This is a genomic window from Polaribacter sp. 20A6, from assembly GCF_011378915.1.
Classification (GTDB): Bacteria; Bacteroidota; Bacteroidia; order Flavobacteriales; family Flavobacteriaceae; genus Polaribacter; species Polaribacter sejongensis.
Genome location: NZ_WTPZ01000004.1, coordinates 519,042 through 566,711, shown reverse-complemented (window position 1 = coordinate 566,711; position 47,670 = coordinate 519,042). Strand labels below are relative to the sequence as shown.

Sequence of the window (47,670 nt, the reverse complement as noted above, 5' to 3'; positions counted from 1 at the left end):
TTAGATCACACAAAACTTAGCATTCTTTTATGTGATTTCTCACGAAAAGTCGAAATGACAAACTGGGTGTAAACATTGGAATTAATAGTCTCGGTTGATTTTACTAAAGATGATGATTTTGTATGTCAGTGTGTGTAGTCGCTGCAAATAAGCACTAACCCTTTGAGAATCTCATATACTTTATATGATTCCTCCCGAAAGGTTTAAATGGATCAAACATTATTTCTGGGGAGCGTTAAAAATTATGCATATAATTTAGTTAGTCTAAAGAGGAAGAATTTGACATCTCTTACGCCTCTAAATTGTGTTCTAAATTCCTTTATTTTAGCATTAAAAGATTCAGCAGAAGCATTTGTACTTCTATTATTAAAATAGTTTAGTATTGCATCATAGTGCATTTGTATAGATTTAGCTATGGTGTTGAAGGATTTAAATTCTGATTTTTCTACCTTATCATACCAATGTGCTAATTTTAATCTAGCTATATTTTTATCTGAATTAGTTTCAAAAATATATCTTAATCCCTGTGAGAGATTATATGCTTTCTCAATGGTTGGATATAACTGAAATAGTATTTCTGCTCTTTCAATTTGTCTTGGTGTCCACTTAGTTTTGGATTTAAATAATAAATACCTACTTCTAGCGAGCAACTGTCTATGAGTATCTCCGTTTCTAAGAAGTTCTGGCTGATAGTGTTTATCTGTTTTTTGAGCCTTTGATATGGCTTTATTTTCCTGATCTATGATTTCCCATCTTAAACGAATACGTTCTTCTTGCACCGCTTCTGAGGCTAGTTTTTGAACATGAAATCTATCAGTTACAATGTCTGTTTTCTGGAAACATATTTTAGCAATTAAATTCATATTTTCGGCTATATCTACAGTAACTTCTTTAACCATGTTTCGTCTTTTTCTTAGAATTTCATGAAAAACATCAATGACATCCTGAGCCTTGGTACCCTTTACGATAGCGATTATACTTCCTTTTTTACCGTTAGCTTTTTTATTGGTTAAAATAGTATAAAGCTCACCATTGGATAGAGAGGTCTCATCTAAGCTTAAATATTTACCTAAATTCTTGTGTATAGTAACCAATTTTCTGCGTTGTCTTTTTGAATCCAATAATTGAAATTACTTAGATGGTTTTTGTATTGATGTTGTAATGTTTTACTGTTAATTCTGTAGTAATCTGCAAAGCGCTTAGCGCTCACAGCATGATTATCAAGAGAGTTCTTTTAAAAAAGAGGCAAACTCCTGAGTTATACGAGTGCCTTTAGCTACTAAATTTCAATCTCTTTTTATGATTTTACCGGTATCAATAAGTGTCCAACGTCTTCTTTTTATACGGAGTAGTACCGGTTTGCCTCAAAGTGGGAAATCTTCAATGGTTATTTCAGGTAAGAAACCTTTTGATTGTGCTATTTCAGAACGGTATTCTTGTGGAAGTATGTTTTTTTCTTCTAAATAGAAGTGGGTTTGATTATCAGTAGTAATATCTGCTACAATATCAAAATATTCTAATAGTCCTTCGGGCAATAAATAACGGGCTAATTCTGGATTCAAAATCTAATTACTTTTTTTCAAAGATAAGATTCTCCCCAACAATTATTCTTGATCCGTTTAAATGACAAATTGGTGTAAATATTGGAGTCAATATCTTTGGTTTATTTTATTTTCAAATCCTTTTTATTTTTTTGTCAATCTGGTGTTATTCTAAATTCTTATAAAGATTTAGCTTTTGTTGCTGAGATGCTCAAACTAGTTCAGTTTGATAAACTTTACTCTTGTTTACAGACTAAAGTGATGAGACTTTTGTTATTATTCTCTTTTACTACATAATACGTTTTTTACTCATAGCATAATGAATTGATTATTAGTTTCTTGTGATTTTTTTTGTTTGTTAATATTTTTTACTTTTTTATAGAGTAAGGGTTTTTACTTTTTGTTGCGTCTATTAATAAAATACATAACATTCTTTTCAGTACGCTTTGTCTTCTTGAATTAATTACAACAGTGAAAAGATGCCAGGGTTATTATTTCTTTGAAATAATAACCCTTTTTATTAAATAGTAACAACATAAAATATTAAAATGAAAAATTTACTTACTCTATTATTCTTAACTTTTAGTTTATTTTTAACAGCTCAAATACACGAACCAGTTAAATGGCAAACTTCTATTGAGAAAATTTCAGAAACAGAGTATATATTAATTTCTAAAGCAACTATTGATGCTGGTTGGCATTTATATGCTCAAGATGTTATTGAAGACGGCCCAATACCCACTTTATTTACATTCGATGATCAAGATGGTAAGTTAAAACTTATAGGAAACACTTCCGAAGAGAAAGGCCATACAATTGATGATCCTATTTTTAATATGGAGATTAAATTTTTTGAGAATTCTGCTGTATTCAAACAAAAAATCACATTAACGGAGCCTGTGAATGAAGTAAACGGAACCGTTGAGTTTATGGTTTGTGATGATACTAGATGCTTGCCTCCAACAGAAGTAGATTTGTTATTTACAATTAATAAAAAAACAGGAATAACTGAATCCATAAAAAAAGAGGGTAAACCAGTGGTTTCTATTAAAAAGAATTCATCATCAGAAAAAAGTCTTTGGGGAATTTTCTTTATTGCCTTTCTATCTGGATTTGCTGCATTATTAACACCTTGTGTTTTTCCAATGATTCCCATGACGGTTAGTTTTTTTACCAAACAAAGTAAAACAAAAGCTGCAGGTATCAAGAATGCTATTATTTATGGATTATCAATAATTGTAATTTATGTTTTATTAGGTATTTTAGTAAGTCTATTATTTGGGGCAGATGCTTTAAATGCATTATCTACAAATGTTTGGTTTAACGTTATTTTCTTTGTTTTACTTTTAGTTTTTGCAGCTTCATTTTTAGGTGCCTTTGAAATTATGCTACCAAACTCTTGGGCAAATAAAGTAGATTCTCAAGCAGATAGAGGTGGATTAATTGGTATCTTCTTTATGGCTTTAGCGTTAGCAATTGTTTCGTTTTCTTGTACCGGACCAATTGTAGGTACTTTATTGGTAGAAGCAGCTGCAGGAGGAAGTCAAGTTGGACCAATTATTGGAATGTTAGGTTTTTCATCGGCAATTGCTTTACCATTTGCCTTATTTGCAGCTTTTCCAGGTTGGTTAAATTCATTACCAAAATCAGGAGGTTGGTTAAACACAGTAAAAGTTGTATTAGGGTTTTTAGAATTAGCATTAGCATTTAAATTTTTGTCAAATGCAGATTTAGTATTACAATTACATCTTTTAGAAAGAGAAATCTTTATTGCTATTTGGATCGCTATTTTTGGAGCATTAACATTCTACCTTTTTGGAAAAATACAACTACCACATGATTCTCCTGTGAACCATATTTCGGTAGGTAGATTAAGTTTAGGTTTAATTGTACTTTCATTTACAATTTACATGATTCCAGGGCTTTGGGGAGCACCTTTAAACTTGATAAGTGCATTTCCTCCACCACAGCATTATAGTGAGTCTCCATATGGAGTTGGGTTTAGACAGCTTGGTAGCGGAGGTGGAGTCTCACATTCAGATATTCCAGATGGAGCACATTTAATGGCTCCAAATGATATTTTAGCATTTAATGATTATGATAAAGGTTTAGCGTATGCTAAGAAAGTAAGAAAACCAGTTATGATTGATTTTACCGGTCACGCTTGTGTTAACTGTAGAAAAATGGAGCAAAATGTTTGGGTAAATCCTAAAGTTTTAAAAATGCTTAAAAATGATGTTGTCTTAATTTCTTTGTATGTAGATGACAAAAGAAAGTTAAATGCAGATGAGATTGTAGATTCTAAATTAAAGCCAGGTAAAAAATTAAAATATATCGGTCAAAAATGGAGTGAATTACAAACTATAAAATATAAAACTAACACGCAACCAATGTATGTCTTAATGGATCATACAGAAGAAAACTTAATAAAACCTGTTGCTTATACGCCAGATATAGATACTTATTCTAATTGGTTAAAAGAAGGTATTAGTAATTTTAAGAAGTAACATTTTTATTTAGTTGATTAATTTTTAGCATTATTTTGATAGAGATCTTAAAGCAATGCTTTTACAAGAAAACATTTTTAATATAATTTAGTATGCATAAAATGAGTTTAGAAAAATATTTTGATCAATTTAGAAAGAATATCGTTGGTGTTAATCAGACTTTTATATCTCCTTATGGAGAACAAAAGTTAGTATATTCTGATTGGACAGCAAGTGGAAGATTGTATCTTCCGATTGAAGAAAAATTATTGAATAATTTTGGACCTTTTGTTGCAAATACACATACAGAAACATCAACATCTGGGGCATCAATGACGTTAGCATATCATGAAGCTAGAAACATTATAAAAAAACATGTTAATGCAAGTGCTAATGATGTTTTAATTACTGATGGATCTGGAATGACAGGTGTTGTAAATAAATTTCAACGAATTTTAGGATTAAAAGTTTCAGAAAGCTTAAAAGCATACACTAATATTCCAGAAGAAATAAAACCTATTGTTTTTGTAAGTCATATGGAACATCACTCTAACCAAACATCTTGGTTAGAGACTATTGCAGATGTAGAAGTTGTGCCTTGTGATGATGCGGGTTTAGTTTGTTTAAAAAGTTTTGAGAAGTGTATAAAAAAACACGAAAAGAGACAGTTTAAAATAGCTTCAATTACTGCATGCTCTAATGTTACTGGAATAAAAACTGAGTATCATAAAGTGGCAAAATTAATACATAAATACAATGGTTTGTGTTTTGTAGACTTTGCTTGTTGTGCTCCTTATGTTGATATAAATATGCATCCAAAAAATGAAGAAGAATACTTAGATGCTATTTTCTTTTCTCCTCATAAGTTTTTAGGTGGACCCGGAACTTCTGGTGTGTTGGTTTTTAATAAAAAATTATATAAGAATGTAGTGCCCGATAATCCTGGAGGAGGAACTGTGAGTTATACAAACCCTTGGGGACAACATGATTATTTTGATGATGTAGAAACTAGAGAAGACGGTGGAACACCTGGTTTTTTACAAGTTATAAAGATTGCACTTTCGATTCAGTTAAAGGATAAAATGGTGACTGAAAACATTAAGAAGAGAGAAGATGAAATTAACAAGACTGTTTTTAAAACTTTAGAAAGTATTGCTGATATTAAAATATTAGCACCAAATCATAAAGATCGTTTAAGTATATTTTCTTTTTATTTTGAAAAATATCATTTTAATTTAGTTGTTAAGTTACTAAATGATAGATTCGGAATTCAAACAAGAGGTGGATGTTCCTGTGCAGGAACGTATGGGCATTTTTTATTAAATGTAAATCAAGAAACATCAAATAGAATAAAAGATGAGATTTTACATGGTTGCAATACACAAAAACCTGGTTGGATTCGTTTATCCATTCATCCAACCATTACAAATCAGGAATTAGAATTTATTTGTAATTCGTTAAAAGAATTAGCTAAAAATATAACGGATTGGTCTAAAGATTATAGGTATGATTCTGTAAAAAATGAATACACCCATAAAACAGTAAATCCTATAGAAATTGAAATGGTAAGGAATTGGTTTTTAGTTTAATTGCTTTATAGCTAGACTGTAAAAGAAGTGGGAGTATCTAAAATAAAATATTAATTTATCAGGAGAAATTAACATTTAGAAGATTATTTTATCGAAGAATTCTTATTAAGAAAAACTAGTAGACAATTTTAGTTTTAATTGATTTAAAAAAATTAAGAAATAGCGTTAAAGTACCTTTATCATTAAAACTCTCTCTAATTATATTGTATGCCTTAGACATTTGTGCTTGAACCGTTTTAGGAGAAATTTCTAGATGTTCAGCTATTTGAGCATGCGTGAGGTTTTCAAACTTACAGAGAATAAATACTTTTTTACATCTGTTAGGTAATTTGTCGATGGTCTCTCTTAGTTTTTTTACTCTCAAGAGATTTATTTCGTCATCTTCATCAATGGTTTCCATAAGACGTTGATGTTTCCAACCGTCTAATACGTTTTGATTTCGCTTATCTTTACGGTACTTATCAATATAAGTATAATAGGCTGTTTTAAATAAATAGCCTTTAAAAGAATCTAATTCACTTAGTTTTTCTCTATAATTCCAAATTTTTATAAAAGTTTCTTGTAAAATATCTTCAGTTTCAAATTCATTTTTAGTAAAATTGTTAATATATATATACAAGCTTTTATAATATAGATCATGTAAAACCTTAAAAGAAAGTTGGTCTCCTTTTTTTAGTCCAAGAACTAAATCTACTATTTTCTGCTTGTCTGCCATGTTAAAGTGTGCGAGCAAATTTAGATATTTTAATGAGATATCATTAAAAATTTAAAGAAAAGTTAAAAAAACATTAATTTTTTATAGGCATTATAGAAAAGGTTAGCGTATTACTAATAGAAATAAGAAAACATTGTGAATAAAAGGATAGAGAAAATAATTATAAGTTATTTTGATAATAATATTTCAGAAACTGAAGCGAATGAACTTGCAGCTTGGTTAGATGAAGGAAACAGAGATGTGTTTAATGAATATGTAATGTTGAATTTTTCTGTAGAACAGTTAAAATCAGTAAAAAACGATATTATAACCTCTTCTTGGGATAAAATTGAAACTGATATAAATAAAAAGAAATCGGCAAAAGTATTGCCATTGTATTTGAAAAAGATATCTAGATATGCGGCAGTTATTGCTGTTTTAATTGTATCTGGATACCTTTTAACACAAAAAACAAACCCTGTTATAAATGAGACTGTTTCAATTGGAGAAATAAAAGCAACATTAACTTTAGACGATGGATCTAATATTGCTCTACAAAATGGAAAAGGATATAATAATAAAACAATTCATAGTAATGGAGAAAGTTTAGTATACGAAACAAAACTTAATACAAAACATAAAACAAAAACTAAAGAAACTATTTATAATTACTTAACAATTCCTAGAGGAGGTTTGTTTTCTATAGAATTATCAGACAATACAATCGTTTGGTTAAATTCTGAAAGTAAATTAAAATATCCTGTAAACTTTAAAAAAGGAAAACCTAGAGAAGTTGAATTACTTTATGGAGAAGCTTATTTTGATGTCTCTAAAAGTACTAAACATAATGGAGATGCCTTTGTTTTAAAAACAAACAACCAAACGATTACTGTTTTAGGAACTGAATTTAATGTAAAAGCTTACCGAGATGAAACCGATATTTTAACAACTTTATTAGAAGGTTCTGTAAATGTTAACAATAAAAATAACAACAAAACTCTAATACCAGGTCAACAATCAAAAATTTCAAACTCATCAGACTTTATAAAAGTATATGAAGTAAAGGCAGATGATGAAATTGCATGGGTAAATGGAATGTTTAGTTTTAAAAATAAACCTTTAAAAGAGATCTTAAAAGTTTTATCTCGTTGGTATGATTTAGATGTAGAATTTACAAAAAAAGAAAGCGAAGAAATTCTTTTTACAGGTGTTTTAAGAAAACAACAATCAATATATAGAATATTAGAATCAATTAAAACTACAACCAATGTAAAATATAGTATTAAAAATAGAATTTTGACAATAAAATAAAAAAAGGGATAAAAACAAAACCTCTCACAGCTAGTTATATCCCTAAGAATCGTGATTAATTAATTAACAACTAACCAAATGCAAATTTATGAAAAATAATTTTACAAAAATACTTTTCTTATTTAAGAAAAGATTTCTACCTATCATTATGAAAACATTCTTTTTACTTTTCTGTACCACTCTTTTTAGTTTCACTCCTAAAAGTGGTTTTTCACAGAATGAAAAAATTACAATTGAATCAAACAAAACAGTCTCAGTAGATGAAGTATTTGAAATTATTAAAAGTCATACAAATCATAGTTTTATTTATAGAGCAGATTTGTTTAAGAATTATCCCAAAATAAAATTAGAAAAAGGAATCATTAGAGCGAATAATCTTTTAAAGAAAGCCTTATCAAAAGGAAGTTTTAGTTGTGAGTTTTCTGAAGACGAAACTATAGTTATAAAAGAAAAGCCAACTGAAGTTGTTCGTATTTCTAAAACTGTGAAAGCAATTCAGCAAATAATAATAAGTGGTACTGTAGTAGATGAGAGTGGTGAGCCTCTTCCTATGGTTAGTGTTTATGAAAAAAAGACTAAAAATGGAACTTCAACAGATTTTAATGGAAATTATTCACTTAATTTAGGTAGTTCCTCTAAAGATAAAATTTTAGTATTTAGTTATATTGGTTTTGAAAATCAAGAAGTTGTGGTTGGCGACAAAACAATTTTAAATATAAAAATGAGACCAAGTTTATCTGGCTTAGATGAAGTTGTGGTAATTGGGTATGGAACATCTAAAGTAAAAGATGCAACAGGAGTAATATCTAGAATTAGTGCAAAAGAAATAGAGAATGCACCTATGGGAGCTAGCGTCGAAAGTTTATTGCAAGGTAAAAGTCCTGGTGTAAATGTTCAAATACAATCTGCTTCACCTACTTCTCCCATTAGTGTGGTTATTAGAGGGGCATCGTCACTTTCTGGAGATAACCAACCTTTATGGGTTATTGATGGTGTACCACAATATTCATCTACAACTTCTGGTGATGTTGCAAATACTTTGTATAATTTAAATTTAAATGATGTACAAAGTATAGATATTCTTAAAGATGCTTCTGCTACAGCAGTATATGGTTCTAGAGCTGCTAATGGAGTTGTAATAGTAACCACTAAAAAAGGTAAAATAGGAATGAAACCTCTTTTTGAAGTATCTTCTAGAGTAGGTGTGCAGGTTATGGATTTTAATGGATATCAATATTTTGAATCTGAAGATTATATAAACTTTTCTGGTGCTGCAGCTAGAGAAATGGTATTAACGATGGATTCGTTTACTAATTCTGCTGAACGTTATTTAGATCTTCAAGCATTTTATAACCTAAATAATAGCGAGTATGATAAATCTGATCTTGTAACGCTAGATGGCGCTTATTATGATGGAAACACTAATTGGCAAAAAGAAATGACTCAGAATCCAGTGGTGGTACAACATGATTTTTCTGTTCGTGGAGGGTCTGAAGAAACAACCTATTTTGCTTCTTTTAATTATAGTGATATGGAAGGTGTTGTAAAATCGGGGCAAAGCGAGTTGTATGGAGGTAGAATGAATTTCGATACTAAAATTAGTGAAAATTTAAAATTTGGACTTAACCTAAATGGAAGTTCTCGTAAATCTGATAATAAAGATTATATGCTTAGTGTTATACAAAAGGTTAGACCAGATATTCCTGTTTATGAAGAAGATGGAAGCTTGTTTACAAGAGATTTATTTACAGAAAATCCATATACTACCCTACAAAACACAAGATCTGGAAAAGGAATTACTTTTAATGGTACAGCTTTTTTAGATATAAATATTTTAAATGATTTTAAGTTTAAAACATCTTTCACTAACAATTATACAGATAGTGAAAACTTAAGTTATGACCGTGCCGGAACTGCTCAAAATACCACTGGTACTAGAACATGGTACAATACTAAATCTTCTTTTAATATTTGGGAAAACACTTTAACTTACGCTAAATTAATCAATAAAAAACATGATTTACGTGCTTTAATTGGTCATTCAATGGAGAATTATATTTCTAGATATCATTATATAAAAGCTTCTAATTTTCCAGATGATGATGTGCTTAATAATTTTGGATCTGCAGCTTCAATTAACTCTATAAATGAGACGCAAACAGAAAATGCATTAATATCACAATTTGCAAGATTACATTATAAATTTGATGATCGCTATATTATTTCTGGTACTATTCGTCGTGATGGTTCATCTCGTTTTGGAGCAGATAAACGTTGGGGACTTTTTCCTTCTGGTGCTGCTGCTTGGTTAATCTCTAGCGAAAAATTTATGAAAGGAGAAAGTGTTAAAAAATATGTGTCTTATTTAAAACTTAGAACTTCTTTAGGTATAACAGGATCTCAAAATTTAGGAAATTATGATTGGATAACACAAGTTGGATCTGTACAATATAATGAAAGTCCGGCTATACAGCCTAGTTCTATCGGAAATCCAGATTTACAATGGGAAGAAACAAAAATGTTTGATTTAGGATTAGATTTTGGATTACTTGATGACAGAGTTTATGGTTCTGTAGGTGTTTATACAAAAAATAGTAGCAAATTAATATATAAAACACCTTTGGCGTCAAGTGCTGCTTTTACAAGTATTACGTCAAATGTAGCATCCGTTAAAAATAATGGTTTTGAATTTGATATTAAGTACGATATTTTACGTTCAGATAACCACCGTCTAACTTTTAATTTTAACTTTTCAAACAATAAGACCAAAGTAGTTAAAATTAACGGAGATCTTGAAGAGCTATTATTTCCTGGTAGCTATGCGCCCTTTATAAAATTGGTAGAAGGTGAGGAAACGGGACAATGGTACGGATTACAAACTGCTGGTAGATTCTTTGTTACAGATGAAGATGCTATTGCAATGCAAGGTAGAACGGCAACAGGTCAGCCAACTTTTTTAAACAACTCTCAAGAGACTATTGGAGATATGATCTATATTGATCAAAATGGAGATGGAAAAATTACAAATGATGATAGAGTTAACTTAGGCTCATCTATTCCAAAAGGAACTGGTGGATTTGGACTAACCTACCGTTTTAAAAACTTTATGGTTAATGCTGCTTTTACGTATGCTTATGGTCATAGTAGACTATGGGATTTACCAAGGTTAAACATAGGTTATGTTGGCGATTTTAACCAAAGTAATATTGTTGCAGGGCAAAGTACTATTCTAGTAAACCCTTATGATGCTTCTTATCCAAGATTAGCGCAAACGTTAATTGGCGGAAACAATAAGTTTTCAGATTTTTATTTACATGATGCTTCTTATCTAAGGTTAAATGCTCTGAATATAACATATAAATTACCTAATAAATATTTTGAAAAAATGCTAATAAGTGGTGTAGATTTAACTTTTCAAGCTACCAATCTATTTACAATTACTAAATACCCAGGATTTGACCCACAAGGTAACTGGACAAATTCTAGAATTGGTTCAGGGATGGCAATTGATGCTAGTACTTACCCATCTGCACAAATTTATAATTTAGGTATTAAGATTAAACTTCAATAAAAAAACAACACATGAAAAAATATATATACATACCATTATTTATTCTTTTAGTAGCATTAAGTTCTTGTTCGGATTACTTAGAAAGAGAACCTAGCTTTTCTTTAAACGAAGAAAATGGTGTCACTAATTTTAGTAAAGCAGAAGCAGCTGTAGGTGGCGTTTATGAAACATTTATAGATAGTGATCAATGGTCAGGGCAATATTATACAGATTTAGCTTCACGTTCTGGTTTTATTAAATGGCGTTCTGCAGAATATAATATGGAATATGCAGAAGGAAATGAAACAACAAGTAGTATTCGCTACCGATGGAGTTACTTTTACAAAAGTCTTAATTCTGCAAATTTTGCTATAGAAGGAATTTCAAACTTATCTGACGCTCAGGTACCAAGTGAAGAAGAACGAAATTCTCTATTAGGTCAAGCAAGATGTTTAAGAGCATGGATAAATATTAATTTATTATGGAATTACGGACATTGGTGGTCTGATGATTATGATAACCCTAATGGATTATTATATAGAGATCAAGTTGTTAATCTTGGAAATATAGAAAAAGCAAGAATAAGCGTTGGAGAAAGCTATGATAAAATCTTTGAAGATTTAGATTATGCAATTGCTAATTTAGGATCATTTAAAAGTAGTAGATATGTATCAAAAGAATTTGCAAAAGTTTTAAAAGCAAAAATTTTACTTTACAGAGGAGGCATGAATGATAATGCATCAGATTTACAAGAATCACTTGGTTTAGTAAATGAAGTACTTAATACAAGTGTGTCAGGTTTTTCTATGCAAGACGATTTAGCTAAAGTATATAAAGATTCTTGGGACTCTGAAGAAAATTTATTTTCAAGATATTTAGAAGAGGGCAACAGAACCTATAAAAGTTATTATTACTCAAATAATATTACTACAAGATATGCTGATAAGTTGCCACGTGACGAAGATCAAATAACGGCTAAATTGAATTTTGGAAGTGATTGGTTTAAGGCAGACCCGCGATGGGATATTGTAACAGGTGACGTGCACTCACCAGCTTCATGGGATACCAATAGGTATTATACTTGGACTAAGGTTGTTAGATTAGCACAATATGATGGAGTCTTAGAAGGAGACGAAAAATACAATACCTATTACTTTAGATATCCAGAGTTATATATAATGAAATCTGAATTATTGGCTAGAACAGGAGCTTCTACAGCAGAAGCTATTGCACCAATTAACCTAATGCGTTCTAAGCGTACAAACCCTGTTTTACCTAGCTTAACAGTTAATTCTCAACAAGAATTAATGGATACAATTTTTAAAGAGTATTTTCTTGAAACCTTCTTAGAAAATGGAAGTGAATATTATGCTTCATTGCGTTTTAAAACAGCAGGAGAACCTTGGATTGTAGCTATAAAAAATGGAAAAATTCTTGATAAAAACAAGTTATGTTACCCTATTCCAGAAGAAGAAATGGAATTCAATAAACTTATGACTCAAAATATTGATTTATAGTAATTTAAAATAAAAATCACATGAAATTTATCAACAAATATATTTGTATCACAGCTGCAGTTTTTGGGTTATTCACTTTACACTCTTGTGATGACGAACTAGAACTTAAAATACCATATCCAAACGATATTACCTTTAATGAATTAGAATTAGGAAGGTTTACCTATAAAATTTCCGATTCTCCATTTACATCTGGAGATTCTAAATCTGGAATTGTTACTGTTAATGTAAGTAATACAGGAGGTAGCACTTATAGCGGATTTGCATTATCTAATAAAAGTCAAAGATCTTACCCTTGGAATTTAAGTCCAGATTTTGCTCCAGCTGGAGGTCTTACAGTTGCAGAAACTCAACAGTCTATAGATTCTACTGCTTTTAGTGTAAGTACAGTAACACCAAATAGAACTGAAAATTATTTAGTAGGTCATGCTGCCGGAGATGATGCTTTTTTTACACTTAATGAGCCTGCAATTGTTAGTCATGTATTAGTAGCTAATACAAGTTATAATTATTTAATGGCAAGTTATGGTTCTGTATATTCTGGTACTTTTGATAGCGATTCACAAGCTTATCTTATAGATGGAACTGCAGTAAGAAACATAAAAAACCCAAACCCATCATCAACTAGGTACGGTAGGTTTTTACTACCTTCTCCTAGCGGAGTAAATGCGGTTAGATTATCTGGTCATGAAATACTAGAGAAGCGTAAAGCAGGAGAAACAGCAAAAACAACTGCCTTAAACAACGGTAGTACAGATGAAGAAGCAGAAGAAGCATACGAAACAGCTTATGCAGATTTAAGCGCAGGATATATTAAATTAAATATTGAAGGTTCTCTAAACGGAAGTACTACAGGTAATGTTGAATTTTACTTAGCAACTAGAGCAAATGTAGATTTAATAAACCCAACATATAATTTTGTTTTAGAAGATTGGACTAAAGTAGATTTAAGTTCTTTAGGAGAGGTAGATAAAGTTTTATTTAAAATTTCATCTTCTTATGTAGATGATTTTGGTAATATGATTTATTCACCTACTTTTTGTTTAGATGGCATACGTCTGAAATAACAAAATAAGAATAAAAATTTTTAATTTTTAAAATGCTTTTGATAATTACATTGCAATATCAAAAGATACTTCAAGAGAGTTAAAAGTAATGCTATTTATAAAAACATAATGGGAGGTTAATTTATTTAGCCTCCATTAAAACTACCTACTAAAAAATAACTCAGTCTAAGCATAGGTAACAGACCTATTATTCTGTTATTAATCATCAATAAATGCTTGCTTATAACAATATTAAACAATGAAAAAAATATTATTAGTTTTATTAGTTTCCACACTTTTGTCGTCTTGTAATAGTACTCCCAAAAAAGATTACATATTATTTTCAGGGAAAATACTAAACACAAAATCGCGTGAATTTCGTTTAACAAAAATAGGAGAAGGTTCTGAAAATAAAAAAATTACTTTAGAAGAGGATGGTACATTTTTAGACACTATAACTTCTGGAACCGGTTTTTATTTTCTTCATAACCCAAGGCAAAGAGTCGATTTATATTTACCTAATGGAGGTGATTTTAACCTTACAATTGATGCTGAAAATTTTAGAAGTTCGGGTAAATTAACAGGTAAAGATTCAGAAGCTTCAAATTTTATGCTTACAAAAAATGAACGATATTATTCTTTAATAGGAAATACCACAGAATATTTTTTATTATCAGAAACTGATTTTAAAATTAAATCTAAAAAGGTGGAAGAAAGCTTGTCTAAATACTTAGATAGTTTTCCGAATACTACAAAAGATTTTCTTGAATTTAGACGTAAAGAATTAAAGTATAATCGCCTTTATAAATTAATTAATTACGAGAATTCTCATCGAGTATATTCAAAAAATAATAATTTTAATGTATCACCAGGTTTTTATGATGAATTAGAAGAGTTTGATTTTTTGAATGAAGAAGATTACAAGATGTCTTATCCGTATAAAAAATTAGTAAAATGGTATTATCAAAAAGAAATTGACGCATTAATAGCACAAGAAAACATTGATAAAAGTTTAGCGAAACTTAAAGTTTATAATAAGGTGCCAAATGAATTTATAAAAAATAATTTGATAAGCACTGCTGCATTTTTTGGTATAAGCGAAACTAAGGAGATCGAGGAATATTATGAATATTACTTATCAATAGCTAACTCTAAAACCGAAAAGGTTACAAAAAAGTATAATAACCTTATAAAAATAGCTAAAGGAAAACCTTCTCCTGAATTTACAGATTATATAAACCATGCAGGCGGAAAAACATCTTTAAGTGATTTAGAAGGGAAATATGTATATATAGATGTTTGGGCAACATGGTGTGCACCTTGTTTGGCTGAAGTACCATTTTTAAAAGAAATTGAAGAAGACTATAAGAATAAAAAGATTCATTTTGTTAGTCTTTCTATTGATACTGAAAAACATTTTGAGAAATGGAAAAAAATGGTCACAAATAAAAAGATGGGAGGAATTCAATTAATTGCAGATAAGAATTGGAGTAGTGAATTTGTTTCAGAATATCAAATAAATGGAATCCCTAGATTTATTTTACTAGACCCAAAAGGTAATATTGTTGATGCACATGCGCCAAGACCTTCAAGTCCTGATTTAATTAATTTATTAAACACGTTGAAACTTTAAAAAAAGCATGAATAAAATATTATTAATTCTAGTAATCGTATTCGGTTTAACATCTTGTGAATCAAAATCTAATAAGGATTATATCATACTGAAAGGTAAAGTTTTAAATCCAACAACAGAGCAGTTTAAGCTTAGAAATCGCGATGGTGAAGGTTTGTTTTCTGCAAATATATCCAAAGACGGTACTTTTGTAGTAGATACAATAACTACTGGATTTGGAACCTACAGATTTGAGGGAACAGGGATTAACAGGGTAAATATGTATTTAACTAATGGTGGTGAATATAACCTAACGTTTGATGAAAAAAACATGGTTGATACTGCCGAATTAACAGGTCCAATGCTTAATCCATCTAATTATTTAATGACCAAAGGGAAACGTATAGACTCATTAAGAGGTATGAGTTTTACTGCATATAAAACCTTAGAACCTTCAGCATTTAAAGCCAAAGGGATTATGGTTAGAGATAATCTTTTAACGTATCTAGATAGCTTTCCGGATATGCCTAAAGAGTTTGTTCAATTTGAGCGACAGGAATTGATTAATTATTATCTGTTGTATTTAGTAAGATATGAGTATTTACACGGGCAAGTTACTGGTACACTTGATACTTTTAGAGTTTCAGATGAATTTCTTAAAGATTTAGAAGATGTTGATTACCTTAATGAAGCGGAGTTTAAACAAAGAGGGTATTATAAAAGTTTGGTAAAAGAGTATTTTGAATTAAAAGCTAAAAAAAGCTCTGAAGAAACAGGAGATAATTATCATATTACTGAACTAAAAACTTTTGGAGCAATTCCGAATGAGTACATAAAGAATAACTTATTAGCATTAGCGGCAAAAAGTGATTTGAGTGAAATACACAATCTAGATGACTACTATAATACTTTTCTTTCGGTATCTAATTCAGAAGAAAACAATGAAAATGTTACAGAAAGATACAAAGAGTTAAAGAAACTTGCAAAAGGATCACCGTCTCCTATTTTTACGGATTATATTAATCACGCTGGAGGAACAAGCTCTTTAACCGATTTTAGAGGTAAATATTTATACATCGATATTTGGGCAACTTGGTGCAGTCCGTGTTTAAAAGAAGTACCCTTTCTTAAAGAAGTTGAAAAGAAGTACCATGGTAAAAATATAGAATTTGTAAGTATTTCTGTTGATATTAAAAAAATGGAAGGAGCTTGGAGAAAAATGGTAACGGATAAAGAATTAAGCGGAGTTCAATTACTTGCAGAAGGCGCTTGGAGTAGTAGTATAATTAAAGGGTATCAAATTAAGGGAATACCACGTTTCATTCTAATAGACCCAGAGGGAAATATTGTATCAGCTAAAGCACCACGACCATCTCAAAGTGAATTAATAACTTTATTTCAAGAATTAGGTATTTAATCTAAAAATAGGTATTATATTTTTATTCAAAAACTAAAGACCTGAATAAGTTATTATAGTTTGGGTCAAATTATATTTAATTTTTTTGTTGAGATAAATTCAATAATTGTTTCTAATAATTTCCATTGTTATATCTATTTTCAATGGAAATTTTTCCTATTTCACAACAATTTATTCTTATTCACTTATTAAGAAAAATCATAAACAAAAAACAACCTTCCAATTTCTTTAAATATTCTTCTTTTCTTCAAGGATTTAATTTTCTACCGTAAAAATATTATAAACTATCATACATAGATTATGATTGTGCTTTTAGATAACATTATATCAAAATGTTGCTTATCTTTTTTTTAAATAATGATGTATTTTATTATTGAGTAATTGATTGTCAAAGAGTGTTTTTATGAGATGTTAAGCATTGTTGCTTTATACATTAAAGTGTTAAAAATATTTCCTTTTGAACTTTATAAATTTTGCCATTTTTTTATTTAATAAAAAACACGTATATTTGGTTAACCAAATTGGTTTACCAATTTATAATGAAGATCAAATTTTGATGTTTTTATAAATTGGTTCACTTTTTGATTTTAATTAGTACATCAATAAATTATTACCTCTATATGAAAAAATTAGCCTTAGTATTTATATCAATTTTATCATTTTTTAGTTTTGATTTCTTAGCACAAGAAGTTTTAGTTTCTAATATCACAGAATATAACAAAACTATAAAATCGGCAAAACCAGGTACTATAATTGTATTAAAAAATGGAGTTTGGGAAGATGTAGAGTTACATGCTTATGGACAAGGTGAAGAAGGTAATCCTATTTTAGTAAAAGCAGAAACTCCAGGAGAAGTAATTATTACAGGAAACTCAACTTTAAATATTTATGGAGAATTTATAATTGTAAGTGGTTTGTGGTTTAAAGATGGTAATACAACCTATAAATCGGTTGTTCAGTTTAGAAAAGATTCTAAAATATTCGCAAATAACTGTCGCTTAACAAATTCTACAATTTCTTATTTTAAATCTAAAGAAAATTTAAAAGACCATTGGGTAGATCTTTGGGGTAAAAATAACCGAGTAGATCATAATAACTTTACAGGTAAAATTAGTGAAGGAACTACTTTGGTGGTTTGGCTTAAAGGAGAAGAACATGTAGAAAATAATCATAGAATAGATAATAACTTTTTTGGTAAAAGACCAGATTTAGGTAAAAACGGAGGAGAAACAATTAGAATTGGTACTAGTACGAACTCTAAAAAATCATCTAAAACTTTAGTAGAAAAAAATATTTTTGCAAGTTGTGACGGTGAAATAGAAATTATTTCTAATAAATCTGGAGACAATATTTATAGAGATAACTTATTTGTAGGTAGCCAAGGTGCGTTAACGCTAAGACATGGTGATAATGCTTTGGTAGAAAGAAATGTTTTTTTAGGAAACGGTGTTTCTAAAACAGGTGGAGTTAGGGTAATCAATTCTAATCATATTATCAGAAATAATTTATTTGTTGGTTTGTTAGGAGATGGCTATAGAGGACCAATTGTCGTGATGAATGGAGTACCAAACTCACCATTAAATAGATATGAACAAGTAAAGAATGTAGATATTCAGAATAATACGATTATCAATTCTGGGCCAATTTCCTTCGGAGAAGGTAAAGATGATGAAAAAACGTTGGCACCTATAAATACTAATTTTTCAAACAATTTAGTTTTTAACGACAAGCCAGGAAAAAATATTTTATTTGTTGATAACGTTTCGGGAATCACTTTCAATAATAATTATATAGATGCGGCAACACCACAGGCTATTAATGGTTTTAATGCAACCAAAATAGATTGGAAAGAAATAGGTTCTTTTCCTGTGCCAACCGCTAAGAATAACGACTTGTTAGTCGTTACTAAAAATAGTAAAAGTCTAGAAAAAGATATCAATAATAATATAAGAGAAGTTTTTAATGCAGGCGCTTTTAATTTGGATGCTAACAATTTACCAAGAGCTTTAAAGTTAAGATCTGGTCCGGGGTGGACACCTAATATTGTTGCTCCAATTATTAAAGCTGAAGAAATTACCGTAGAACCTGGTATAGAAACTTTAAGAAAAGCGATTGATAAAGCGTCTCCAGGTTCTGTTTTAAATTTAAAAACAGGAGAGTATATTTTAGAAAAATCAATTAAAGTATCTAAGAATATTACTATTGTTGGAGATAAAGGCGGTGCTACCATTATAGCGGCCAAAAAAGATTTAGAAAAACCAATTAGTTATTTGTTTAGGGTAAATGAAGGGGTAAACCTACATATTAGCAATGCAATTCTAGATGGTGTAAATTCTGAATTAAAATATGCTATTGTTTCTCCTGATAAACAAGAAGGCGGACTTTATAATTTATTTGTAGATAATATTATCTTCCAAAACTTTACGAATAAAAATGGAGGAAGCGTTTTTAAAGCCTATAATGGTACAAAAGCAGACACGTTAAGTTTTATAAATTCTAGATTTGAAAACAACTATAGAGGGCTAAATTTATCTTATGATAAAGATATTATGGAACTTTACAATGCGAATACTATTATTATAGACAACACTGTTTTTAAAAATATTGAAGAAGCAGCAATTAGTTATTATAGAAAAACGGTATCGACAGAAATTCCTGGTGGAAATTTAATTATAAATAATTCAATTTTTAGTAACGTTTTTAATAACGAAAAAGGTGAAATTATTAGAGCAGATGGAATTAGCAATGTTTCCATTACAAATTCTGTGATTGAAGATAGTTATAAGGTTGTAACACCTGTTTCTCTAAAAGGTTCTAATAATAGTATTTCTAATTGTTTAATTCACAAAAGTGGTTTTGTTAAAATAAGTGATAATGCTAAAAAGGAAAATTTAATTTATAAAAACCCTCGATGGGATGATAATTTCCTTTTTATTCCAAGTGATAAATCACCATTATTAAAAGTAAATAATGATGTAGGTAATATTGGTTTAAAGCAATAAATATATTTTCTGATGATGAAAAAATTTCTTTTTGGTATTGCTTTTTTGACTTTAGTATCACAAACAATTTTTAGTCAGGTTGTATTAAGTGCCGATGGTCCTGGAAATACGTATGAGTTGATAAATGCTGTTTTTGCTAATCCAAACAGAAGTGCTGTAGAGGCTCCAGATTGCAATCATGCAGATTTTGGAAATCATATAGATGAAGTTTTTGATACAGAATTAAATAAAAATATTTTTCGTTTTCATATTCATGTAACTCCAGATAATGATCGTTGTAAAAAGTTTGATAGACAACGTAATGAAATAAAAACGTACGCAGATTCTCCTGAAACTTTAAAGGCGACAAAAGGAGAAACTGTAACATATAAATGGAAATTTAAGTTAAGTGATTCTTTTAAAACTTCAGCAAGTTTTACACATATTCATCAAATAAAAGCAGTTGGTGGAGCATATGCATCTATACCTATGATTTCTTTTACTTTAAGAAAAGGAAATCCAGATAAATTAGAGTTAAGATATACGGCAACCAATGATCAGACTACTTTAAAAACGGCAAACTTAGATTTATTTAGAGGGAATTGGGTAGAAGTAACAGAGCATATTAAATTTGATGATGTAGGGAGCTATTCTTTAGAAATAAGAAAGGTTTCTAATAATGAAGAAATATTTAGTTATTCTAATAGTCCATTAGATACTTGGCAGGATGGTGCAGAATTTGCAAGACCCAAATGGGGTATTTATAGAAGTTTAAATAATAAACAAGATCTGCAAGATGAAATAGTAAAATATGCAGATTTTAGTATTGAAGAAATAACAGGATTACTTTCTGTTGATGATTTAAAAGCGAAAGCAGGAAATATTTTATTATTTCCAAATCCATCGTCTAATGAAATAGAATTTAAAAATGCAGATTCAGATGCGTATGATAAAGTTGCGTTGTTTGATAATACTGGTAGAAATATTTCTATAGAAAAGAGGTTAAATAATAAAAAGGTAGATGTTAGTGGTTTTTCTAAAGGATTGTATTTTGTTGTTTTTACAAAAGATTCAATAATAGTAAAAGTATTAAAATGCTATATTAAATAATGCTTTTAAAGTGTAATTAGTTAAACTTATGTACCTATATTTATTTTTAATTTTTGAAACATAAAATTAATGAGTTCTTAATGAAACTATTAATTCTTCTTAAATAGTTTTAGCATTCCAAAATTAGTAACTATATTTGGTAAACCAATTTGGTAAACCAGTTTTTATTTTACCAAATAATTTATGTACTATTTTAAAAACAACATACTTTTTTAGGGTTAGCAGTCTCTAAAAATTTTATAAGAGTTTACCCAAAACATATTAACTAAAAGAAAATGAAAAAAACACTTCTAATTATCAGTTTACTATTGCTAATCGTTTCTTGTGAGCAAAAAGTAGCTAAAAGTATTGTTGTAACAAATTCATCTGAACTAATAGAGGCAGCAAAAAATGCGCAACCAGGAGATAATATTGTTATTAAAGACGGAATTTACAAAGACGTAGAAATTGTTTTTGAGGGTGAAGGAACAAAAGAAAATCCTATTGTTTTAAAAGCAGAAAATGCCGGTAAAGTTTTTATTGAAGGTGTTTCTAGTTTACAAATGGGAGGTAGTTATTTAGAAGCAAATGGATTGTTTTTTAGAAACGGATATTCTCCGTTTAAAAATGTTATTGGTTTTAGAATTACAGATGAAAATGTAGCAAACTATAGTAAAGTTACCAATTGCGTTATTTTAGATTATAACAGTTTAGAGCGAGATCAAGATAATTTATGGGTGCAACTTTATGGTACGCACAACGAATTAAGTAATAACTATATTGCTGGTAAAACAAATGGAGGACCAACCGTTAGAGTAGATCTAAAAGGAAACCAAAGCATTAGAAATTATCACCAAATTATAAATAATCATTTTGGACCAAGACCTAGAAAAGGTGGTGCAAGAGGAGAAACTATTCAATTAGGAAGTAGTTTTACATCTATGTCTCCAAGTAATACAACCATTGCAAACAATTTATTTGAAGAATGTAATGGAGAAGTTGAAATAATTTCTAGTAAGACAAATTTTAATATCATTAAAAATAACGTTTTTTATAAAAGTGAAGGTTCTGTTGTAACCCGTCATGGAAATTACGTTACTATTGATGGTAATTATTTTATTGGTGATGGTGTAAATAAACAATTTGGTGGAATTAGAATTGTAAATACCGGACACTGGATTATCAATAATTATTTTTATAAAATTATAGGAGAAAATTTTAGAAGTCCATTAGCTATTATGAATGGTATTCCTAAATCGCCATTAAATAGATACAATCAAGTTACCGATGTTGTAGTTGCATATAATACGTATGTAGATTCTAAATCTCCTTGGCAATTTGGTGTAGGTACCAATATTGCTCAAGCAGCTGTATTACCTAAGTCGGAAATTCGTTCTGCAAGAGCGCTTAGAACAGTTGTTGCAAATAACATTATTTACAACAGTGTAGGAGATGAAACTCCAATTATAGAACATGATAAAGCGGATGGAGTAAAATTTAAAAATAATATTATTAATAATCAGGGTGTAGGTTTCGATAATTCAGAAAGAATACAAGCTACCGAATTTGAATTAACAAAATTGAGTGAGCATATTTATATGCCAAAATTAACGAGTGATTTTGATGTTTACAACGGTTTTGGTTTTGAAACTATTAAACATGATATTTTTGGAAACTCTAGAGAAACCTCAAACTCTATAGGAGCAGCAGTTCAAGGATTAATGAAAGATCCCGCAATTTTAGATAAAACAAAATACGGAGCCTCTTGGTATTCTAATGTAGTAGAAGCTGCAACACCAAATGTTTTAGCGGTTACAAATGCTAAAGGTGAATTAGAAGCGGCAATAGCTTCTGCTAAACCAGGTGATGTTATTGCGTTGAGTTCTGGTACATATAAAGTTTCAGCATCTCTTGTTATTAATAAATCAATAACAATTCAATCTAAGGATGATGAAAAAGCGGAAATTGTTTTTGAGGGAGCAGATAATACGCCTTTATTTAACTTGAATCCGTACGGAATTTTAACCATTAATAACATTGTGCTTTCTGGAAACGGAAAACAGCAAGCTTTTGCAAACTTAAATAAAAACATGTCTAACCATTTTGGATTGACAGTTTCTGGATGTGATATTAATAATTTTGATTATGTGTTAAAAGCATACAAACAGACATTTGCAGAAGAAGTAACCTTTAAAAATAGCACCATTACCAATTGTGAAAACGGTATTGAGTTATCTGAAGAAACAAATGATAGAGGAGACTATAATACAGAGTATTTAACGGTAGATAACTGTCAGTTTACAAATGTTAAGCAAAATGTGATAGACTATTACAGAGGTGGTTATGATGAGTCTACTATTGGCGGAAACTTATTGGTTTCTAATAGTACTTTTACAGAATGTGGAAGTAAAGAAGAAAATGGTATGTTGTTAAATCATAGAGGTATTGTGAATGTAAACATTACTAAGAATGTATTTAAAAACAATAAAGTGGAGTTTGTTTCTATTTTATGGGGAGCAAAAAACAACGTAGAATCTAATAATACACTAATTAATTCAGGGGAAATTAAGACTGAAGAAAATTTAGTGATGAAGCTAATGTATTAATAAAATATATTAGACCTCTAATCGTTCTTTTAATTTTTTTTCAATATCCGTTTAAGAAGAATATATACAGACAAAAAAACAATTGAATTGTCTGATTTTCTAAATGAGTTTATGTTTTAAAGGTTATAAGTAATGACTTAGTAGGTTCTATAAAAATAATTATTGAGTAGTTTTTTGAATTATTACTTTAAAGGCCCATTTATTTAATATAAATGGGCCTTTTTTTTTGGTTTTTTATAACATCAATAATGTAAAAAGATGAAATTCTGCCTGTAAATTATGTTAAATTCACTATTTTATATACTATTATTTTGTTAAAATACTAATTAGCCATATATTTGGTACACCAATCTGGTTAACCAATTTTAATTTCAATTTATATATGAAAAAATTTAGCATACAATTAATAGCTCTTTTTTTTATTAGTTTTATTGCGATCTCTTGTAATAAAACAACAGAGAATGCTAATGATGACGTAGAAAATGAGGGTTCACATCCTAAATTGATTTTAACGAAAAAAGGTGTAGATAACATTAGAAAAAACTTAGGCAATGTGCCTATTTTTGATAAAACGTTAGCAGATACAAAAGCAGAAGTAGATGCCGAAATAGAATTAGGAATATTAGTTCCTATTCCTAAAGATTTATCTGGAGGTTATACGCATGAACGTCACAAGAAAAACTTTATAATTATTCAAAAAGCTGGAGTCTTATTTCAGATTTTGAATGATGAAAAATATGCAAACTATGTTAAAGATATGTTGTTTGCGTATGCAAAATTATATCCAACATTACCTGTACATCCACAAACAAGATCTTATGCAAGAGGTAAATTATTTTGGCAATGTTTAAATGATTCTAATTGGTTAGTGTATTCTGCACAAGCTTATGATTGCGTTTATGATTGGTTATCAAAAGAAGAAAGAGAAACATTAGAAAATGATTTATTTATTCCGTTTGCTAAATTTATATCAGAAGGTAATCCACAGTTTTTTAACAGAGTACATAACCATAGTACTTGGGGTAATGTAGCTGTTGGAATGATTGCTTTGGTTATGGACAACGATGAATTGTTAGACAATGCATTAAACGGCTTAAAAACGGATAATTTAAATACTGGAATGAGAGATAATGATGGTGGTTTTATTAAAGTTGAAGGATTAAGATTAGGCTTTTTCGGAAACTTAGACGAACCTTTTTCTCCTGATGGATATTATAATGAAGGTCCTTATTACCAACGTTATGCCATGTATCCTTTTTTAATTTTTGCTGAAGCATTACACAATGTAAAACCAGAATTAAAAATATTTGAATACAAAGATGGCGTTTTATTAAAAGCAGTAGATGCTTTACTAAACTTATCGGATGCCGATGGAGATTTTTTTCCATTAAATGATGGTCAGAAAGGAATGTCTTATTATACAGCAGCGTTGGTTTCTGCAGTAGACATCGCTTATAAGTTTGGAGGAGAAAACCCTGAGTTGTTAAGCATTGCTAAAAAACAAGATAGAGTTGTTTTAGATGATACTGGTTTAGCAATTGCAATAGGAATTAAAGATGGCTTAGAAAAACCTTTCACAAAAAAATCTGTGAATTTATCTGACGGTAAAAAAGGAGACGAAGGAGGAGTTGGTATTTTAAGAAGTGATAATTTAGAGTTGGTATATAAATACGCTTCACATGGTTCTAGTCATGGTCATTATGACAAATTATCTTTCTCTTTACATGAAAAGGGTAATGAAGTATTACAAGATTATGGTTTAGCTCGTTTTGTAAATATTGAACAAAAAGGTGGAGGTAATTATTTAAAAGAAAACCAAACATGGGCAAAACAAACCATTGCACATAATACGATTACCATAAATGAAGAAAGTCATTTTGAGGGTAAGTTTGAGATTGGAACCAAACACCATTCAGACTTATATTTTTATGATGATAAAAATCCTAATATACAGATATTAAGTGCAACAGAGGTAAATGCGTATCCTGGTACGGAAATGCTTAGAACCCTAGCCTTAATTAAAGATGAAGATTTTGAAAGACCATTTACAATAGATCTTTTCAAAATAAAATCAGATAGTAAAAAACAATATGATTTACCTTATTATTATTTAGGTCATATTATGAAAACTAATTTTGAGTTTGAAACGTATGATCAACTAAATCCTTTAGGAAAAAAGAATGGTTATCAACATTTATGGAAAGAGGCTTCAGGAAAACCTGCAACAGATAATACGGTGTTCTCATGGAAAAATAATGATTTATTCTACACATTAACAACTGCTTCTAATACAAATGATGAGTTAATTTTGGCAAGAATTGGTGCCAACGATCCGGAATATAATTTACGTAAAGAACCTTCTTTTATTATCCGAAGAAAAAATACTCAAAACACCACTTTTGCTTCTGTAATAGAGTCTCATGGTAGTTATAGTTCTGTTTCTGAACTAGCTTTAAATGCATATAGTAGTATTACAAACTTAAAAATTGTTTTAGATACAGAGGCATATACTGCAGTAGAAATTACTACTAAGAAAATTACAACCAAAATTTTTATAATCTCTAATAAAGATAACTCTACAGATAAAAATCATATAATTAAAATAGGCAATAAGGAGTATAATTGGAAAGGTTCTTATTATTATAAGTAAATAAAAAAAATAAATAAAATGGGAAAAATGAATAGATTTAGTGAAAAGTACGTGATTTCTAAAGATTTAGATTGGGAAGTATTAGGTGGAGGAGTTTCTAGAAAATTTTTAGGTTACGATAATCAAATTATGATGGTAAGCGTAAAATTTGAAGAAGGAGCATTAGGTGCACCACATCAACATTTTCATACGCAAGCTACTTATGTGGTTTCAGGTAAATTCGAATTTGAAATTGACGGTGTAAAGCAAATTGTAGAAGCAGGAGATGGGGTTTATATAGAGCCTAATTTATTGCATAGTGCTGTTTGTTTAGAAGAAGGACAATTAATTGACACATTTAGTCCTGTAAGAGAAGATTTCTTAACTGGAGATGGACCTTCTTATTTTGCAGACAAGAAGTAATACAATAATCTCTTAAGGAAGATTTAATGAGGTGATAGACGTTACTATTACATCAAAATATAGCAGTTTTAATCTTAAAGGACATTTAAGATTAAATGTTTTTTAAAGAAAAATAATTCAAAACAATTAACAATGAACTTAAAAATTAAGTTAGTATTTATTGCAATGCTTCTTTTTAGTGCAATAGGATTTGCGCAGGAAAGTGTTACAGTAACGGGAAATGTTATGTCTAAAACGGATAGTGAGCCTATATTAGGGGCTAATGTTATCCTGGTTGGAACAACAAAAGGAACAAGTACCGATTTTGATGGTAATTATAAAATTACCGTGAAGTCTGGAGATGTTATTCAGTTTTCTTACTTAGGTTTTAAAACGAAAACGGTAACTTTTACAAATCAAAAAACAATTAATGTAGCCTTAGACGAAGATTCTAATATTTTAGATGAAATTGTTGTAGTTGGTTATGGAAATCAAAAACAAAAAAACGTAACAAGTGCTTTAACAAAAGTTTCTGGAGAAGATCTTCAAAACCAAGCAGTAGCACGTGTAGAAGATGCTCTTAAAGGTAGAGTTGCAGGTTTAAGAATTCAAGTAACTTCTTCTGAAGCGGGTGGAGATCCTAAAATTACATTAAGAGGACCTGGTTCTGTTACTGGTTCTTCTTCTCCTTTAATTGTGGTAGATGGAGTAATTCTAGGTACAGATTCAGATATTTTAGGATCTATAGACAATAATAATATTAAATCTATTAGTGTTTTAAAAGATGCATCTTCTGTGGCTATTTATGGTTCTCGTGGTGCAAATGGTGTAATTTTAGTTACTTTAAAAGAAGGGATTTCTGGTCAAACAAGATTTTCTTATAACAGCTTTACAGGATATAAATATTCTGATAACAACAGCAACTTTAATACAACAATAGCGCAAGAAAGAGCAAGGTTAGATGGTTTACAGAGTCAGGTGAGTGCAATATCAGTAAACAGCCCTAATTATGGTAGAATTGTTGGTGATAACGCAAATGCAGATAATGGATCTTATAATAATGCTTACGCTGAGTTAGAAGCTATGGAATTTATTGCTTCATTAGGAGGTGGTGAAACAAATTGGCAAGATGAAATTTTTGATGGTGGTTTTATACAAAGTCATTCTTTTGCTGCCAGAGGTGGTTCTGAGTTAACTAGTTATTCAGCTTCTTTAGGTTATTTAGAAGATGAAGGGATTGTTTTAAATGATGATTTTAAAAAATACAATGCTAGAGTTAAGATTGATAGTAGATCTAAGAATAAAAAAATAAAATATGGTGCAAGTATACGTGTTAACTATAATGACCAAACTAAGGTACCTGCAAGATTTACTGATCCATTAAGACAAATGGGGCATGTGCCATTATATTTAAATGAAGAACATTTAAAATATGTAACTCCATTTTCTACAGAAGTAGGTGTTTCTACAGATGCAGGAAAATTATTTGAAAACCTTGGTGTAGGAAGTTACGGTTTTTCTAGAGCTTTTGATCATACGTTTACTGCAGATCCTAGCAACCCAAGAAGTATTCTTAGAGATCCAGCTACTGGCTTACCAGTTGCTAGTGGTTTAACATCTGGTGGTTTAACATTATCTACCACTAAAAACGTACATCCTTTGGTACATTATATGGAAAGATCTAGAACTAAGAAGAAATTAAGTTTAAATGCATCTTCTTATATCGATTTTAAATTAGCAAAAGGACTTAATTTTAGACAAACTATTTCTGGTGATTTTAGACACAATAAAAGTAACGAAGCAGATTATTTATATGGTCAAGAAAACAGAGATCAAGAATCTTTTAGATTAGAAAGAAGAGATGAGTTAAACCAATACACATTCGAGTCATTACTTAAATATGATACAAGTTATAAAAAACATAACTTTAATTCAGTATTAGGATTTGAGTACATGCAAAGTGATAATTATAGACAAGAATCTGAAGCAGTTGGTTTCTCTAACGACTTTAACAATAATATTGCTATTGCAGATGGAGGAACAACATATACAGATAATGCAAGCGAAAAATTAGTTTCATTTTTTGGTAGGTTAGATTATAACTATGATGAAAAATACTTGTTTCAATTATCTGTGCGTAATGATGCAAGTACAAGATTTGGTCCAGATTCTAAAAACGGATTTTTCCCTGCTGCATCTCTTGGTTGGGTTATGTCTAATGAAAAATTCTTATCAGAAAGTAATTTAATATCATTCTTAAAAGTAAGAGCAAGTTATGGTCTTTCTGGTTCTAACCAAATTTCTAATAACATATTCGAATCTCTTTACAGGTTTGAAGAAGCATATAGTACAATTAGCTATGATGGAACAACTGGTGTAAAAGCAACAACTTTAGCAAATCAAATTCTAGGTTGGGAAAAACTAAGAGAATTTAACCCAGGTATAGATGTTACTTTTGGTAGAGGTCTTTTTAGCTTAACAGCAGATTACTATATTAGAACAAGTGAAGATTTATTACTTTTTGCTCCATCTGCTGCTGCTTATGGTACAGACAATTGGTTACAAAACCTTGGTGAAGTTAAAAATGAAGGAGTAGAATTTGAGGTTAGTTCTAGATTGATGTCTAAAGAAGACTTCCGTTGGAGTGTTTCTGGTCAGTTTTCTTTAAATAGAAACGAAGTAACAAGCTTAGGAAATAACGAACAAATTATCTCTAGAATTGATCAAGATACAAGACCAACTGAATTTATTGCAAAAGTTGGGCAGCCAATTACTTCTTTTTATGGATGGGTATATGAAAAAGAAATTCCTTTAGAATGGGTAGATAATCCTTTTAATAGATTTAACAATGATTATGCAGATGTATATGTAAAAGATTTAAACGGAGACGGAATTATTGATGATGATGATAGAACAGAATTAGGTAGTCCTTACCCAGATTTTGAATGGGGTTTTAATTCTGATTTTACTTTGTATGATTTCGATTTTTCTTTTCAATTACAAGGTTCTCATGGAGCAGAAGTTAGAGTTGCAGATTTAGATCAATTGTATTATGCAAGTGAGTCTGCTGTTAACGAAGTATCTAATTTTCCGGATAGAGACTTAACAGTTCATAGAAGATTTACTGATGACCACATCCAAGATGCATCTTTTGTAGCTTTAAGAAATGTAACTTTAGGATATACATTACCAGAATCTTTTACATCAAAATATAATTTTGATAAATTAAGATTTTACATAGCAGGAGAAAACTTATTGTTCTTTACAGCTAAAGGTTATGAAGGATTTAATCCAGAAGCAGCAGGTCAAACATCAGACAATGCGAATACGCCTTTAACAGCAGGATACCAAAGAGGAGATGGACCTATAGTTAAAACAATTTCAGCGGGAATTAACTTTCAATTTTAAATAATTATGAAAAATATATATAAAAATATAATAGTTGGTTTTTCTTTTATAGCTTTATTGACAAGTTGTGAAACAGAACTGGACTTAAGTAATCCTACAGCACTTTCGCTAGAGGAGTTACTACAAACAGATGATGGATTTATAGCATTATCTAATGGAGTTTTAGATTCTTATCAAAAAATTCCTGCAAACGAATTCTTATTAACAGAATTAAGATCAGATAATGTTAGAGCAAATTCAGAAAACGGAAACTTTCCTGCAATTAATGCATTTAATGTAGATGCAAATAATGGAGATGTAGCAACGTATTACTCTAATAATATGCATACTATTAAGCATGCAAATACTATTATTGATAATAAATTTCTAGCACCAGAAAGTCAACAATATACTGTTGGTGAAGCTTACTTTATGAGAGCTTTATGTCACTTTAACTTGGTAAGAGCATATCAAAACATACCTTTTATAGACAAAGTATTAGATGTTACAGAAAAGGAAGCTTTAGATTATCCTCAATTACCAGAAGCAGAAGTGTATGCTAAAATTATTGAAGATTTTAAAACGTCAATTGCTTACTTAAACAATGCAGAACAAAATAGATATCGTCCTTCTAAAGGAGCTGCAATTTCTTTAGCTGCAAAAGCATATTTAAGTCAACCAAACCCGAACTATGTAGAAGCAGAACTTTTATTAGCTTCAGTTGTAGAAAACAATGTTACCTATAAATATGATTTAATGTTTACAGAAAGAGCTGCTGGTTTATCAGACCGTGATTATTATGCAACTTTAGCTGTAGATTATGGGCATATTTTTGGGAATGAATTTACGGGTGATTTTTCTGAATCAAATTTAGAATCAGATCCAGTTCTTGATGGAGATTGGGTTAATAACTCAGGTCTTGAAATTAACAACGAAATTATTTTTTCTATAGCTTACGATCTTGTTAGTAGTGATAACTATGCAACTAGTGATAGTGGTTTAGGCGATCAAGTAGAAACAGATTCAGAATCTCACAGTTTTGCAATGACATTACAAGGACCTTCTAACGGTGTAAATATTGCAACTTTAGAATTCTTAGAAGTAATGAATCCAACAGCACAACCGGTAAGATTTCCTGCTTCTATTATGTCTTTAGGGTATAGCGCTTTTTTAGCAAATAATACTGTAGATGTCTTTAATGCTAAATATCCTACGGATGGTGAAATTGGAGATAATGATTGGATTGTTTTAAGATATGCAGATGTGTTGTTGTTATATGCAGAAGCTATTCTTGGAAACTCAGATAGTACTACAGACCAAAGAGCTATAGATGCTTTTAATCAAGTGAGACTAAGAGCTGGTTTAGAAGAGGTAGTAAACTTAACAAAACAAGACTTATTAGACGAAAGAAGAGTTGAGTTTGTATATGAAAACCAACGTATGTATGATTTAATAAGATTTGGAGAAGCAGATAATGTGTTGTCTAAATTTTCTACAGACAATAGTTTAAATTATACTAGTGGAAAGAAATACCTTCCATTTCCACAAAGAGAAAGAGATAATTTGCCTAATTTTTATAAACAAAATGATGGATACTAAAAAACACTCAATTATGAAAAAATATTTGTTTAACTTAAAATATATTGTGTTAGGGACAGTAATTTCTCTAACCTCTTGTGTAAGTAACGACTTACCAGAAGTGGGCGATTTAGAAGATTTTACAAGTCCCACACCTTTTTACAATTCAACAGATATTACAACATCTGAGTTTGATTGTAACGATGTAGAATTATGGGCTAATTATGAAGTTAATTTTCAAGCAGGTTCTAATTTAGCTGTAAATGGTACACAGTACGATTGGACAGTAACACCGTCTGAAGGGGTTACTTTAGTAAATAAAGACCTACCAATTCTTAAGCAATCTATAGATGCAGAATTAGCAACTGTGGTAGCATTAGAAAATGAAATAGCTAAAATTGAGTTTAAATTACCATGTGAAGTAAATGAAGACAAAAAAGCGGTCTTAGAAGCTTCTATTGAAAGTTTAAAAGTTCAGTTACAAGCAGCTAAAGATGAGGTTTCTGCAGAAGTTACAGAAAATGTTGCTGCTTTAAATACACAAATTTCAGAATTAGCACCTGCAACATTACAAGATCAAGAATTAATTTTTTCTTTTCCTGGTCCAGGTACATATACTATTGGTTTAACGGTAACAGACAATCTTGGTAAATCTGCTTATACAGAAAAATTAGTAACTGTAAACCAGGCCGTACCAACCATAGCGATACCAGAAATTGGAGAGCCAGGTTTTGATGATGGAACTTTATTTGATGGAACAGGAGACGGTAGAGATTCTTGGAGATCACCTAGTACCGCAAATTGGGGAGGAGTATTTCAAATCAACTCAAAATCTGAGTTAGGTGTATTGCCTTCTGGTTTACAAGCTGCTAAATTTCCTGCAGATGGTAGTAGAGTAGGGTATCAAGAAATTGAGGTTACTCCTGGAGCAACTTATGTGTTAACTTATTTTAGTGAGTTAGATACCAATAATGCAGGAGACGTAACGGTTTCTTTAATCAGTCCAAATGCTACAACACTTGCGGAGTCTAAATTAGAAGCTAATATTATTGCATCTAGAACAGACAGTAGTGACGGACGTGTAGATGATGTATTTAAAAAACATGCTATTACGTTTGAAGCAGGTCTTAATGAATCAGTAATTATTTTACTTACTAATTCTGGTACAGAGTGCAGGCTAGATGCTTTTGATATAATAGTTAAACAATAATAGATTCTAAAATTTAATATTATGAATTATAAAAAAAATAAAAAATTCAATAGCAGTATTTTTGCACTGTTTTTTGTGTTTCTAGGTCTTGTTTCTTGTTATGACAACGGGTATGAAGAGTTTGTGCCACCAACAGGTAATGTAAATGATATACAACCATCTACACTTTTTACAACAAGTACAAGTGCAGATGATACCATGTCTATCGTATTTAGAAGTTATTCTACAGATGCTGCTTCTTATTTATGGGATTTTGGTGATGGGACAACTTCTTCGGAAGCAAATCCAGATTATAAATATACCAATGGTGGAGAGTATAAAGTAAAACTTACTACTACAAGTTCAGATGGTTTAATAGCTGTAGATTCAGCAACAGTAGCTCCTGTTTTTGTTGATTTTAATTTTACTTCTATAGATTCTAAGGTAACTTTCGAAAACTTAACTTCTGGTGCAAAATCTTTAGTTTGGAATTTTGGAGACGGAGAAACTTTAACATGGGACTCTGAAGAAGATACGGAATTAGATTCAGATTTTAATCCTTCTCATATTTATAAAACAGCAGATACTTTTGAAGCAACTTTAACAGTAACTAATTTTTTAGATGCTGAGGTTTCAGTTTCAAAAAATATTGAAGGATTGGTTTTATCTACAGTACCAGATTTTACTTTTGATGTAAATGGTCTTACTGTTCAGTTTACAGACGCTTCTCTTTTAGCAACTACACATAGTTGGGATTTTGGAGACGGAACTACATCAACAGAAGTGAGTCCATTACACACTTTTCCGGCAGAAGCTACGTATGATGTAACTTTAACAACAACTAACGAAGCAGGTGTTTCTAAAAGTGAAACAAAAGCGGTTCCTGTAGGGGCTGTAAAACCTACTTTTAAAGCAATTGTTCAAAACGGTACTGCCGATGATTTTCAAGGAGTAACAGGTGATAATGCCGATGCTTGGGATATGACTCCAGGTAAAACAGTTGTAGACGATGTTGCTGGTGAAATAGATAGCCCTTATAGAGCATTATGGAATAATACCGCTCTAAATGCTTATATAGATGGAGCTTTTGGTACAAATGAACAACCAGGTTCTTCTAGTGATGGTTCTTATGTAAACGGAGAAAAAACAAGAGCTGTTAAACTTTCTAATGATTCTAGACGTTTATACCAACTTGTAGAAGTAGAAGCAGGTGTTGTGTATTCTTTTACTATTGATACTCGTTCTGAAGCAGAAGGAATCAATACCGAAGTATTCATTTTAAATAATGAAATTACGACGGAAGAAGATATCAATACAGACCCAGCAAATAATAGTAATGTTGATGCTTATTTTGATATTACTAATGATTTTAATTCAAGTAAAGGATCTTCATCTGAGAATACATTTACTACTACAACATTTACTTTTAAGGCTACATCAAATATTGTTGTAATTTATGCGAGAGCATTAAAAGCGGTAGATAGTAGCAATGAGGTATTTATAGATAATATTGATATTATAACTCCTGGCTTTTAATTAATAAGGACTATATCACAATGAAATAACACTTATTTTATTTCATTCGATGGTAAATAAGTAGACAGTTTACAAGTCTATCATAGAATAAATAACACACATTATAATTTTAAAATAATGTGTGTTATTTTTTTTTGTACTAATTTTTAACCATTAATGCGCTTATAAAATCATGAAATTTAATTTTTAAACTTGTAATTATTCAAATTTAGGAGCATATTTAAGTATGATATCAGTGGTGGTTTTTTACCTATATTTTAGTTTTAAAAATCAATATATTAAGGATGATTTCTACGTAGAGTAATAACATTTCACTTCTTTTTTTGACTTTTTTTTTATTGAAATAGGTATTTTAATATTTACATATCTTAATAAATCAGGTTGAAGTTTGACTGATAAATAGACTTTATCGGAAAATAAGACCCATTCTTTCATTTTGAATCTTTTAAATGATAAATATCTTACCAATTTATTCTTAATAAATCACTCTATTTGTTAAGTATAAATGCTAAATAAAACAGCACTTAATTTACCTCATAAATACTTGTAAAAAGACTTATAAAAAATACTTCGATTAAGGTTTTTTTGAATCTCTACTAAATTTTAGTTCTTCTTTTTTTTGATAATTTATAAGCTTTAAAAGTGATGTTATTGATAATAAAATAATACTGAAATTTAAGTAAATAGTTAACTCGTTTTAAGTCAGTTTCATTTTGAATAAAAAACAAATAGTTGCTTTTTTATTGTAAATATAGTTTTCTAATTGATGTATTGTGTGTGGTTTTAATTGATTGATTTTCAAGTATATTGTTTTGTTTTTTTAATGTTTAAGATAGAAGGTTAGCTGTTTTTTTAAACATTTTATTTTTGGTTTTATTGACTTTTAAAATTAAAATTATTTATAATAATTTACTTTAATATTATGTTGTTTTTAGCTTTTTTATTTATACCTACAAGAGGATAAATTAATTGGTAATTAACGATTAACTTCTTAGTGAAAATAATTATTATCAAGTGAACATTTTGTTTAGAATCTTAAGTAGAATAATCTTCAATAAAACATAATTTGTCATTTTAATTAAATTACAATAGTTTAGTGAATTAATTAATAAAGTGTTTTATAGGTAAAAAAAATAGTATATCTTTGAAAAACTGAAACTGGTAAACCAATTTGGTAAACCAGAAGTAAGCTGATTTTAGATGTTCTTTAAAAACCAATTTATTTTAACTATAAAGTAGCAGTATTTAAAGTTTAAAAGGTTAATTAAAGTTTCTAGAATTATAATAAATAATTCAAAACAATTAACAATAAGTGTAACGGTTAATTTAATTTTTATGACAACGTTTCTTTTAAAAATTAATGTTAGTAAGTCATAAAACTATAAAATTTGAATAAATGAAATTAGAAGTGCTTACAAAAAATGAAAATCAGAAAATCCAGGATTTAATAATTAAAGGAATTAAAGAACTTATTAATTATAAAAATTTAGAACCTGGAGATAAATTACCTTCTGAAAGAATGCTTTCAGAAAAGTTTGTAGTGAGTAGAAGTAACGTAAGAGAAGCGATTCAGAAATTAGAATTTTATGGCCTTCTAAAATCCATCCCACAAAGTGGAACATTTGTAGCTAACATTGGTGTTATTGCTATGAATGGTATGATAGACGATATTTTAAGATTAGAAAAATCTGGTTTTAAATCACTCGTAGAAACTAGAATACTATTAGAATTAAAGACTGTAAGATTAGCTGCTTTAAGGAGAACGGATGATGATTTACAAAAAATAGAGGAAGCACTACAAGCACACAAAGAAAAGGTGCTTAATGGAGAAGACGCTGTACAAGAAGATTTGCTATTTCATTTAGCAATAGCAAAGGCTTGTGGTAATAGTACTATGAATACATTTATGTTGATTATTACTCCAGAAATTATCACGAACTTTAAGGAGCACCATGTTTGTGATGCAGACTTAGCACATAGAGGAATAGCGGATCACCAGGCTATTTTTGAAGCTATTAAAGCTAAAGACCCTCAAATGGCAAAACTAAAAATGAAAGAGCATTTTAGAGAGCTCTATACATATTGTTATAATGTTTAATTAAATAAGTATATAAAATGAAAGTAAAAGGATTACGTTGGTGGGTCGTCGCATTGATTGCTATAGCTACTATTATTAATTACATTGACCGAACATCATTAAGTGTCCTTTGGCCAGAAATAGCCAAGGATTTATATCCCGGGCATACAGCTGATGAAACGAAAGCAATTTATGCTCTTATTTCAATTATTTTCGTATTTTCTTATGCTTTCGGACAAGCAATATTTGGAAAAATATTTGATTGGGTAGGTACACGATTCGGGTTTGTTTTGTCTATTGGTGTGTGGTCTGTTGCTACAGCATTACACGCATTGGCTCAAGGAGTTTTAAGTTTTGGTATATTCCGTGCAATCTTAGGAGTTTCTGAAGCAGGAAACTGGCCAGGTGCTACAAAGGGAAATGCAGAATGGTTTCCTACTAAAGAACGTGCGCTTGCACAAGGTATCTTTAACTCAGGTGCTGCGATAGGTGGAATTATTTCCATTCCGTTAATTGCTTTTTTAACAGTGTATTTTAGCTGGAAAGGTATATTTATTTTAATTGGTTTAGCAGGTTTACTATGGTTGGTGCCTTGGTTAATTTTAGTAAAAGCACCACCAATAAATCACCCATGGATTACAGATGAAGAGCGTGATTATATTTTAACAGGTCAAAAGAATGAAGATTTTGATGGAGATGGTGTAAATGATCAAGAGTACAATCCTGATACAAAAGAGTTATTAGGTCACAAAGAAAGTTGGGGTGTAATATTAGCATCAGCATTTATTGATCCTATCTGGTGGTTGTTTGTTTTTTGGATACCAATCTATTTAAATGAAGTGTATGGTATGGATGTGAAATCTATAGGACTTTATGGTTGGGTACCTTATGCAGGAGCTATGTTAGGAGCTTGGTTTGGTGGTCTATTGGCCCAAAACAGACTTAAAAAAGGATGGTCTATAAATAAGACCAGAAAAATGGTAATTACATTAGGTTGTTTAATAATGTTACCAGCATTATTAGCTATGGCTAGTCCTGGAGGACCAACAACTGCAGTAATTATTATGGCTGTTATTTTATTCGGATTTCAAACAGCAATTGGAAATGTTCAAACTTTAACAAGTGATTTATTTAGTGGAAAAACAGTAGGTACATTATCTGGACTTTCTGGTATGGCTGCTAAACTTACTGCTGCTGGTTTAACATATCTAGTACCTTGGTTAACAAGTGGAGGTAATTATACACCAGCATTTATTATTGGTGCAGCATTAGCTATTTTAACTTTAGCAAGTGTTTGGATATTTATACCAAAAGTTAAGTCTATCTCAAAAATAGTATAACATAATTAATTTTTAAAATAATTTAAATGAGTACATTAAACAACAAAGTTGCTGTAATTACTGGAGCAACAGGAGGAATTGGTTTTGCAGTAGCAAAAAGATTAGGAAAAGATGGTTATACTGTTATATTAAACGGTATAGAAGATGAAGCAGGAGCTAAAAGAGTAGAAGAGTTAACTGCAGAAGGAATTACTGCAGAGTACTATGGTTTTGATGTTACTAAAGAAGAAGAAGTAACAGCTAACATAAATAAAATTGGTGAAAAGTTTGGTAAAATTGATGTGTTAGTAAATAACGCAGGTGGTTTAGGTGGTAGATCTAGATTTGAAGAAATGACAACTGAATTTTACAGATTTGTAATGGCTTTAAACTTAGACTCAGCATTTTTTGCTTCTAGAGCAGCAATTCCTTTTCTTAAGAAAAGTGACAATGCTTCAATCGTTAACTATACTTCTAACGCTGGTTGGAACGCAGGTGGACCAGGAGCAGGAATCTATGGTACTTCTAAAGCAGGTGTTCATGCAATTACAAGAGCATTAGCAAAAGATTTAGCAGAATATGGTATTAGAGTAAATGCAGTATCTCCAGGTACTATTGATACTCCTTTCCATGCTCAAATTAAAGCTACTAAGCCAGAAGTTTTTGCTTCTTGGGCAAATAGTATTATGTTAGGAAGATTAGGTCAGCCAGAAGATGTGGCAGGTGTAGTTGCTTTCTTAGCGAGTAAAGATGCAGCTTTTATTACTGCAGAAACTATCCAAATTGGTGGTGGTCAAGCATTAGGGATCTAATTAAATATTTTTTTTATACAGAACTCCTTTACATTATATGTAAAGGAGTTTTTTTTGTTCTAATTTTTTGAATCAATAATTATTGTAAATACTTGTTTGTATTTAATCATAAAGAATTTAGTACAATTTTTAGTTTACCCTTCTAGTGAATTTTAGATGTAAAAGTTTAAGAAAATTATTACCTTATTTTTTGTAATTCTAATTACGCTTCAGTCTAGAAATATGTTTGCCTCACAAAAGCAAATGACTGTTGTGTATTTCTCATTCTTTAAAAGTTGTTTGTACTTAATGAACAATTTATGTTATCTACAATGTGGTTATTAGGATTAGTTTTTAATAAAACAATCATAAAAATTACATAATCATATTATTTCTTAGGATAATTAAGCTCAGTCTGCAAGCTTAATTCTTTTAATTATGCGTTCAACTGATCATCAACAGAACTCTTAAATGGTCTTAAAAACGTTGATATTGGTTAAAATTACCTCAATAATAGCTTGCTTTTTTATTTGTTCAAATTAATGTCATCTCTTTGTAATAGTGGGGTTTATGTGTTTATTTGAAAGTGATTAGAGTTTTTAGAGGTTAATTTAGAATATTTTAGAGTTAATATATTGTTAATTCAAATATAATTGTATATTTGGAAAACCATATTGGTTAACCAGTTTGGGTGACCAAATTGGATTACCAATTAAAAATATAACTCTTTAATTAATTAAAATTAAATTTTATTATGTCGAAACACAACATTATTAAAAAATTAAGTACATGCTTCTTTTTGTTAGCATCGCTTTTTGCTTTTTCTCAGCAAAAAGTAACGGGTACTGTAACAGGAGGTGTAAGTGAAGGCTTGCTACCTGGGGTTAGTATTCAAGAGAAAGGAACAACAAATGGTACTTCAACAGATTTTGATGGAAACTATTCTTTAACAGTTTCTAATGGAGATGCTACTTTAGTTTTTAGCTATTTAGGTTTTGCACCGCTAGAAGTAAAAGTAGACAACAGAAATAATATCAGTGTAAATTTAGTAGAAGATGCTAGTGCACTTGATGAAATTATTGTGGTAGGTTATGGTACTAGTAAAAAATCTCACCTTACGGGTTCAATTTCTAAAATTGGAGGAGAAGATCTTGCATCTGTTCAGGTTGCACGTGTAGATGAGGCTTTAACAGGTAAGTTATCTGGTGTTTTAATTCAAAACCAAAGTGGAGAGCCAGGTTCAGATCCAAAAATTCAAATTAGAACAGGATCATCTCTTTCAAGCAATTCAGATCCGTTAATTGTTGTAGATGGATTTCCTATTTCTGGAAATTTAGCAACAGTTAATCCAAATGATATTGAAAGTATGGAAGTATTAAAAGATGCTGCTTCTGCTGCTATTTATGGTTCTTTGGGTGCAAATGGTGTAATTTTAATTACTACTAAAAAAGGGAAGACAGGGAAATTAAATTTCAGTTATAATGCCTATACAAGTGTTTCTAGAAAATATGTGAAAGACATTGATATGCTTAAAACTTCTGGAGAATGGGCAAAAGAATTGCAAACAGATGCTTATGATCTTACACAAACAGATGCTGGATTATTAGAGTATAGGTTATGGGGTTATGAAAATGCACCAGATGTGGTGAGTATGGAAGATTGGCTTTTTCAAGATGGTTCTACAACAAGTCACGATTTTAGTGTGAGTGGTGGATCAGAAAATATAAAAGCATTTGCTTCTGTAGGATATTTAAATACTGAAGGTATTGTTAAAGGACAAGGTTATGAAAGATTTAACGGACGTATGAATATTGATGCTAATTTGAACGATAAGTTTAAGGCAGGATTAAGTATGAATGGGTTTTATGGTAACCAAGATATTGTGCCTTGGGAAATGAGAGACCTTTTAAGAGCATATAGTATTAGTCCTATTTATCATACACAAGCTTCAATAGATTTTGTTCAAGAATTAGATACTAGAAGACAAGCATTAGCTGACTCTGGTTTTACAGGTAATAATATTGGTCGTTCATTTGACCAAGATTATAGAGGTATAGGTTTAGATGCTACAAGTATTTATGATTTACAGCCAGGTGATGTTGCTCATGATTGGCAATATGGTAGAAATCAGAATGGTATTGGAGGAACTGGTGATGCAGGTGTAGCTGCTAAATTTGACAATTCAGAAAGAACTAAAAAAACATTTTATGGTAATGTAAGTTCTTATTTACAATATGAAATAGCTGATGGGTTAAATATCAAAACCATTTTTGGAGCAGATGTACAAGATGTACAGTTGTATTATTATAGAGGAATATTATCAGATGGTCAACAACGTTCTAATCAGACTGCTTTAGACATCTCAGATATTAAAAAATCTACCATTTTAAGTACAACTACTTTAGATTACGCAACAGTAATAGCTGATAAGCATGATCTTTCTGCTGTAGTTGGAGTTGAACTTGTAAGTACAAAATTTAAAGGTTTAGAATCTTATGGATCAAATGTGCCGATTAGTTTACCTTTAAATTACTCTTTATTTAATGCGGAAGATGTAGTGTCTAACAGAATTGATGAAGTGCAAGCAAGAAGAGGTATTTTTGGTAGAGTTGCTTATGCATATGACGATAAATATTTAGTATCTGCATCAATTAGAAGAGATGGTGATTCTCGTTTTGGAGCAAATGAAAAATATGCAGTATTTCCAGCAGTTTCTTTAGGTTGGAATGTACATAAAGAAGATTTTTTACAAGACAATGAAACATTAAGTACATTAAAACTTAGATTTAGTATGGGATCTTTAGGGACTTCATCTGATTTAGGATCTTACAGTTCATTAAGTGTTTTAGGAACTTCTTCAACTGCTTTTGGTACAGGGTTCTTAATTCCTGATGAAGTTGCAAATGCTGATTTAACTTGGCAAACAAATAAAGAAACTAATTATGGTGTTGATACTGGATTTTTAGATAACCGTTTAAAATTTAGTGTAGATTATTATACATCAGATGTGAATAACATGTTGATTCAACAAAGTGTTTCTGAAGTTCTTGGTACAGATCAGGTTAGACTTAACCGTGGAGATATTACTAGTTCTGGTTTAGAGTTAGAATTAAATGCTAGAATTATCCAAAATGATGAGTTTACTTGGAGCATGGGAGCGAATTTATCTACTGTTAATTCAGAAATTACAAGTTTAGGAGCTGTAGACGAATTACCTCGTCAAATATATGGAGGTCCTAGTGGTAGAGGTGTTGAGTTTAGAAATTATGTTGGTGGAGAACTTGGTGAAATGTGGGGATATGAAAGCGCAGGTCAAGTAGAATCTATTTATATAGAAGACCCAACAAGATCTATTGGTTATACTAGTGGTGTACAATACGTAGTAGATCAAAATAATGATGGTCAAATCACATATGAAGATGATTACGTAAAGTTAGGTTCTGCTACTCCAGATTTTTATTGGGGAGTATCAAGTAATATGAATTATAAAGATTTTGATTTATCATTCCAGTTGCAAGGATCTCAAGGAGCAGAATTATATAATATCGATCCTATCTATTGGCAATCTCAATTCCGTGATGCAACAAACACTGCTTTTGATGCTAATAGTGACGGTATTGCTGATAATAATGGTAAACATTATTTACAAACTAGAGATGTACATGGAGCTTTAATTCAAGATGCATCATACATCGCACTAAGAAACCTTACTATTGGTTATACTCTTAATTCAGATTTTACAAGTAAAATGGGTATTGGCTCATTGAGATTATATCTTGCAGGTACAAATTTGTTATATATAATGGGTAATGATTATACTTCATTTAATCCTGAAGGGATTGAGACCGAAAATAGTAACTACGGAGGTCCAACAACTTACGGATACCAAGAAGGTGCAAGTCCAATTGTTAGAAGTTTTACTTTTGGATTAAATGTTAATTTTTAATTAAGAAAAAATGAGAAAAATGAAAACTATATATATAGTATTAACGGCAATGATGTTATTTACATCATGCGATAATGACTTAGAACAAACACCCGCTTTAGATTTAGAATCAAGTAATTTAGAGGTATATGGTCCTGTTTTAAATGCAGCATATTATTATCATACAGGAGTTGCAATGTCACAAATAGTTTTAGGTGATTTTAGAGCAGATAACATGTTAATGTTAGAGGATCCATTTACATCTTTAGATACCTATGATCCAGATTTATCAGGTGGAGATATGACAGAAGCCTTTTTTAATCCAATTTATACAAACCTGTACAAGTCAATCTTAAGTGCAAACAATGTAATAGAAAACTCATCGGAGTCTACAGAGGTAGCAGAAGCAAAGTTTTTAAGAGGTTTATCTTATTTTAAACTTGTAACAATTTTTGGTGATGTTGCAGTAAATTTATCTGCTACACCAAGTACTTCAGATTTATCTATTTTGGAGAGACAACCAGCTGAAGACATTTATAATAATGTAATTATTCCAGATTTTCAAGCTGCTATAGCTGGTTTAGACAATTCTGGATTAGAAGAAGGTAGAGCAACACAAATTGCTGCACGTGCATTTCTAGGAAAAGTTTATATGCACAGAGGTAATTTTCCGAGTGCAGTAACAGAGCTTGCTTCTGTTGTAAATGGAGCTGCTGCTGCAGGTGTTAGTTTAGAAGCTAACTTTGAGGATGTTGTAACTGATTTAAGTTCAGAAAGATTATTTGCAACTCAATTATCTACATCGGTTTCAAATGCTGAAGGTTCTTCTATATCTTCTACATTTGTAGGATGGTTTGAAGGAGCTGATACAAAATCTCTTACTCCGTTAGACCCTCGTTTAACTGCTGCATTTGACGCAAGTACTGATACTGCTGCAAATACAGATTTAAGAAAAGCGTTAACAGTTGATGCCGTTAATGGAGTAGGTGTAAAATACACTGGAGGTCTAGAACAAGATTTTATTGAAATGAGATTGTCTGATGTTATTTTAATGTATGCAGAGGCTTTAAACGAAACTAGTTCTCCTGCAAGCACTGTACTTCCTATGTTAGATGATATAAGAAGTAGAGCAGGTTTAAATAGTTTAACAGGTACAATAAGCTCTCAAGCAGATGTTAGAGAAGCAATTGCTAAAGAAAGAAGATTAGAGTTAGCTTTAGAAGGACATAGATGGTTTGATTTGGTAAGAACAGGTACAGTTGATGCTGAAATGGGATTATCAGTTAATCCTAACTATTATGTATTTCCAATTCCAACATCAGAAATAACAGCAACCAATGGAGTAATTACTCAGAACGCTGGTTACTAATAATTAAGTTTTTAAATTGGTTTTTACTAAGGGTTGCAACTTTTAAAAGTTGCAACCCTTTTTTTTGTATTCTAATAAAATTATTTTGCAATACTATTAATACAGCACATGGTTTGTTTTAGTCTTTATTTTTAACCCTGTAGTAAAGTATTTTGGAAGGTGTTATTGGTTTTGTTATCTGTTTATGATTGTACATGGTTTTACTGATAACATATAGTAGTTAACCTATGATTTTAGGTGTTGAGCATTCAAGAAAGTTGAAAGCTAAAGAGGATTTATTAATTGGTTTGCCCTTAATAAAAGATGATTACCAAGTAAGACTGTATGCTATTGAATAGTTTGAAGACGTTTTATATTCGAGAGTATTAGATATTAAGATGACTATATTCTTTTCTATTAAAAATAAGGTAATGATATCTATCAAAGTAATTTGTTGTAATTGGTGAAGGTTTAATTGTATTTATACTTTATTTTTAATCATAAAAAAAGCTCAAAATACCAATGAAGTGTATTTTGAGCTTTAAATAAATATAATAAGTATATCCTTTTTTATAATAAAATCATTAATTAAAATTGATATTATTCTTCATCAGGCAATGTACCTTCTCCCACAGTTCCTTCTCTAAACCAAACTTCTGCATAGCATCCGTTGGCATATTGTTTAGCGATATCACCATTGTAAGTTTCAGATCCAGTACTCCAAACAATATTATCTTCAGGATTTTTACCGTTTGTTTGATTGTAAGCACCTTGTTTAAAATAATTTATTTCTCCAGCATATGCATTTTCACGTTCTACACCATCTCGACCAATTGCTGCGTAAAGTGATAATATTTGTTGAGGAATATCTGACTTTTTAGAAAAATCTGATTTCAACAAGTTTTTTGTAAACTTAATTGTTTCATGTCCTTCGCTTGTAAAAGTTAAATACATGATGCCTTTATATACATTAATTTCATAACTAAATTCCTCACCTAATTCAATTCCATCTTTAGGTTCTTCAGGGTATGTGGTAGCATCAGGTCCAACAACAGACATGTCATTTCCCCAAACGGCAGATGAATAATCCCATCTCCCAGAATTATCTCCTTCTGTATTAATTTCATAATTCCAGAAAACAGATCCTTTTGTATGACCAGGAAATTTTTTATAAAATATTTTGATTGGTTCATTTTCATGACCTTCATCACTATGAATTTGTCCTACTACAACAGAATAAGAAGCGGCTACTCTAGCATCACCAGAAGTAGAAACATGTTGTACTTTTAAGGTACCCGTTAATTTACCACCTGTTTCTGGTATCCAATGTTTTTTCTGACCTAGTTCTGTTCTTGTATTACTAGATGTTCTAGAAGTAATACCAGCGTTAGGTGTTTTATAAACTACCCAATCAGTTCCTTCTTCATTCTCTACATAAAAAAAGTTTTTATGTTCCACGTCTACTAATTCTTTATACTTTGTACCGTCTCCACAAAGAATACTCCATTCGTTTAAAAAGGGTAATACATCACTAGGGTAAGTGACTGCTTCTAATTCTTTAGACTGCTCTTTTTTTTTCTTTGGATTAGAACAACCAATTAACAATAAACCTAAGCTTATCATTAAAAAAGACTGTAAAGATGATTTAGTGATTGTTATTTTCATTTTGTTTCTATTTTAGATATATAATTCTTATAAATGCACTCGGAATTTTGTTTTTAAAAGTTTCTTTCTTCTGCCATTTTAACAACACCAACAGTTAAAATCAAATTTGCAAAACGACGTTGTTCTCCAGTTTGAATAATTAAGGTCGTATTTTGATCTCTAATTTTATCATAAAAAGCATAACGTTCCATTTCGTCCCAAGTTACATCACCTAATAAATTTTTATATTCATTATGAATTTCGGCATTTGCTTCTGCTGGCTTTTCCATTACAATTGCACCTTGTACAGGACAAACTTCTAAAATACCTTCTAGTACGGTAAGTGCATCTAAAAGACCCGGACGAAAATTAAGATGTACAGTGGTTGAGTTAGGGCCTGTCATTGCGCCAACAGGTAAATTACCATCTGCGATAACAACTTGTGCAAAGTGACCTGATCTTGCAAGCACTTCCATTATTGTTGGGTGTATGACTGCTGTTTTTAACATAATTTAATTTTTTAGTAATTGATTAAATTTAAAACACTAGAGATCAGTAAAGTTCCTAGTGTTTTAATATCTTATTAAAAGCTATAATTACATATTGTAAACACCACCATTAATATCTAAGGTAGCACCTGTAATAAATCCATCATATTCTGATGCTAAATATAAAACAGCACGAGCTACGTCCGCAGCATTACCAGCTCTTTGAATTGGAATTCCAGCAGTTGTTTCTGCTGCAGATTCTTTTGTTGTGTGTGTATTATGAAAAGAAGTACCAAGGATAAGTCCAGGAGCAACAGCATTTACTCTTGTTCCTTGAGGGCCTAATTCTGTAGATAATGCTCTTGTAAATGTTAAAATAGCACCTTTACTTGTCGCGTACACTAAAGATCCTGGATGACCACCTTTACGTCCTGCAAGTGAAGCCAAATTAACGATACTACTATTGTCATTTTTTGCAAGATGAGGTGCTGCAGCTTTTGTTACAAACATCATAGAAGTCATGTTAATGTCCATTACTTTATGCCAGAATTCTGCTTCCATTTCTCCTATCAGTTTTCTTGCAACAAGCGATCCTGCGTTGTTAATAAGAATATCTAAACTACCTAATGCTTCTATTGTTTTTTCTACTACTTTATTAGCATCTGCTTCTTTGGTTAAATCTCCTGCAATAGCAATTGCTTTCTGTCCTTTACTCGTTGCATATTCTACTAATTGGTTTGCAGTATCTGCACTAGAAAAATAATGGATTGCTACATGCGCACCATTATCTATAAAATGTTTGGTGATAGATTCCCCAATTCCTTGTGCACCAGCAGTGACTAATATGTTTTTTCCAACTAATTTATTATCGTTCTTCATGTTATTCTTGTGTTTGTTAGTTTTTTTTAATGGACTAATAAATAAAATTATTAGTGTCCGATTGTTTTTTTATTTAGTTTGATAAACCTCTTTAAAATAAGGGGGGTACGTATTTATTAAATGACAGCCTTGTTTTTTTGAAATAAGATTAATTAGAAAGGCAAGCTAATTTTAGTTTAGGTTACACTTGTTTGTGAAGTCTTTGTTCTTAATTCTAAAAGCGAAGCGGTCTTTTGTCTTTTATCGGACAATAATGAAATAAAATATTTCTTTTAGTGTTTTGCTTCTTTTTGATACAATAAATCATTTTTAGAAAAATAACCATCGTTAGAAACTGAATTACTACTTATAGTGATGCTCGCAGTTTTAAACCAAACTTCTGCATAGTTTCCATCTGCATATTGTTTTTTGACATCTCCACCATGTGTTTCTGCACCAGAACACCAGTTTCTGTTTACTTCTGGAGATTTTCCGTTAGTTTGATTGTAAGTTCCAAGCTTAAAAAAACAACCTTCACCTGCGTAAGCTTCTTTGCGTTCTACACCATCTTGACCAAGCGGTCCAAATAATTTTTTCGTTTGTTCAGGAATATCAGCTTTTGTTGTGTATTCAGATTCAATTAAGTTTTTTGTAAACGTTTTAGTTTCGTGTCCTTCACTTGTAAATTTCAAGTTCATGATTCCGTCTTTAACTTCAATTTCATAACTAAATTCTTCACCCAATGCAATTCCGTCTTTTGGTTCTTCTGGCGGTGTGTTTGCATCTGTACCAACAACTGAAAAGTCATCACCCCAAACAGCATAAGAATAATCCCATCTTCCAGAATTATCTTCTCCTGCTGTATTTATTTCATAATGCCAAAACACAGATCCTTTTGTATGTCCTGGGTATTTCTTATAAAATATTTTAAGAGGTTCATTTTCGTGCTTATCTGCACTATGAATTTGACCAACAACAACGGCGTGTGAAGCGGCTACACGAGCATCTCCAGTTGCAGATACATTCATGACTTTAAGTGTAGCTGTTAATTTGTCATTCG

General features: G+C 30.4%; 29 protein-coding genes (1 of these 29 cut by a window edge). 22 read left to right on the top strand and 7 right to left on the bottom strand.

Annotation, left to right across the window (positions count from 1 at the left end):
* Positions 1-242: 242 nt before the first annotated feature.
* Positions 243-1,121 carry a transposase gene (locus tag GQS57_RS12455; RefSeq protein ID WP_240915474.1) on the bottom strand — a complete coding sequence of 293 codons (879 nt, stop codon included), beginning with the start codon at positions 1,119-1,121 and terminating at the stop codon, positions 243-245.
* 243 nt (positions 1,122-1,364) lie between these two features.
* Complete coding sequence (locus tag GQS57_RS19215; RefSeq protein ID WP_368855187.1) at positions 1,365-1,562, bottom strand: hypothetical protein; 198 nt, start codon at positions 1,560-1,562, stop codon at positions 1,365-1,367.
* A gap of 527 nt (positions 1,563-2,089) precedes the next feature.
* Here GQS57_RS19215 and GQS57_RS12445 point away from each other — a divergent pair.
* A complete protein-coding gene (locus GQS57_RS12445; RefSeq protein WP_165733169.1) occupies positions 2,090-4,048 on the top strand; it encodes a cytochrome c biogenesis protein CcdA in 1,959 nt (652 codons plus the stop codon).
* A 101-nt stretch (positions 4,049-4,149) separates the two neighbouring features.
* Positions 4,150-5,616 carry an aminotransferase class V-fold PLP-dependent enzyme gene (locus GQS57_RS12440; protein WP_165733168.1) on the top strand — a complete coding sequence of 489 codons (1,467 nt, stop codon included), beginning with the start codon at positions 4,150-4,152 and terminating at the stop codon, positions 5,614-5,616.
* Positions 5,617-5,731: 115 nt separating this feature from the next.
* Here GQS57_RS12440 and GQS57_RS12435 read toward each other — a convergent pair whose 3' ends face one another.
* Positions 5,732-6,331: an RNA polymerase sigma factor gene (locus tag GQS57_RS12435; protein ID WP_165733167.1), complete on the bottom strand. Its 600-nt coding sequence runs from the start codon at positions 6,329-6,331 to the stop codon at positions 5,732-5,734.
* Between the two features lie 135 nt (positions 6,332-6,466).
* On the opposite strand from GQS57_RS12435, the gene GQS57_RS12430 reads away from it, so the two are divergent.
* The 20 genes from GQS57_RS12430 to GQS57_RS12335 all read left to right on the top strand — a co-directional run bounded on the left by GQS57_RS12430 (position 6,467) and on the right by GQS57_RS12335 (position 43,641).
* Positions 6,467-7,621: a FecR family protein gene (locus tag GQS57_RS12430; RefSeq protein ID WP_165733166.1), complete on the top strand. Its 1,155-nt coding sequence runs from the start codon at positions 6,467-6,469 to the stop codon at positions 7,619-7,621.
* 88 nt (positions 7,622-7,709) lie between these two features.
* Positions 7,710-11,192 carry a TonB-dependent receptor gene (locus GQS57_RS12425; RefSeq protein WP_165733165.1) on the top strand — a complete coding sequence of 1,161 codons (3,483 nt, stop codon included), beginning with the start codon at positions 7,710-7,712 and terminating at the stop codon, positions 11,190-11,192.
* Positions 11,193-11,203: 11 nt separating this feature from the next.
* Complete coding sequence (locus GQS57_RS12420) at positions 11,204-12,688, top strand: RagB/SusD family nutrient uptake outer membrane protein (RefSeq protein ID WP_165733164.1); 1,485 nt, start codon at positions 11,204-11,206, stop codon at positions 12,686-12,688.
* 20 nt (positions 12,689-12,708) lie between these two features.
* Entirely contained in the window at positions 12,709-13,755 is a 1,047-nt protein-coding gene (locus GQS57_RS12415; RefSeq protein WP_165733163.1) for a DUF4465 domain-containing protein, read from the top strand.
* Between the two features lie 238 nt (positions 13,756-13,993).
* A complete protein-coding gene (locus GQS57_RS12410) occupies positions 13,994-15,367 on the top strand; it encodes a TlpA disulfide reductase family protein (protein WP_165733162.1) in 1,374 nt (457 codons plus the stop codon).
* Between the two features lie 7 nt (positions 15,368-15,374).
* Entirely contained in the window at positions 15,375-16,763 is a 1,389-nt protein-coding gene (locus tag GQS57_RS12405) for a TlpA disulfide reductase family protein (RefSeq protein WP_165733161.1), read from the top strand.
* Positions 16,764-17,383: 620 nt separating this feature from the next.
* On the top strand, positions 17,384-19,765 hold the full coding sequence (locus GQS57_RS12400; RefSeq protein ID WP_165733160.1) for a polysaccharide lyase 6 family protein: 2,382 nt from the start codon (positions 17,384-17,386) through the stop codon (positions 19,763-19,765).
* Between the two features lie 12 nt (positions 19,766-19,777).
* Positions 19,778-20,854 (top strand): T9SS type A sorting domain-containing protein, encoded by a 1,077-nt coding sequence (locus GQS57_RS12395; RefSeq protein WP_240915473.1) that lies wholly within the window; start codon positions 19,778-19,780, stop codon positions 20,852-20,854.
* 275 nt (positions 20,855-21,129) lie between these two features.
* A complete protein-coding gene (locus tag GQS57_RS12390; RefSeq protein ID WP_165733159.1) occupies positions 21,130-23,439 on the top strand; it encodes a chondroitinase-B domain-containing protein in 2,310 nt (769 codons plus the stop codon).
* Between the two features lie 382 nt (positions 23,440-23,821).
* A complete protein-coding gene (locus tag GQS57_RS12385; protein ID WP_165733158.1) occupies positions 23,822-26,089 on the top strand; it encodes an alginate lyase family protein in 2,268 nt (755 codons plus the stop codon).
* A 27-nt stretch (positions 26,090-26,116) separates the two neighbouring features.
* Entirely contained in the window at positions 26,117-26,491 is a 375-nt protein-coding gene (locus tag GQS57_RS12380; RefSeq protein ID WP_165733157.1) for a cupin domain-containing protein, read from the top strand.
* A gap of 132 nt (positions 26,492-26,623) precedes the next feature.
* Positions 26,624-29,878, top strand: coding sequence for a SusC/RagA family TonB-linked outer membrane protein (locus GQS57_RS12375; RefSeq protein ID WP_165733156.1), 3,255 nt, complete (start codon positions 26,624-26,626; stop codon positions 29,876-29,878).
* Between the two features lie 6 nt (positions 29,879-29,884).
* A complete protein-coding gene (locus tag GQS57_RS12370; protein WP_165733155.1) occupies positions 29,885-31,456 on the top strand; it encodes a RagB/SusD family nutrient uptake outer membrane protein in 1,572 nt (523 codons plus the stop codon).
* Positions 31,457-31,469: 13 nt separating this feature from the next.
* On the top strand, positions 31,470-32,645 hold the full coding sequence (locus GQS57_RS12365) for a hypothetical protein (protein WP_240915472.1): 1,176 nt from the start codon (positions 31,470-31,472) through the stop codon (positions 32,643-32,645).
* Positions 32,646-32,666: 21 nt separating this feature from the next.
* A complete protein-coding gene (locus tag GQS57_RS12360; protein ID WP_165733154.1) occupies positions 32,667-34,160 on the top strand; it encodes a PKD domain-containing protein in 1,494 nt (497 codons plus the stop codon).
* A 1,396-nt stretch (positions 34,161-35,556) separates the two neighbouring features.
* A complete protein-coding gene (locus GQS57_RS12355; protein WP_165733153.1) occupies positions 35,557-36,258 on the top strand; it encodes a FadR/GntR family transcriptional regulator in 702 nt (233 codons plus the stop codon).
* A 17-nt stretch (positions 36,259-36,275) separates the two neighbouring features.
* The gene (locus GQS57_RS12350; protein WP_165733152.1) at positions 36,276-37,577 is read left to right on the top strand and encodes an MFS transporter; all 1,302 of its coding nucleotides are present in this window, start codon (positions 36,276-36,278) and stop codon (positions 37,575-37,577) included.
* Between the two features lie 26 nt (positions 37,578-37,603).
* A complete protein-coding gene (locus GQS57_RS12345; RefSeq protein WP_165733151.1) occupies positions 37,604-38,368 on the top strand; it encodes an SDR family NAD(P)-dependent oxidoreductase in 765 nt (254 codons plus the stop codon).
* A gap of 733 nt (positions 38,369-39,101) precedes the next feature.
* A complete protein-coding gene (locus tag GQS57_RS12340; RefSeq protein WP_165733150.1) occupies positions 39,102-42,293 on the top strand; it encodes a TonB-dependent receptor in 3,192 nt (1,063 codons plus the stop codon).
* A gap of 19 nt (positions 42,294-42,312) precedes the next feature.
* Positions 42,313-43,641, top strand: coding sequence for a RagB/SusD family nutrient uptake outer membrane protein (locus tag GQS57_RS12335; protein ID WP_165733149.1), 1,329 nt, complete (start codon positions 42,313-42,315; stop codon positions 43,639-43,641).
* Between the two features lie 579 nt (positions 43,642-44,220).
* Here the strand turns inward: GQS57_RS12335 and GQS57_RS12330 are convergent.
* The 4 genes from GQS57_RS12330 to GQS57_RS12315 form a co-directional block, all read right to left on the bottom strand.
* Entirely contained in the window at positions 44,221-45,285 is a 1,065-nt protein-coding gene (locus tag GQS57_RS12330; protein ID WP_165733148.1) for a polysaccharide lyase family 7 protein, read from the bottom strand.
* Positions 45,286-45,338: 53 nt separating this feature from the next.
* Positions 45,339-45,773: an RbsD/FucU domain-containing protein gene (locus GQS57_RS12325; protein ID WP_165733147.1), complete on the bottom strand. Its 435-nt coding sequence runs from the start codon at positions 45,771-45,773 to the stop codon at positions 45,339-45,341.
* A gap of 87 nt (positions 45,774-45,860) precedes the next feature.
* Positions 45,861-46,631: an SDR family NAD(P)-dependent oxidoreductase gene (locus tag GQS57_RS12320; RefSeq protein WP_165733146.1), complete on the bottom strand. Its 771-nt coding sequence runs from the start codon at positions 46,629-46,631 to the stop codon at positions 45,861-45,863.
* A gap of 272 nt (positions 46,632-46,903) precedes the next feature.
* A protein-coding gene (locus GQS57_RS12315) for a polysaccharide lyase family 7 protein (RefSeq protein ID WP_165733145.1) crosses the window boundary here: on the bottom strand, positions 46,904-47,670 show its 3' portion. Its footprint extends 361 nt past the window's final position; only the last 767 of its 1,128 coding nucleotides appear in the window; its start codon lies beyond the right edge, outside the window; the stop codon is at positions 46,904-46,906.

What these genes read in the sequence shown, in the direction of transcription:
- GQS57_RS12445 (WP_165733169.1), top strand. Translation starts at nt 2,090, where the DNA reads ATGAAAAATTTACTTACTCTATTATTCTTAACTTTTAGTTTATTTTTA.
- GQS57_RS12440 (WP_165733168.1), top strand. Translation starts at nt 4,150, where the DNA reads ATGAGTTTAGAAAAATATTTTGATCAATTTAGAAAGAATATCGTTGGT.
- GQS57_RS12435 (WP_165733167.1), bottom strand. Translation starts at nt 6,331, where the DNA reads ATGGCAGACAAGCAGAAAATAGTAGATTTAGTTCTTGGACTAAAAAAA.
- GQS57_RS12425 (WP_165733165.1), top strand. Translation starts at nt 7,710, where the DNA reads ATGAAAAATAATTTTACAAAAATACTTTTCTTATTTAAGAAAAGATTT.
- GQS57_RS12420 (WP_165733164.1), top strand. Translation starts at nt 11,204, where the DNA reads ATGAAAAAATATATATACATACCATTATTTATTCTTTTAGTAGCATTA.
- GQS57_RS12415 (WP_165733163.1), top strand. Translation starts at nt 12,709, where the DNA reads ATGAAATTTATCAACAAATATATTTGTATCACAGCTGCAGTTTTTGGG.
- GQS57_RS12410 (WP_165733162.1), top strand. Translation starts at nt 13,994, where the DNA reads ATGAAAAAAATATTATTAGTTTTATTAGTTTCCACACTTTTGTCGTCT.
- GQS57_RS12405 (WP_165733161.1), top strand. Translation starts at nt 15,375, where the DNA reads ATGAATAAAATATTATTAATTCTAGTAATCGTATTCGGTTTAACATCT.
- GQS57_RS12400 (WP_165733160.1), top strand. Translation starts at nt 17,384, where the DNA reads ATGAAAAAATTAGCCTTAGTATTTATATCAATTTTATCATTTTTTAGT.
- GQS57_RS12395 (WP_240915473.1), top strand. Translation starts at nt 19,778, where the DNA reads ATGATGAAAAAATTTCTTTTTGGTATTGCTTTTTTGACTTTAGTATCA.
- GQS57_RS12390 (WP_165733159.1), top strand. Translation starts at nt 21,130, where the DNA reads ATGAAAAAAACACTTCTAATTATCAGTTTACTATTGCTAATCGTTTCT.
- GQS57_RS12385 (WP_165733158.1), top strand. Translation starts at nt 23,822, where the DNA reads ATGAAAAAATTTAGCATACAATTAATAGCTCTTTTTTTTATTAGTTTT.
- GQS57_RS12380 (WP_165733157.1), top strand. Translation starts at nt 26,117, where the DNA reads ATGAATAGATTTAGTGAAAAGTACGTGATTTCTAAAGATTTAGATTGG.
- GQS57_RS12375 (WP_165733156.1), top strand. Translation starts at nt 26,624, where the DNA reads ATGAACTTAAAAATTAAGTTAGTATTTATTGCAATGCTTCTTTTTAGT.
- GQS57_RS12370 (WP_165733155.1), top strand. Translation starts at nt 29,885, where the DNA reads ATGAAAAATATATATAAAAATATAATAGTTGGTTTTTCTTTTATAGCT.
- GQS57_RS12365 (WP_240915472.1), top strand. Translation starts at nt 31,470, where the DNA reads ATGAAAAAATATTTGTTTAACTTAAAATATATTGTGTTAGGGACAGTA.
- GQS57_RS12360 (WP_165733154.1), top strand. Translation starts at nt 32,667, where the DNA reads ATGAATTATAAAAAAAATAAAAAATTCAATAGCAGTATTTTTGCACTG.
- GQS57_RS12355 (WP_165733153.1), top strand. Translation starts at nt 35,557, where the DNA reads ATGAAATTAGAAGTGCTTACAAAAAATGAAAATCAGAAAATCCAGGAT.
- GQS57_RS12350 (WP_165733152.1), top strand. Translation starts at nt 36,276, where the DNA reads ATGAAAGTAAAAGGATTACGTTGGTGGGTCGTCGCATTGATTGCTATA.
- GQS57_RS12345 (WP_165733151.1), top strand. Translation starts at nt 37,604, where the DNA reads ATGAGTACATTAAACAACAAAGTTGCTGTAATTACTGGAGCAACAGGA.
- GQS57_RS12340 (WP_165733150.1), top strand. Translation starts at nt 39,102, where the DNA reads ATGTCGAAACACAACATTATTAAAAAATTAAGTACATGCTTCTTTTTG.
- GQS57_RS12335 (WP_165733149.1), top strand. Translation starts at nt 42,313, where the DNA reads ATGAAAACTATATATATAGTATTAACGGCAATGATGTTATTTACATCA.
- GQS57_RS12330 (WP_165733148.1), bottom strand. Translation starts at nt 45,285, where the DNA reads ATGAAAATAACAATCACTAAATCATCTTTACAGTCTTTTTTAATGATA.
- GQS57_RS12325 (WP_165733147.1), bottom strand. Translation starts at nt 45,773, where the DNA reads ATGTTAAAAACAGCAGTCATACACCCAACAATAATGGAAGTGCTTGCA.
- GQS57_RS12320 (WP_165733146.1), bottom strand. Translation starts at nt 46,631, where the DNA reads ATGAAGAACGATAATAAATTAGTTGGAAAAAACATATTAGTCACTGCT.